Origin of the sequence: Maribellus sediminis (assembly GCF_011799805.1) — a bacterium.
Lineage (GTDB): Bacteria > Bacteroidota > Bacteroidia > Bacteroidales > Prolixibacteraceae > Draconibacterium > Draconibacterium sediminis_A.
On record NZ_WXUB01000002.1, the window covers coordinates 1,038,089 to 1,095,759 of the forward strand.

The following is a 57,671-nucleotide window of genomic DNA, read 5'->3' on the forward strand; positions in this document are numbered from 1 at the left end:
GCTGCTTACCACTCTATTCTTATTCGTATTTGTACTTACTGCATTTTCGCAAAACTTTTTTGATACCGATTTCGATCATTCAAAACGTTACATCATTTTATGCGACCCGACCGTCGCACGCGTAAAAACCATTCAGTACCTCACCGGCAACGACATTTTTGAGGTAAAAAAGAACAAGGTAAAATTTGTGGGTGTTTATTTTGAAGATCAGAATTACGATTTCAGCGAGACAAAAGCATACATTGAAGAAAACAAGCTAAAGAACTTCTTCCTGCAGGAAATAAAGGGCGATTTAAGCGAAGATGAATTGTTCCGCAACAACGAAATTTCGGCTCAGCTTAAAAAAGTATTCGATATTTCTATCGGTGTTATTTTCTTCGGAGGCCCCGATATTCCGCCTTCGGTGTACGGCGAAGAAAATACCCGCTCTGTAGTTACCGATCCTGAAAGGCATTATTTTGAAGCCAGCTTTTTATTTCACTTATTGGGCGGTTCACAGAATGAAAATTTCATTCCCTATTTATCTGAGCGCCCCGATTATGTGGTTACCGGTTTTTGCCTGGGCATGCAAACCATGAACGTTGCTACCGGCGGCACCTTGGTTCAGGATATTCCTGAAGAAATTTATGGTGCCGAAACTGCTGAAAAAACAGTAAATATTGGTCGTGAAAACCTGCACCGGAATTACTGGCAGGAAATTGCTGATGACGAGCAGCTGATGGGAATAAACCTGCATACGATTCAGTTTACCAATCACCCGTTTTTTGGCGAAGCCGTAAAAGTGAAGAAGAAAGACACGCCGCGTGTTTACAGTTCGCACCACCAGGCAGCTGAAAAAATCGGTAAAGATCTGGCAGTTACTGCCCTGTCTCCCGATGGCAAAGTAGTGGAAGCACTGGCCCACAATAAATTCAAAAACGTATTCGCGGTTCAGTTTCATCCCGAAGTACCGGCTTTATACGAAGAAATGCAGCCGAGGAAATTTCATCCGGATGATGTTCCGAAAAGTTATTACGACATCATCGGAAAATCGAGTGTCCGTTTTCATAAAGAATACTGGGCATACATTTCGAAAGTGATGAGCGAGGTGAAGAAAAAATAATGAATGAAGAAAATCGATCAACGATTTAAGATTAACGATCGGCAGGAACGAACCAGGATTGCATCCAAATTCCTCGTGCATTCAATAATTATTAAATGAAAAGTATCTTATTAATCCCGAAATGTGGGTAGCAGGTACTAAATATTAGCACAACAATAAAAGACTTTCAAGTGCGGATTTCTTAACATTCACTGCTTATTTTTCTACACCTCAACCTGACTGTGAGCCTTTTACTAATTTTGCGGCCAAATAAAAACCACATATGTCAGGAATCACACTTGAAAGTTTAATCGAAGAAGGTGTACAATCGGGAAAACGCAGAACACGACTTGCCGTTGCTTTGGTCTACTTTAGCATGGGATTGGCTTTTGCCTCGTGGGCAAGCCGCATCCCGGATATTAAAACTGCTCTCAGCTTAAGTGACGGAGCTTTTGGTAGTATCCTTTTTGCACTGCCTGTCGGTCAATTTCTGATGATGCCTTTTTCAGGGAAACTGGTAACACGATTTGGAAGCAACAATGTGCTAAAAGTTGGATTGCCGTTGTACACGCTTGCACTGACCAGTATCGGCCTCGTACAAACCGGCTGGCAGTTGGCCATTGTGCTTTTCCTGTTTGGAGTTACCGGAAACCTTTGTAACATTTCGGTAAACACACAAGGTGTTGCCGCCGAACGACTATATGGACGTCCGATCATGGCTTCGTTCCATGGAGGCTGGAGCCTGGCTGGTTTTACCGGCGCATTGATTGGTTTGGTCATGATCAATTTTAAAGTCCCTCCCGTTTGGCATTTTGTAAGTGTTATTGTAATCGTATGGGCGATCGTTCGAATCAACTATCCACACCTGATGCGCACCGATGCTTCTCCCCAAAAACAAGAACCGCGACGAAAATTTATCATGAAACCCGACAGCATCCTACTTCAACTGGGAATCATCGGATTTTTCAGCATGGCCAGCGAAGGTGCCATGTTCGACTGGAGCGGAGTCTATTTTAAAGACGTTGTAAAAGCACCCGAATCGCTAGTAGCACTGGGATATACCTCTTTTATGATTATGATGGCCAGCGGTCGCTTTTTAGCTGATTACCTGATTGGTAAAATCGGAAGAAAACGTTTGATGCAGATCTGCGGGGTAATGATCTCCGCAGGATTATTCACCGCCGTTATTTTTCCCTATCTGATCTCAAGCACCATTGCTTTTATGCTGGTTGGACTAGGTGTATCGAGCATTGTACCCACCGTTTACAGTGCTGCAGGCAAGCACGAAAAAATACCACCTGGAATTGCATTGGCCACCGTTTCAAGCGTTAGTTTCCTCGGTTTTTTGATGGGTCCGCCACTTATTGGTTTTATTGCCGAAGCTTTTGGATTGAGGTACTCTTATGCCGTAATCGGAATTTTTGGGATTGGTATCACACTCATGGTTGGTAAGGTAAAAGCATTGCGGGAAGGTTAAAGACTGAGGGACGGAAGGATTGAAGGACGGAAGGACGGAGGGACGGAAGGACTGAGGGATTGAAGGATTGAAGATCTTCGATTTGAAAAATCAACATACTATACTTAAAATATGCCGGTGAGCTGCTAATTGACCACGGCCACAAAAATCCTGTCACTGAGAACTGCGACTGCAAACTGTTGTCTGGATTGCCAACTGCCGACAAAACTTTGAACTCTGAACTTTGAACACTAAACTCTGAACTCTATTATATTAAACTTTATTACTACTTTTGCGCCCGCATTAAAACAAGCTGTAAATGACATTTCTGGAAGAGATAAAACGCCGACGTACATTTGGAATTGTGAGTCACCCGGATGCCGGGAAAACAACTTTAACTGAGAAGTTACTGCTTTTTGGTGGAGCGATTCGTGTAGCCGGCGCCGTAAAAAACAACAAAATTAAAAAGGGAGCCACCTCCGATTTTATGGAAATCGAACGCCAGCGTGGTATTTCGGTGGCTACTTCGGTAATGGGTTTCGAATACAACGGTTACAAGGTGAACATTCTTGATACTCCCGGTCACCAGGATTTTCAGGAAGATACTTTCAGGACATTAACAGCAGTTGACAGTGTAATTATTGTAATTGATGCAGCGAAAGGTGTGGAGCCGCAAACCGAAAAATTGATGAATGTTTGCCGGATGCGCAAAACTCCGGTTATCGTGTTTGTCAACAAAATGGACCGACCGGCGCAAGACCCGTTCAGCTTAATGGACGAGGTGGAAGAACAGCTGAAAATTAAGGTTCGCCCTCTGAGTTGGCCAATAAACAATGGCCCCGATTTTAAAGGGGTTTACAACATTTTCAACCGCAGCCTGAAACTTTTCAATCCAGATATCCAGGAAATTCAGGAAAGAATAAAATTTGAAGACCTTTCCGATCCGCAACTGGAAGATTATATCGGCAACGATGCCAGTGTATTGCGCGAAGAGCTGGAACTGGTTGAAGGAATTTATCCTGAATTCAACAGTGAAGAATACCTCGCCGGTGATTTGGCACCGGTATTTTTCGGTAGTGCGCTTTATAACTTTGGAGTGCAGGAATTGCTCGATTCATTCGTGCAGATCGCTCCTACCCCGCAACCCAGCACTGCTGAAGAACGCGTTGTTAAACCAGACGAAAACGGTTTTAGTGGCTTTGTTTTTAAAATTCATGCCAACATCGATCCGAATCACCGCAGCCGGATTGCCTTTGTGAAGATCTGCTCAGGCAGGTTCGAACGAAATAAAATGTACAACAATGTCCGTTTGGGTAAATCGTTCCGTATTTCGAGTCCAACGGCTTTTATGGCTTCACAGAAAGAGATTGTGGAAGAAGCTTTCCCGGGAGATATCATCGGTGTGCCTGACACCGGCAACCTGATTATTGGCGACACGCTGACCGACGGTGAAGAAATCCACTACAAAGGATTGCCAAGTTTCTCACCTGAACTTTTCCGTTATGTGGAGAATGCCGATCCGATGAAAGCCAAACAGCTGGCAAAAGGAATCGACCAATTGATGGACGAAGGTGTGGCACAGTTGTTTACCAGCGCATTCAACGGCCGAAAAATAATAGGTACGGTTGGACAGCTGCAATTCGAAGTGATTCAATACCGACTGGAGCATGAATACAACGCGAAATGCCGTTTCGAGCCGCTGCAAATGCACAAAGCCTGCTGGATAGAAAGTAACGACACAAAAGTACTTACTGAATTTAAGAAGCGTAAACATCAGAAAATGGCCAAAGACAAACTCGGCCGCGATGTTTTTATGGCCGATTCATCGTTTATTCTGCAAATGGCGCAGGACGAATTTAAAGACATTCGTTTCCACTTTACCTCTGAATTTTAAATGAAATTTGTGCTATAAATTTGTACTTTCGAAAGAAAATTAACCGTTCATTACTGATTCCGCTTTAATCATGGAAACTGCATTTTACGACAGTTCATTTTTTACCTATGTTCTGCTTCCTGCGTTAATATTCTTTTCGCGGGTGATGGATGTAACAATCGGCACCATTCGTATTGTTATGGTCTCGAAAGGCCATAAAATATGGGCACCGATTCTAGGCTTCTTTGAAGTGTTGATCTGGTTGGTTGCTATTACCAAGATCATTCAGAACCTCGACAACTGGATTTGCTACATAGCCTATGGACTTGGGTTTGCAGCAGGAAATTATGTTGGGCTTATTATTGAAGAGAAAATGGCCCTGGGTATAGTAAAACTTCAGATCATCACCCGAAAAGAGGCCAGCAAACTAATTGAAAACCTGAAAGCCGCGGGATACGGCATCACGCACCATAATGCGAAAGGCAGCAGCGAGAATGTAAGTATCATTTACAGCATCATTAAACGCTCGGAAATTAAAAAGGTGGAAGACATCGTTAAAACAACCAATCCGAAAGCATTCTATTCCATCGAAGACATCAAGTTTGTGAGCGAAGGAGTTTTCCCGCTGGGCAAGACACGTGTGGTACCCTGGCGGAAAGGGAAGTGAAGTTAGTTCAGAGTTCAGGGTTTAAAGTTTAGAGTTGAGTACCTGTACAAGCTTAGCGAGCAAGAGAACCGCGTTGAATAACTTAGGAAAAATAGCTAATAAAAAACGGAATCCACTTTCATGAATTCCGTTTTTCTATTCTTGCTATACTTACTATAATTCCTTATTTAACACCGGATATTTCTTAATTAAACTATCCAGTTCCTCCAGAATTTCGGTTTTCTTATCCGCGAAAAGATTTCGATAATAATCGATACCGTCAAACAGGTTCTTTTTAAATTTCTCGAGGTTACGTTTTTCTTTCACGTCATCCATGTTGTTCAGAAATTTCTCCACCCGTTCTTTAAAAATGTCCAGGTACATATTCATTTCCTTGATAAACATATTCGGACGTGGCATTTTATCCAAAATATTTGTTCGTCCGTAAATGTGGTCTACCATTTCTTTCAGGGAGGTAATTTTTGAAAAATAAGCCAGGTTTGGTCCCGGACAAACCGTTACCTTTTCGCTTTCGGCTACTTTCATTCCCTTCGAAATTTTGGTAGAAGCCCCCAGACCAACACACAAACATTCGGGTTCAATAATTTTATCGTAGGCTTTTTTGTATTCGGCTTCCGGCAAATTCAGGGCCTGCAAGTCTACAAGTTTCTTTTGCTGGTATTCGCGCGACGAAGTACAAATAGGTTTTTCGGTGTATTCGGTATTGTACCTTAAAAATCCCTTTGTACAAGGAGTTCCGGCTTTTCCATTGGCAGCCAGTTCCAGTCGGCGCACACTCATCGATGCTCCTTTAATGCTGTTAAAAGGCACACCCAGCGGCGACAGTCCACTAAAATAATAGTCGTTTTCTTTTCCTTTGGCCAACAGGTTCATGGTATCCGTATCAATACTAATCACCTCAGGAACCAGCATAAACGGCGATCCCCACCCCACGCTGTCCATATTGTAATAATCGAGTAAAAAATTGTGTTCTTCATTGTTGCCGACTCCACCTTGCGCTGAAACGATCAATTCGGGTTCAGTTGCAGGTTGCGGCAGCGATTTTTTCTCGAGTGCCGCCTTATAAGCTTCCAAACAGGTATCCAGTAATTGTTGCCTGTTTTGTTTGAATTCTTCGAGTATTGGACCGAACAAAACACCATTTGTCGGGAAAGCATGTCCTCCACAGTTCACGCCCGACTCAATACGGTATTCGCTGATCCATAATCCTTTTGCTGCCAGCATTTTTCCCTGTACCAGGGCTGACCTGAAGTCGCTTACTTTTAATATGATCTTCTTTTTAATCAGTCCTTTTTCGTCAGGAAAGAAATCTTCAAAGTTTTCAATATAGCTGTATAAGCGAGGGCTCATTCCAGCTGACAAAACCAGCGAAGAACTTAACTTACTGTTGGCAAATCCACGCAAAGCAGCGTGTGCGTCGTTATACTCGATAGGCAAATCTACTCCGTCTTTCTGGTTCACCTGGTCGAGTTTGGTCATGATGTTCACATCGATAGAGCCGGGAAACAGGAATTCTTTTACCCGTTTCGAAAAATCCTCAGCTGTCTTTCTCCCCTTTTCGCCTAAATTCAGTTTATTTTTTAACGACGATGTGTCGGGTAGTAAATCGAGGTATTTATCCAGTTCACTACCGGTATTTAACACTGATTTTTTTAGTTCATCGAACTTTCGTTCAACGATTTCTTCCACCACATTCAGGTACGAAGTAATTCGTTTAGCTCTAAAGTCATCCACCTTTTTTGAGATGGCCTTAAAAGGCATATCAAATTTGTGGCAGTAAAACTCGCGCATCTTCTCCATCAACGAATCATCGACTAATGAAATTACCGATGAAATACCAAATGGTGCAACATTTATTGGAGTATCAATTGAATATCCCACACCCAAAACCGGGATATGGAATGAATGTCCTTTAATTATTCTCATTGCAATTTAACTGTACTGTTTTTTACGGTTTAAAGTTTCGCGTCCGATCTTAATTTCTTTAATGTTGCCAAAGGAAATAAGATTATCGATAACAAATTGCAACTATTGGTGCATTGACTTTTGAAATCACCAGAAGTCCTTTATTTTGAATGGTTCTATAAAATTTAAAACCCATTTAGTCGAAAGTTACAATAACCACGTCAGAATTTACAATTGACCGATTGGTCATTTTTATACAAAATTATTTGGAATTTAGAAACTTGCTTTTTAACTTTGACCGACCGTTCAGTCATAAAAACAAAAAAATGCCAAAGAGTCAGGAACAAATCGACGATATCAGAAAACAAAAGAAGCAGTTGATCATGGATACGGCGCTGGAATTATTTGCAGAAAATGGGTTCCACGCCACATCCATAAGTCAGATTGCGAAAAAAGCCAAAATATCAAAAGGACTCACCTACAATTATTTCGACAGCAAAAACAAAATCCTGGATGAGCTAATGAACCAGGGTTTTAATGAAATTTACGATAATCTCGATCTGAATAAGGACGGCATTCTTACTGAAGATGAATTCAAATTTTTTATAAGCGAGAATTTCAGGCTGGTACGCGAAAACCTGCACTACTGGAAATTATTTTTCTCACTACTCTTACAACCACAGGTTTCGGTGGTTTTTGCCGAACAGTATAAAGAAAAAGCCGAGCCTCTGTTTCTTATGTTCTACCAGTTCATTGTTTCAAGTGGCAGCAAAGATCCTGAAAAGGATTTGATGGCTGTTGCATCAATGATTGAGGGTGCATTTTTGTACATAGTAGCCGCACCTGATGTATTCCCAATCGATAAAATGGAAGAAGCAGTTATCGACAGCTGTCTGAAAATCATAAAAACAAATTAAAATCAAAGTCATGAACTTACCTACAAACTACTGGCATAAACTAACTTTTACAATCCTGCTGCTTGTCGGTGCCTTCGCAGGAAAATCTCAGGAAATTAATATCTCAGAAATTGTTCGGCAGGCCGATGAGAAATTCCGCGGCACGTCGAGCATTGGTGAACTTACGATGATCATCGAACGGCCAAGCTGGTCGCGTACGGTTTCCATGAAGAACTGGACACTGGGAAATGATTATTCACTCATCTATATCACCGCCCCGGCTAAAGAAAAAGGCCAGGTTTTTCTGAAACGCGATAAGGAAATGTGGAACTGGGTGCCAAACATCGAACGCATGATAAAAATTCCGCCATCGATGATGATGCAGTCGTGGATGGGATCGGATTTTACAAACGACGACCTGGTTAGAGAATCGTCGATGGCCGACGATTATGATCAAAAATTACTGGGAGAAGAGGAGTTGGAAAGTTACACCTGCTACAAAATAGAGCTAATTCCCCACGACGATGCAGCAGTGGTTTGGGGAAAAGTAATCATGTGGATCTCGAAAAAAGAATTACACTGGCTGAAAGCCGAATTTTACGACGAAGACGGATACCTGGTTAACACCGAAATACTAAGCGACATTAAGCAAATGGATGACCGCGTAATGCCGACACGCCTGGAAATGATCCCTGCAGATGAAGAAGGCAACAAAACGATCATGATCTTCAATAAAATTGATTTTAATGTGGATATCAAGGAGAGTTTTTTCTCTCAGCAAAACATGAAACGGATAAGATAGCTTCGTCACTCTGTTCATCGCTAAATCCTGCCATAGAACATTTGCACACACGATTTTGCGAGCGACGAAGGAGCGTGGCCAACTTAATTTTGAACTCAAAACAACGATATGAATACCAATATAAAACTCGCCTGGCGCAACCTGTGGAGAAACAGGCGGCGAACGATCATCGCGATTTCCTCCATCGTATTCAGCGTTCTGCTGGCATCGTGGATGCGATCGATGCAGGAAGGCTCGTATGATAAAATGATCGAGAATTCTGTGAAATTTTATTCGGGCTACCTGCAGGTGCAAGACACAGCTTATTGGGATGAACGCACACTCGACAACAGTTTTAAGGCGTCAGACGACCTTAAAAACCAAATTGCCGGGATAAAAGATGTAACCCTGGTTGTCGACCGGATGGAATCGTTCGCACTGGCGGCCAACAACCTGAAAAGTAAACCGGCCATGGTTATGGGAATTGAGCCTGAAGCTGAAGACCAGATCACAAAGATTTCGCAAAAAGTAAAAAAAGGCCGTTTCCTTAAACAGGGCGACAAAGGTACCATACTGGGAGAAGGCCTGGCCAAATACCTTGGACTTGAAGTTGGAGACACGCTCGTTATGATCAGTCAGGGTTACCATGGAATTAGTGCCAGCGGATTATTCGAAATAGTGGGTATTCTCTCCCACCCAAACCAGGAGTTCAATAACCGGATGGTTTACCTCGATCTTCAGACTGCCCGTGATTTTTATTCGGCGTATGGATTATCGACTTCACTGGTGGTGATGACACACAACCATTACGAAGTAAAACACATACAAAAAGAAATTGCGAAAATTTTGCCTGCCAGTAACCGGGTTATGACCTGGACAGAAATGCAACCTGACCTCGAACAACTTATTGAAAGTGACCGTGGCAGTGGAATCATCATGCTGGGAATTTTGTACATGGTGATTGCCTTTGGCATGTTCAGCGTGGTTTTAATGATGGTGAAAGAACGTTCGCGTGAATTTGGAGTGGTACACGCCGTTGGTATGCAAAAAACAAAACTGGCGGTCGTTGTATTCTTCGAAACCATTTTTATTGGATTTATTGGCTGTTTGGTAGGACTGATCATCAGTTACGCCTTCTGCCTTTATTTCTATTTCAACCCAATTCCTATGTCGGGCGATATGGCCACAGCTTACGAGCAGTATGGCATGGAGCCCTACCTATTCTTCTCGCTGAAAGCTTCGCTCTTTTATAGCCAGATGATACTAGTATTTCTGTTGAGTATGTTTATTTCCATTTTTCCAATGTGGAATATACATCGACTTAGAATCACAAAAGCAATGCGTTCCTGACTTAGTTTACAGTTGGCAGTCGCAGTATGCAGTTAAGAGAGTTTAAAATGAAAAACAAAAACCAAATGAAGAAAGCGTTGACAGTAAAAGTCGGAATATATACTTCCAACTTCGGTCTTCCTGCTTCATTCAAAATTTATTGATATGATTTGGTCAATAGCCTGGAGAAACGTTTGGAGAAATAAGGTGCGAAGCATCATTATGATTGTTGCCATTGCGCTTGGGCTGATTGCGGGTGTTTTTGCCACCGCATTTATGCAGGGAGCCGTTGATGCCCGCATCGAATCGGCAACGCATTCTGAACTGGCTCACCTACAAGTGCACGCTCCCCACTTTCAGGACAATAACGAAACCGGACTTTACATGTCGGGCGTAAATGAACTCACCCAAAAAATTGAAAACATCGATAAAGTTGAGGCTGCCAGTTACCGCCTGATCGCTGAGCCATTTATTATGGCTGCACACGGTACCGGCGGAGGCAAAATGCTGGGAATTGTTCCTGAAAAAGAAAAACTGGTAACGGATATTGCCGAAAAACTGGTGGATGGCACTTACCTTGAAAAAACAAGCAGAATGCCCCCGATCCTGATCGGCGAAAAACTTTCGAAAAAGTTGAAACTGAAAGTCGGATCGAAACTGAACGTTCAAATGGTGGATATCAACGGCGATCTTTCTTCGAAAGGATATCGTGTAGGCGGGATTTACAAAACGGTAAACACCGGATTCGATGAAATGACACTGTTTGTAAACTATGATGATCTGAGAAATCAGCTGGGCTTACAATATGACGTGGCGCACGAAATCGCCATGATCTGTGAAAGCGGAGAGGAAGTTGATGTCGTAAAACCTGAAGTTCAACAAATAGCCGGGAACAACATCGTTAAAACCTGGAAAGAACTGAGCCCTGAAATGTCGCTGCTAACCGAATCGATGGATGAATACATGTACATTTTTATCATGATCATTTTGCTTGGGCTGTGTTTTGGCATTATCAATACCATGTTGATGGCGGTACTGGAACGGGTAAAAGAAATCGGGATGCTGATGGCGGTTGGAATGAACAAACGCAAAATATTCTGGATGATTATGCTCGAATCAGTTATGCTGACATTTTCGGGAGGAATTGTTGGCGTGGTGTTTGGCTCCCTGATCACGAAGTTTTTTGAAACCCGACCGATTGATGTTTCAACTTTCTCTGAGGGCCTCGAGAAATACGGATATGCGACACAAATTTACACCTCGCTGCAAAACGAAATGCTGGTAACCATCACGGTTCTGGTAATTATCACCGGAATGATTTCAGCTGTTTACCCGGCACGGAAAGCTTTGAAACTGAATCCGGCGGAAGCAACGAGAACGGAGTGATGGAGGACTGAAGGAATGATCAGTTGAAGGACTGAAGGATTGCTCCAAGCTAATGGCTCGCAGCTTGTAGCTCGAAGTAAAACTAAATTAGAAGTGAAAATAAAAACAAAAAATTACATAAAATGAAAATAATCAACATAACAAACCTGCACAAGATCTACAACAGCAACTCAGTATCAGTGCACGCTGTAAACGGGATTGATGTTTCGTTTGAAGAAGGCGAATTTACGGCCATTGTTGGTCCGTCGGGTTCAGGGAAAACCACCTTGCTCAATGTTATCGGCGGATTGGATGATGCCACCGAAGGAAGCGTAGAAATTGAAGGTGTAAAAATCAACGAATTATCAGCCCGAAAACTTACTGATTTCCGAATGAAGAATATAGGTTTTGTTTTCCAGGCTTATAACCTGATTCCGGTACTTACCGCAAAGGAGAACGTGGAATTCATTATGCACCTGCAAGGCGAGAAAAAAGCAGCCCGCGATGCCCGAACCTCTGAACTTTTAAAAGCTGTTGGGCTTGGCGAAATGATGGACCGACGGCCATCGAAACTTTCGGGTGGGCAACAACAACGTGTTGCGGTGGCTCGTGCGTTGGCTTCGAAACCCAAATTTGTACTGGCCGATGAACCCACTGCCAACCTCGATTCACATTCTACCGAGAACCTGCTCGATATTATGGAACGACTTAATAAAGAGGAAAAAATTACGTTTATATTTTCAACACACGATCAGCGGGTGGTAAACAAAGCCCGGCGTGTGATCACCATCGAAGACGGGAAAATAATAAACGACATTACAAAATGATCAGAACAGCAGGAATATTGATTTTAGTAGGTTTGATTTCGATTTGCGCATCGGGAAAAGAAACAAAACGTGCCGACCTGAATACGGCCGCCAATGCAAGTTACCTGAGCTCCCTGGAAAAGGAAGTTATATACGAGATCAATCTCTTCCGATCAAATCCTGCCAAATATTCTGAACTATATATCGCACCTCTGGCAAATTATTACGACAGTAAAATTCTGCGTTATCCAGGTGATAAATCTATTCGTACCGTTGAAGGTGTCCGCGCTTTGAATGAATGTGTTCGCGAACTAAAAAAAATGTCGTATAAACCCATTCTCAATCCCGATAAAAGTCTCTCGTTGTCGGCCCGGGATCATCAACTTGACCAGCAAAAAAGCGGTTTGACCGGGCATACCGGAACGGATCATTCCAATTTACGCCAACGCATCGAACGTTACGGTACATGGCAAACACGCATTGGAGAGAACATTGCCTACGGCAATAGCAATGCCCGCCAGATTGTCGTTTTCCTGTTAATTGATGACGGAGTAAGAGATCGAGGTCACCGGGCTACACTTCTAAATCCCGATTTTAAAGTGGTTGGCTTGGCCTGTGGAAAACATCCGGTGTACGAAACCATGTGCGTGCTCGACTTTGCCGGCGGCATGATTGAAAAGTAATGAGTAGTAAAATGAGAAGGGAAAAACATATCTGCAACTTAGATTGTGAAACTTTTAAATCGAAGCAAATTTGTTTTAAAAAGCTTCCGACATGGATCAGCAATATGTACCCCCCGGCTTACTCCGGAGTTTCCTTGAAACTACCGGCTCCAGCCGTCCCCCTACGAGTAGGGGGACAATTGAGGCCGCAAGCTCCGATTTACGGAGCGAGGCAGAAACAGAGGGTACTTATCTTTTTGGCAATTCTCCTAATTATTTTTCTTCCGTTCAACTCAAATGCACAATCCGATATTGATTTTAACGGCTATATAAAAGATCTGGGGATGTACTATCATCCGGTGGAACCTGTGCCGGTTTCCGACGACAAAGCATTGGATTATCTGATTTTGAATCAAATACACAACCGCCTGAATTTTCGCTGGTTCGCCAGTTCCGAATTAACTTTTGCACTGGAAACCCGGAACAGGATCTTTTTCGGGCAAATGATCCGCGAATTTCCGGATTATGAGTCTTTCATAAACCAGGATAATGGCTATCTCGATCTTGGATTTATACTCATTTCTCAGGACAGTTGGTTTATGCACACGATGCTCGATCGCGCCTGGATGGATTACACGAGTGGAAAATGGCAGATTCGCCTGGGGCGGCAGCGAATAAATTGGGGAACCAACCTCGTTTGGAATCCCAACGATGTTTTCAACACCTTTTCCTATTTCGATTTCGATTATGAAGAACGCCCGGGAACTGATGGGATTCGAATTCAATATTACACCGGCGTAACCTCATCGGCCGAACTGGTTTATAAGGTCGGGCATAATAACGATGAGACTGCCATTGCCGGAATGTATCGTTTCCTGAAAGCCAGCTACGACATTCAGTTTATGGGTGGCTGGGTTGGCAAAGATTACGTGCTTGGAGGCGGCTGGTCGGGCGATATCAAAGGCGGAGCCTTTCGTGGTGAGGCCACCTGGTTCAGGCCGCGCGATAAAAATGATGCAAGCAACTTCGAAAGTTTTGTGGCCTCAATATCGGGAGATTATACCTTCAAAAACAGCTTGTATGTGCATGTTGCAACGCTTTACAACAGTCATGGCACCACGGGCGATGCAGGAGGTCGTTCTTTCTTTGCCCCCGATATATCGGCCAAAATGCTTTCGCTTGGGCGATACCAGCTATTTGCACAAACCTCCTACCCCATTACACCACTCTTTACCGGTAATATTTCAGCCATGTTAAATCCCAGTGACGGATCTTCTTTTATTGGACCTTCGCTTACCTATTCAATTGGTAATAACTGGGAGCTGATGCTCAATGGTCAGTTGTTTTTTGGAAGAAGCGGCACCGAATACGGCGACTATGGCCAGGCGGTTTATGGCCGGATTAAATGGTCGTTTTAAACTTCTCCAGCAACGCCTCACCTTTTCCAAATTCAGAATCCGTAGTTAAGAATTATTAACACTCCGCTCTCGATATAGTAACTCAAAACCTTGCTTTACAGACATTTTAGTCTTAAATTGAATGGTTATTTAAATTATTCATTATTAAATATTTAAGCCATGGGATTAGTAATCGTTCCTTTAAAAAAGGATAAACTCGATGCCTGGAAAACGTGGGCCGAATCGCTTAACAATGAGCAGAGTGAGGAGTTTAACAGTTTTAACAAAAAGTATGGACTAACACGACATGATGCGTGGTTAGCAGAAACACCCGAAGGACCAGTTGTAGTCGCCTTACATGAAGGTCCCGGAGCCGAGAGTTTTATGCAGGAGGTTGGAAAATCAAATGATAGCTTTGAAGCCAGCTTCAAAGAAAAACTAATGGAGTTTCACGGTATGGATCTTTCTGGGCCACCTCCAGGACCAATGCCGGTTAAAATGATTTAATGTATTAGGAAATGATTCAGGGATAAATATCTGGTCAATTCTGAATAACTCCCTTTTCACACACCTGAACGGACAAGCTCCAAAACCGCAATTCAAGAAATTAATAAAACAAACGGTCATGAAAAACTGGGAGTATTTGTTTTTAACTGCCGAGAAACTGGATAAAGTTTGGCGTCCGAGATTTGTAAACGGACTGGAACTGGAACAATGGGATACCGGACCAAATCTTTACGACTACGCGAACATTTTAGGCAAAAAAGGTTGGGAACTGGTGACTGTAAACTGGCAGGCAAAAGAAGACATGACCCATCACAGGTTCGTTTTCAAAAAAAGACTGTAAACAGAAATGGATATATTCCCCGATACAATTTAGATTTTAGAATCCGAACTCAATTTCCTAATGGCTCATAATTACCTAATTACCAAAGCGTAACCGCAATTACTTCTTCCATATCATCTTCTCGTTCCCTTTATACAAAAGGAAAATATCGATCGAATGTGAATAACGAATATGATTATTGCATACATTTGAGCACGAAAGATAAGCGGGAGTAGCTCAGTGGTAGTCCCGAGTACTCGGGATCCCAAGCTGTGGGTCGCATAAAACAATAGGCGGGAGTAGCTCAGTGGTAGAGCATCAGCTTCCCAAGCTGAGGGTCGCGGGTTCGATCCCCGTTTCCCGCTCTGTAATAGCTGTACCAAGCACAATTTATATCTGTGGATTTTTACGTTTACATATTATATTCTGATTCCGCTGACGCCTATTACAAAGGGCAAACAACTGATTTACATGATCGTAAACACAGACATAACAACGAATACGAGAAAGCTACAAAAAAAGGTGCTCCCTGGACGCTTATATGGTGCACACAGAAACAAACACGCAGCGAGGCTCTGTTACTGGAGAAAAAATTAAAAAACCTGTCAAGAGAAAAAACAATCCGATTCATTGAGAAATACGCAGAAGAGTCGCGGGCCCTGACGCTCAAACTGGGTTTGAGATCAGGATGCTGACCAAAGCGTCAGTATTCGATCCCCGTTTCCCGCTCTTTAAAACAAGCGAATAACCTTAAGCATCTTTCTTTAAAAATTACAGGATCTGCGGACGTGTTCAAATGAATTAGTTAGGGATTTTACAATTGAAAGTTGGAAATAAAACCACCTGTCCATCCATCCATTTCAATGAGTAATGAATGAATGGACATTTAGTTTTGAACTAAGAATTTGAAGTTTACGCGTGAACCGCTTTAACGTGCTCAACTACCATGTCGGTTTCTCTTGTGAACTCATCATAATCGAGTTGAAGTCCATTTACATAAGCACTCCATCCTGATGTTGACTTGGCAAAATGCAGAGCTTCTTCAATTTCTTCTTCAGTCGCACCATGTAATTTAGCTATTTCCGTATGAAAATAAGCGCAATAACGGCACTTAGTTACAGCTGAAATAGCTATTCCAATCAATTCACGGTACTTGTTTGGCACAGCACCTTCTGCCAAATGAATACTTTTAAATAGCTCCCACTCTAACTCAATTGTTGCTTCCGGTACTGCTTTGAACATTGATGGAACAAGTCCAAACATTTGTTCGATTTCATTAAATACTGTTTCCTTACTCATTTTAGTTCCTCCTCTTAAATAATTAATAATACATGGCTGAAATATAAGTTACAACTTATTTTAAAGACAATAAGATGTTTTATTCTAATAAATGTTAATTCACGCGTAAATAGGAGGTAACCCATCAAAGTTTTTTTTCATCGAATATTTATATCCTCAGTCAGATGAGCTATTAAAAATTATCGTTGGAAAACTATTTTGAATAGAGAAGAAAAATGGGGAAAGCGATTGGACGCTTTTTGAAGATGATTGATAATTTACAAACCCCTAAACACAAAACCAATCATAGATACAGAAGTCGCTTTCCCCTTGCACTTATTTAAACCAACAACCAGGCCACAAAAGCTTAACTTCTGAACCTAAACAGTTTAACAAAATTGTAATTTTCGAGGACGTCTCTCTCTGGGAAATTTTTGCTAAAATGGGGCTGTATGAGTCGAAAATAGGCACCCAAACTAGCTTTACAATTATTAACATACTTATTAGTATTTTATTTTGAATTTTGTTGTTCAGCTGCGATTAAAACCTTAACTTGATTCATACTAAAGATATTAAGACATGTTTAACCTATTTAAAAAACTAAGTGGTGTTTTGATTATTGTAGCAGTAATTGGAATGCAATCCTGCGATAAGGATGATAGTATTTTAGAAACTGCGGAAACGCAGACTGAACTAAAAAATGCTGTGATGAATACGTTTTACAGCCAAAGCGTTTCTGTTGGAAATGGAGTGGCACGAGCCTGGATTAAAACGACAAAAACAGGCGATCCTCTTGAAGTTGGAATAGATTTAAGCGGTAAGGCTTTAATGAATTTACCTGAAGAACCTGTTCAATATGTTCTTCCTCTTCCCAAAAACAAGGGGAACCACTTTTATAACCATGTTCTTTTCGATTGGAATCCTGTAGGGCATGAACCTCCGGGAGTATACGATTTGCCTCATTTCGACTTTCACTTTTATATTACCTCGATTGAAAAACGAGAAGCAATTCCACCAATGAATCCTCCGTATTTTGATCCTGCTCCTGACAGTATGTACATACCTGCAAATTACATGGAACTTCCTGGTTTAGTTCCGGCAATGGGTGCACATTGGGTTGACTCAACTTCATCAGAATTGCCTCCGATCCTCGAAAAATTCACAAAGACATTCATTTGGGGATCACATAGCGGTGAATTTATTTTCTGGGAACCAATGATTACCAGAGAATATCTTATGACTATGCCAAATGATACTATTCCAATACCTCAACCTGAAGCCTATCAAAAAGATGGTTGGTATGCAATGGATTACGTAATTACCTATTCCACCAGACCCGAAAAATACACAATTGCCCTGGTCAATTTGGAATATAAACAGGCACAATAGTTTTATTAGATACAGATATTGTATGTAAAACCATGGTTCTACAACAATTTACGTGTATTCCTACATTAAAGGTCACTCAGTTGCTGTGACCTTTATTTTTTTTTAGAAATACAAGGATAATTCAATAACGTAATGAAAGTAAGTAACTAAATTACAACGCATATCGAAGTAAAATTTGCATATTCCTTCAATCCCATAATTGAACAACAAGAGGACTGGAATTCCAAATCGGGGAAAGCCTACAGCCCAACTACGAACATAAACACCTATATTTCTGCATGTTACAATTAAGGCATCATATTTGCAATTATTAATCCACTGCTTGGACGCAGATTAAACACAATTCTAAACTTAAAAAAACACATCATGAAAACTCTATTGTTAGTTGCCCTTTTTTTAGCCTTTGTTGGTTTGTTAACTGCTGTTGTCTATTTCTTCAAGTTAGTTAATAACCATAAGTAGCTAAACTGTTTGGCTAAATCTTTATTGTTAGTTAAGCAAAAGGCATGTGTTGACATCCTTTTACCAGAAGTAATACCACCTGATTTGGTACAACAAAACAGAACTGTATCAAAGTTGGCAAATTCTGAATACAGTTCTGCATATTGATTATTATTCAGTAAATCCCTTTGTGTTTCAGGTAGTTATTTCGTAACTTAATGTTTCCGTTTTCGACCGGGTTAATTGTGATTTTCAGATGATTACGAACCAAAAATCAACCGTTATGAAAATCTTATATCCGCTACTTCTTCTGTTTCTGTTGGTTTGTTGTTCAACCACAAACAATCTGTACGATGAAACATTTGACAATGCCTTAATAGGCCAAAGTGAAATGAAAATTTATTCCAGAATGGGGCAACCAAGCAGAACAGAACCTGTTAAAGGCGGGGGAAAGATTCTGGTTTACGAATTCGACAGTAAAGGTATGTTTTTAACGCCTTACAGATCTGCAATCAAGTATGATCCTTCTATGAATGCTGTAGGAGAACCGCAAGGATGGACTTTTACGTTTGGCGAACATTTAGCCGCAAACGATCCTCAATATACAATATACGATACAAAAGTATCCTACTTCAAGGTATATCTGAATAAAGAAGGAATATGCACCAGGTACGAACAAAATATGCCACGCGAACAGCTAGACATTTACCATGAACGTTTCAAATACTTTCAATCAAACCAATAAGTTTCACAGATGAAAAAACCAAAGTAAATGAAACAGGAAACGAATAACTATTCAGAATACAGCGCCTTATTGAAATACAATTATATCGCCTGCATCGTTGGGATTATTTATACAGGACTGGTAACAGCATTTTTGTATGGTTTTCGAAATTTTGGCGCAGCACCAGAACTGACAATGTTTGAAAGGACAGTAGAATTCTTTGCTTTTTTTGGTCCGTTACTTTTGCTAACAATAAACTTTGTAATTTCGTTGGAATGGAAATTAACAGGGGGAATAATTTACATTGTCTTAAGCCTGGCTATAATTGCCTATATTCTGATACTTGAACATGGTCCGGGAACGAATTACATTTTTTTAATTTCCGCACCAGTTGATGTGCTTTTTTTAGTATCCGGAATCTTCTTCATCAAAATTCATAGAAATAAATCAAACAGAATAAACAAGGATCATGATGAATGAAGAGCAAAATCACCCCATAAAAAGAGAGTCCACACTCATGCAGGAAATTCTGCAAGTGTTGTCATTCCTGGTTATCATTGCATATCTGATTTTATATGTAAATGAATTTCATGACTTTGGATTCAAAGCTTTTCACTCTTCCTTTTATATTCACATTCTAATGTTTCTTTGGCTTATTTTTGGCTTGCTCATATCGTCTAAAAATCTTGTTATCTCAGGCATCATTTTTATTTCCTGGTACATCCTTCTTATCACAATAGGAAGAGTACAGAATATTACACAACCAATTTTAACGATGATGCTCTTTGGATTTATTTTGGGAATACCAATCTTAATCCTTGGCGTTCTGTTCCTTATTAATGGGACTATAATAAAAAAAAGCAAATGGGATTAATTTGTAATCCCGATTGCAAAACAAAATGAACAGGAACTTCGTCAAGCGAAGCCCCTGTTCGGAGAAAGCTAATTTGCAAAAGACTTAATTAGCGACTTTGTCCAATAATAACATTGAGTTCACCACAATTTCGGTCATGTATTGTTTTTCGCCGTTTTTGTCTTCCCACGAACGGTTGGTAAGCTTTCCTTCAATACTTACTTCAGATCCTTTTTTGAGGTATTTTTCTGCAATTTCGGCTTGTTTGCCCCAGGCTACCAAACGGTGCCAGGTAGTTTCACTTTGTTTTTCGCCACGGCTGTCGCGATAAATTTCGTTGGTTGCTATTGTGAAATGAGCAACTGTTTTTCCACTGTCCAACTTTCTTACTTTTGGGTCGTCTCCCAAATGGCCGAGAAGCCTGACGCTGTTTCTTAGTGCATTCATGATGTGTAATTTTTAGTTATTAAATGTAGGGCTGTGTCTTTTGTCCAAGCCCCTGAACGAAATGTTGATTCAAAGGTATATGCACTTCCTAGGATTATCCGGTGGTTAAATGTTTGTAATCGATTATAAACGTTTGTAAGCGTTTACAAACGGATATATTTTTGTATATTAGAGCGTTAATAATTTTCACTCCGAATATTCTGAAAAAATAAATTACTTACATATTCTGGTTATAAGCAATATTGAAAACAGACCAAATGAAAAAATACTTATTTCTTATTAGTTTGATTGTTACTTCTAATATTATACTTGGACAAACAAAGGAATGCAATTGCTTTGCAGGGATAGGTTCGTCGGAAAATGATAAGCCAAGCTTAATTGTTGAACTCAGTAATGGAGTTAATCTTGCCGTTTGCGGTTATAAACACAAAGAAATATCCGATAAAGAAATAATAATTTCCGAGTTCAATATTTTTGATTGTAACACAGGAAACTCTTTGGCAGAATATGGTGCAGTTCGTACCTGTAATGTCAAATTCGATTCAGGAAAATTATTCATCACAGAACTAATAGGTTTACATGTGGGAGAAAATTGGGAATGGCAATTAGTGCCTTTAAGTCAGGAACAAATAACAGGAAAGGATGAAGGAGTTGTTATTTCCCCTCCTAAATGCGTTTACGATAAGATTGATGTTCCTAACGCTAAGGTTGACAAGTTCATGGAAGAAGTTCAGGAATTAAAAGGAAAAGGTTACAATAAAAACCATGACCTTATAATGAATAAGTTAACATACTTAGCGCTTAATGGAAACTCAAAAGCAAGAAACATATTAACTAATTTCGATACCTACTTTAATTGTACCCCTGACGGTGCTTTAGCTGAACAATGGAGTGATGCAATCTGGGCTGTGAGTTGGGTAAAAAAATAAAAAACATGGTTATAATGCAGTGTTAATTCAATAGCGGGCAGTGAATGTTCCAACGTTAAATTCTCGTCCAATTAAGGGTTCTTTTCGGATGGATAACCGCACATAAATCCGCTATGAAACTTACACCAACCATTAATAAATCGATAAAAAACAGAACAAATGCAAACAATTTTAGGAGCAGGAGGAGTAATAGGCGTTGAGCTGGCAAAAGCTCTGCCGGAATATACTGATAAGATCAGGCTGGTGAGCCGCAATCCGAAAAAAGTAAACGAAACAGATGAGTTGGTAAAAGCAGATCTGCTTAACACAAACGAGGTGGATAAAGCAGTGGAAGCATCATCAGTGGTTTACGTAACGATTGGCTTTCCGTACAGTTACAAATTCTGGAAAGCTAACTGGCCGCCATTTATGCGCTCCGTCATCGACGCCTGTAAAAAACACAAAGCGAAACTGGTATTCTTCGACAACATTTATATGTACGATCAAAATTACCTGAACGGGATGACAGAAGAAACGCCTATCAATCCGCCAAGTAAAAAAGGTAAGGTAAGGGCTGAACTGGTAAAAATGATCATGCATGAAGTGAAACAAGGCAAACTTACCGCATTGATTGCTCGCGCAGCCGATTTTTACGGACCGGGAATTGCAAATACCAGCATGTTTACCGAAACCGTTTTGAAACCTCTGAGCGAAGGCAAAACGGCCAATTGGATGGGAAAAGCCAATTACAAACATTCGTTTACTTACACGCCTGATGCTGGAAAGGCCACAGCCATTCTGGGGAATACCGAGTCGGCTTTTAACCAGGTTTGGCATTTGCCAACCGCCGGAAATCCGCCCACAGGAAAAGAATGGATTGAAAAAAGTGCAAAGGCCTTGGGCGTGAAACCAAAATTCAGGGAAGCCTCGAAATTCATGCTTAGGCTCATCGGCATTTTTATTCCGATTATGCGCGAAATGCCTGAAATGCTGTATCAGTACGACCGCGACTATGTATTTAACTCTGATAAGTTCGAACAGGCATTTCAATTTACACCTATCTCTTACGAGCAAGGAATGAAAGAGATTATTGAAATCGATTATTCAGAATAACATGGAACAACGAACCTGCCTCGAATGTGGCGAACCGTTAAAAGGACGGGCCGATCAGAAATTCTGCAACGACCTGTGCCGCAACGCCTACAACAATAAAAAGCTGGGCCGGGCATCGAATTACGTGCGAAAGATCAACCGGTTGCTTAAAAAGAATCATGCCATTCTTAAAGAACTAAATCCGGATGATAAAACAACTACCTACCGAAGTGCAATGGAAAAACAGGGATTTAGTTTCGACTATTTCACCAACACGTACATCACCAAAAGTGGCAGGGTGTACTACTTTGTTTACGATCAGGGCTATTCCGAACTCGAGAACAACAAATTTGTTTTGGTCCGGAAGGAAGATATTTAAAACGAACGCCGGAATTCAGAGAAAACACACAAAAATACTCACAGAAATTGGCGATAAACATTGCATGAACAGCTAAATTGTTTAACATTGCAGGGCCAGTATTCCAGCTATGAACTTAACATTTCTGAACAAATCATTTCCGCTACTCGATAGTAAAAAAGATCGTTACTTTCTTATTCTTTTTTGTTTTGCCTTTAGTGTTTTGTTTATCAACCTTTTTGTTCCCTTCAATATAAACCGATGGTTTTCCGATTCGGCCCTCATCCAATTCCTGCGATTGTCGAGCTATGGTTTTGTGGTTGCAATCGTTTTGCTGTTTAGCCAGTTCCCTTTACGCAAGTTTATTGGTGTTCAGGCATTCAGTATAAAAACTTTTGCACTTTGGTTCGTGCTCGAAATTTCAACTACCAGCCTTGTTTATATTTTCCTGTATGGCAACCCGGTCGGAAATTTCGTAAACGACTTCTTTTTCTCGCTTCGATATACGTTTTTGGGAATCGCACTCCCCTATTCCGTGGCATTGCTTATTATCTATTACAAAACCCAGCGTTCGGAATTAAAAGAACTAAAGGACACCAAAAACGAAGCAAGCGGGCTGATTTCGTTTAAAGACGAATACGAAAAAATCAGGTTCTCGGCACCTGCTGATCATGTTATTCTGCTTGAGTCGACCGATAACTACGTAAGTGTGTATTACCTGGCCGATGGCAAGGAACAACGTACCCTCATCCGGAATTCCTTAAAGAACTTTGAAAGCGAACTCGATAAAAGGGGTTTCATTCGCTGCCACCGCTCGTTTATCGTGAACAGCCGGAATATTGAATTCGTGGAGAAAAAAGGAAAGAAAATTCTGATTCGTATGCAGCACGCCGATAAAATTATACCTGTTTCCGAAAAATACTCATCCCGGTTTTTAAGCTTTTTATCCTGACAGGGTTTCATTTATCCCCAAATACGCCGTATTGTCCCATTTTTTTTGAGAAGAAAAATTCTTACAACACATTTGTTAGCAATTAAACTTTTAAAATTTAAAGCGATGAAGAAACTTTTGATTTTTGTTTTTATGATGGCTTTGCTGGCAGGATCGGCAAATACCTTAATGGCTGCAAATAATAATAAAACAGTTGTAGGCGAATGGAAATACCAAGTACCTACTGCTCCTTACGGCTATGAAAAAGGCGTGGTTGTAATCTCTGAAAAAGACGGAGAACTGACCGGTGAAGTCAAACTGGATGGTGGCTACAAAATGGAGTTAAAAAAGGTAACTTTTACCGACAACACATTAAAATTCGGTTTGTATGTCGATTACGAATACGTGAGTGTTACTTCAACCATCGATGGTAAAAAAATGGCAGGTACGGTTAACAGTTCCGAAGGCACTATGAAATTAACCGCCGAGAAAATAAAATAAGTGAATCAATTCAGGATAAAAAGCAGGGTGGAATACAGACATCCTGCTTTTTTGTTGCACCTAACTAGCGCAACTTACAGCGCATAATTACCGGGTTTCCGCTGGCCGCAATTTTCGATTGAAGTTCTGCAAAATGCTTTTCCTTTTTATTCGATATTTTATGACCTCCAACTTTGCCGGCTGTAATCGGAATATACAATTCATCTTTATTTGATATACAAAGCACTTTATCCCAAACACCTCCGTCGATATCGTTAATTCCGTGTCCGAAATAGCGTACTGATCCATCTTTCTTGTTGAAAATAGCCGTTGTAGAGTTCGATCCTACCCAGTATGTAAGAAAAACGTGCTGGTCACTTTCCAGGTAATTCCGCACGATTACATGCTCATTTTCACGCAAATAACGCAGTGTTTCCGTATCGTTTTTATCACCGATACTATCGCATAATTGTGCAAAAGTTGGTAAATCGTCGCTGTTTAAAATATATCGCGGAGTGTTTTTACCGTTTTCGAAGGCAAACACGGTATCGTTCAGTACCGAATAAAAGTGGATCGCGTCCTTCCCAACAGTTTCAACTTCGGCATAAGTCATTCGCTGTACCTTTTCAGACAAATTTATTGCAGTCGATTTATTGTCTTTCTCAGGAAAAACAAGCACAGGCTGCCCCAGGCTGCTTTCGTTAACCACATGAAAAATGCCGTTGGCAAAAAAGAACGTTGTTCCCGGAGCCTTAGCCCGAACCAGGTGCTGTTCATATTTTCCGTTTAATGAAATGGTGTGTATTCCATTGTCGGCGAGCACTGCAAAACCATTCTTATAACTGATAATGTCATATGGGTTTTTGATTTTCGGTGTTTTGTCGCCTACCAGTTCAATTACAAATTCACCGTTTTTAGTAAAGCGCCAGAAACTGCTTTTTCCCGACATGCGATTTAAGACAACCAGGTGATCGTCAATTATTTTCACCGCTTCCACCTCGCCAATACTCAGTTTAGCTTCCGAAACCTTCAATTCGAGGTAATCTACTTTGCTGGCAAAACTCGAAATCGGCAGGATATCGTCAGATTCCTTTAAATTAATTACCTGGAGTTGATTATCCGGCACCTGTTTCGAACAGGCAAACATCAAAGGCAGAATAAGCAGTAAAACACTGTTTTTCAATTTCATATAATAAGTTCAAAAAAATGATCGACAAAGAAAACTACATTTGTTCAAAAACCATGCCTCTGTACAAATGATTTAACAAACGTTAATGTGTTGAACACATTTCGGAAAATATTATGCTAAAAATTTTTGGCTTAAATTTGGAAATGTTGCAAAAGCAATCCAATTTTGAGCAAGACGAATATGTCTTATCAAATTAAAACTCAATTAAAACAACTGGAATGAAAAAACTGATCATCTTATCTTTTCTGATCGCCTTACTGATCGGACCTGCTGTTGCCCTGAATCCAAATAATTCGGATGATGTTTTGGGTGAATGGAAATACGAAGTTGAGGCTGCACCATACGGTTACGAAGCCGGCACCCTGGTATTTTACAGAACCGAAGGCAAACTACTCGGAAAAGTGCTGCTAAACCAGAACGACAAAATCGAACTTCAGAATGTAAGTTTTGTAGAAGGAGAATTAAAATTCGGCTTATATGTAGAAAACGACTATGTTTCGATAAAAGCCAAAATCAACGGCAACAAACTCGATGGAACTGTCAGTACTCCTGAAGGCCCTAAAAAGATTAAAGCTGAAAAAATAGTAAAAGAATAGCAATTTGAGGCACCCTTACAGGTGCCTCTTTTTATAGAAATAAACTTCATTTTCAATTTTGTATGGAAGCGCTAAGCACAAAAGCTAAAATCAAAAACTGGCTGATCATTCTTTCGGCCATTCCAGTTTTTCTGATAATTCTGGTTCTGTTGCAATTAGCATTCGGGGCAATTCTTGCGCTTGTCACCAATCATGAATTGCTGGACATAGCAGCACTCGACCGCGACTATCCAATGACCTGGCAATTGTCTGAAGTTACCTCTCAGGTGCTGGCTGTTCTTGCCGTTGTTTTTATCTATTGGGTAAAAATCTATAAAAACCCGTTTAATACCATCGGATTTCAGCAAACAGCTGCAACCGGTAAAGAACTGCTGCAAGGCTTCTTAACCGGTATCTTTCTGATTGGGATAATATTTCTTGCTTTACTGTACACAAACCAGATTGAAGTCACAGGTATTCAATTTTCAAGGCAATTCTTTTTCTTTCATATATTGCTTTACCTGCTTGTCGGCGTAAACGAAGAACTGTTGTTTCGGGGCTATTTACTGGGAACAACAATGAAGCTGGCCAACAAATATGTAGTGCTCTGTATTTTCGCCCTCTTGTTTTCGTTTGTGCATTTCTCAACCAACGATTTTTCGTTGTTTCCCATTACCAACATATTTTTGGCAGGCATAATTCTGGGACAGTATTACATTCATACCAAAAGATTATGGTATAGTATTTCGTTGCATTTTACCTGGAACTTTTTCCAGGGTCCGGTTTTTGGGTCGAATGTTAGCGGCAACAATAATTTGCAATCGATCATTCAGCAAAACCCAATTGGAAAAGAATGGATCACCGGCGGAAGTTTTGGTTTTGAAGGCTCAGCAATCATGACCGGACTTTTAATCCTGCTGATTATTTACTTTGAATTTTACTTGCGAAAGAATAACAAAAATGTGGGGCAATAAACATTTATGACTTTACCCTCTCTCCTGTCCACATCCGATATATTAATCCGGGCGGATCTCCATTCTCAGAAGGGAAACACGATTAGCCTCCACAAATATTACCAACAGTAAAATAATTGATTTGTATCTGCTCTGAACCACCTGTCAATCGTCCTTCCTTGCTTGCAGCTACGCTTTATAAACATATTTTTGAGGTTCTGCTCCATATTCGTCCGGAACAGTCGTTATGCTTCGATCAGCCTTCGTCGCCGGACGAGTTACATCATGCTCCTTTAACCCAGGCCGCCGTAATTCGTTGAATTACTTTGGCCCGGGCTAAAATACAACGCACTTTCAGTGCTTATTTTTTGTTTATAACGAATTTCCGAAGGCAAGTTTTGCCCATTTACAGGACTGAAAGTCCTTAATCATTCAGCCCCGGGCAGAATGATCCCGAGACATTGGGAGAAAGTCGCCCGGGGTTAACGATCCTACAAAATCGGCGCAACTGCAACAAAACATTGAAACGGTACAACATAATGTGCCGAATTTCTGGTGCTGATCAAAATCACTCATTCCTTGTATTTGAGTATAAAGGGTAGTTGCTTGCTGGGAAGGATAAGAGGATGGGTATTGATGCGAACAGAACAGTTTATTCCAATAAAAAGGCTCTGTATCAGAGCCTTTTCACCATTATATTTTTTAAAGTATTAATCCTGAAGTTTGATTACTTCGCTGCCTGCCAGCAGAAAAGCACCTGTTCCGTATACTTCCCAGCTTTCGGGGCCAAAATTCTTTTTAGGATCCTGTCCGATTGGCTGACACCAACCAACATGACCATCCGACTGAATAAGACCATTCAAACCGATCCAGGCTTTTTTAACGGCCGGCAAATATGTGTCCTTATCCAGAATCCCGTTGTTGATTCCCCATGCCAAAGCGTAAGTATAAAATCCCGATCCGCTGGCTTCGCCGCCAGGGTACAATTCCGGATCGAGCAAACTTGAACGCCACAAGCCATCTTCCTGCTGTAGTGAAACAATTGCAGCAGCCATTTCTTTGAAATTCCGGATATAGAAATCACGATTAGCGTAATCGGTTGGCAGTTCCTGCAATACACGAACCAAACCTCCCATTACCCAGCCGTTTCCACGCGACCAGAATATTTTTTTACCATTCGCTTCTTTTCGCTCTTTAATTCCCGGTGTATTCCACAAATAACTCATGTCGCGGGCATACAAATGATGTTCTTTGTCCCAAAGCAGATCATAAGTTTCTTTCCAGAGTTTATCGCTTAATTTTAGGTAATTATCGTCGTTTAAAGTAATGCCCAGTTTAACAAAGGCAGGCGGAGCCATAAACAGCGCGTCGCACCACCACCATGTTTTCTCGTGAATTCCTTCGGCTTCATAAGGTGTAGCCACAAATTTCTTCATGGTTTCCTCAAACGGTTCAATCATTTTCTTGTCGCCCGAAACCCGGTACATATCAATATATGTCTGGCAAATGGCATGATCGTCGGCATGATGTAAACGCGGACCGGGTTTCCAGTTGTTGGCCTCACCCATTTCGTACATGGCATCCCACACTTTTTTAGAGTCCAATGTTTCATACGCCGCAAAAACACCGGCATAGAAAGCCCCGTTGGTCCAGTCGTATAATTGATGTTTCGGATGCTCCAACTGCCAGTCGAGCGCCCGTTTCATCGTTTTTTTAATGTATTTATCCTTGAAAAGTTTATCGGTATTTTTATCTCCGGCCGACACCGTTGCAGTGATCAGTAATAAGATCAAAAAAGTCAGATTAATTTTTCTCATCAGTTTTCATTTTGATGCAAAAATAGACATCCCCGCGAAGTGTGCAAGAATATTACAAGAATCTGAAATCGAAATCTGACGTTCCAATGTAAAATTAAAATTGTTAAATAATAAATTAATGCCTGAATCGATGGTTCAATTCAAATTTATAATTATAATTGTGGCAAAGAATACAAAATGATAACAAGAACAGGACATCACGGCCATCATGGGATAAACCAACCAACTGGTAGGCTGTAATTATTTTGTCCGTTCATAACGATATTTAAACAGAGGCTTGCCAGTAGGTAAGCCTTTTTTTGTTTTTGTACGTTCTTTAAGAATATTTACCCCCCATTTCGGAAATGGCCCGGTCGAGCCGTGCCACTTTCCTCAATTGTCCCCCTAAATTAGGGGGACAGTTTGAGCCGGAAGCTCCGCTCGACGGAGCTGAAGGCGAGAACAGGGGGTACAAATAAGATTTTAACTAAGGTAACAACAATAAAAGATGGAAAACAAAATTAAAATTGCTATTCAAACAAAAGGAAGGTTAAACGAAGACTCAATGAACCTCATCAACGAAGCAGGCATTGGACTTAGCCTGGGGAAACGCACCCTGGTTTCGGAAGCTAAAAACTTCCCGATGGATGCCTTGTTCCTGCGCGATGACGACATTCCGCAAACCGTTGCCGATGGTGTTGCCGACATCGGTGTTGTTGGCGAAAACGAAATGCTCGAAAAAGATGAAAATGTGGTAGTGGTAAAACGGCTCGGCTTTAGTAAATGCCGCTTATCGCTGGCAATTCCTAAGTCGATCGACTATCCCGGCCTCGAGTTTTTTAACGGCAAAAAAATCGCTACCTCCTACCCTGTTATTCTAAAGAAGTTCTTAAAAGAAAATAACATCAATGCTGAAATACACGTAATTACAGGTTCGGTTGAAATTGCTCCTGGAATCGGGCTGGCCGACGCCATTTTCGATATTGTGAGTTCGGGATCAACATTGGTAAGTAACCGTTTAAAAGAAGTGGAAGTGGTAATGAAATCGGAAGCTGTTCTGATCTCAAATCCGAAACTTTCGCCAGAAAAAAAGGAAATCCTTGATGAGTTGATTTTCCGCATTGAATCGGTTCAGCGAGCCGAAGGTAAAAAGTACATTCTTCTGAATGTTCCGAATGAAAAAATTGATGAAATAACTGCCTTGCTACCTGGTATGAAAGCTCCTACGCTGGTTCCGTTGGCTAAGGAAGGATGGAGTTCGATGCACTCGGTAATTTCGGAAGACGATTTCTGGGAAGTGATCGGACGCCTAAAAAAGGCTGGCGCTGAAGGTATTTTGGTAGTGCCAATTGAAAAGATGATTTTCTAAATTCAAGCTAATAAATAAGAAGTGACAACAAGACAATACATCCTGTTTGCGATACCGGCACTCATCTGGGGATCAACATGGTATGCCATAAAATTTCAACTTGGCGTGGTCGATCCTTTACTTTCGGTGGCTTATCGTTTTATACTGGCAGGCCTGCTTTTAATTACCTTTTGTCTGGCTACCGGAAAACGAATGCGCTTTAATGTTCGCGAGCACCTGCTCATGGCTTTGCTTGGCCTGAGCTTATTCGGCATCAACTACTGGTTTGTATACCAGGCAGAAACAAAGTTGACCAGCGGTGTTGTAGCTGTAATCTTTTCGTTGATTATATTCTTCAACATTTTCTTTAACGCCATACTGCTGAAAGGGAAAATAAAAACGGATGTTGTAATTGCAGCCATTTTGGGAATATCGGGGACGGCCCTGCTCTTCTATAACGAGCTGGATTCTTTCCACATCGAAAAAGAAAATGTCATTGTTTTGTTGTTTTGTCTCGGAGGTTTGATATCAGCATCGCTGGGCAATATTTTATCGGCGTATAAACAACGAAAAAGCATTCCTGTGCTTCAGGCAAACGGCTTTGGTATGCTGTACGGCGGATTGGCAATGTTCATGCTTGTTCTCCTTCTCCAAAAACCCATTTCGTTCGAAGGTTCTGTTAGTTATACTTCATCCTTGGTTTATTTGTCGGTATTTGGTTCTATCATTGCATTTTCAACCTATTTAAAATTGTTGGGAGAAATCGGTCCCGACAGAGTTGTGTACATTGCGCTGATAACACCTGCAATCGCTTTGATAATTTCTACTGTTTTTGAAGGTTACAGCTGGAATATATCCGCCTTTCTGGGGATAGTTTTGCTATTTTCAGGGAATGTTCTCGCGTTACGATTCAAAAGTAAAAAGCAAGCAGTTGTGCGAAACACTGCAGCTACTCCATCTATTTCTAAATTGAATAAAATATGAAAACGTATATAAATCCACCGGAAAGCAGCTGGCCGGAAATCCTGAAACGTCCGATGTTCGATGTTTCTGAACTGTATGGAAAAGTACAGGAGATTCTGAACGAAATCCGCCGCGAAGGAGATCAGGCGCTACGTCGTTTTACGGCAAAATTCGATGGTACTGAGTTAGAAGTTTTTCAGGTTTCAGAAGCTGAATTAGCAGAAGCGGAAAATGTAGTTGATGACAGCCTGAAAAGTGCCATCAAACTGGCAGCTAAAAACATCGAAGCTTTTCACGCAGCACAAAAACCGGAGATAAAAAAACTGGAAACCACTCCAGGTGTTACCTGCTGGCAAAAAGCGGTAGCCATCGAAAAAGTAGGTCTGTACATTCCGGGAGGAACTGCTCCACTGTTTTCTACGGTTTTGATGCTGGCTTTACCTGCTAAAATTGCGGGATGTAACGAAATTGTATTGTGCTCGCCTCCCAACAAGGAAGGGAAAATACACCCGGCAATTTTATATGCCGCTAAACTGGCCGGAGTAACACAGGTGTATAAACTTGGAGGTGTTCAGGCCATCGGGGCAATGGCTTACGGAACAGAAAGTGTTCCGAAAACCTACAAAATATTTGGCCCCGGAAATCAGTTTGTAACCGCTGCCAAACAGTTGGTGAGCATGAACGATGTGTCGATCGACATGCCCGCCGGTCCTTCGGAGGTACTTGTTGTTGCTGATGCAAGTTCTAATCCGGCTTTTGTGGCTTCCGATTTGCTTTCTCAGGCTGAGCACGGTGCCGATAGTCAGGTTGTGTTGGTAGCCGACTCGCAGGAAACGGTTGAAAAAGTGCTGACTCAGATTGAGGCTCAGCTACCCGATCTTCCCCGAATGGAGCTGGCTTCAAGAGCCCTTTCCAACAGCGTATTTATTGTTTTGGAAGATCTGGACTCGCAGGTAAAACTGATCAACGAATACGCACCGGAACATTTGATCATCAACACAAAAAACTATACCGAGATAGCAGAAAAAGTGGTAAATGCAGGCTCAGTTTTCCTGGGTGAATACACACCTGAAAGTGCCGGCGATTACGCCTCGGGAACCAACCACACTTTACCAACAAACGGTTGGGCACGTTCCTACAGCGGTGTTAATCTCGATAGTTTTATCAGAAAGATCACGTACCAGGAAATCACAAAAGAAGGGATCAAAAATATTGGACCGGCCATTGAAACTATGGCAGCTGCCGAACAACTTGATGCCCACAAAAATGCAGTAACTTTACGTTTGAAGGAGATCTAAAAAGATGGATATTAATCAACTACTCAGAAAAAACATACAGGATTTAAAGCCCTACTCTTCGGCTCGCGATGAGTACACCGGAGAGGCCATGGTATTTCTCGATGCCAATGAGAATCCGTTTAACCAGCCTTATAACCGTTACCCTGATCCGCTGCAGAGAGCATTAAAGGAAAAAATCGCTGACTTGAAAAAAGTCGATTCAAACACGATATTTCTGGGCAATGGCAGCGACGAACCTATCGATTTGCTGATCCGTGCGTTTTGCGAACCGGGAAAAGACAATATCGTCACCATGAATCCAACTTACGGGATGTACCAGGTGGCCGCTGATATTTCGGGCGTGGAAATCAGGAAAGTTTCACTCACTTCGGAATTTCAACTGGATACAACTGCGTTATTGGCAGCAACTGACGAAAATACCAAACTCATATTTTTATGCTCTCCCAACAATCCAACAGGAAACAGCCTGAACAAAGAGGACATGTTGAAAATAGTCGAAACTTTCAAAGGTTTGCTAATCGTTGATGAAGCTTATATCGATTTTGCCCCGGGTAAATCCTTACTTCCGGAACTTGGTAGTTTCGACAACCTGGTAGTGCTGCAAACATTTTCAAAAGCCTGGGGAATGGCCGGAATACGTTTGGGAATGGCTTTTGCATCAGTCCAAATCATTGGCATTCTGAATAAAATTAAATACCCGTATAACCTGAATATACTAACGCAGCAAAAAGCGCTCGAATTGCTCGACCAACACGAGCAGGTGATTGATTGGGTGAAACTGCTGATTGCAGAGCGGGATGAAATGACCACAGAATTGCAAAAACTGCCGTTTGTAGTTGAAGTTTACCCTTCGGATGCTAACTTCCTGTTGGTAAGAATGTACGATGCACGGGGAATTTATGAATACCTTGTGGAAGAGGGAATTATTGTACGCGACCGCTCCAAAGTACATTTGTGCGACGACAGCCTGCGTATTACGGTTGGTTCGAAAGAAGAAAATATAACCTTACTCACGACTTTGAAAAATTTGATATAACATGAAGAAAGTACTATTCATCGACCGCGACGGAACACTGAATCACGAAACGGAAGACGAACAAATCGATGCCTTTGAAAAGCTGGAGTTTTTGCCCGGTGTATTCCGGAATATGTACAACATCCGGAAAAACCTGGATTATGAACTGGTGATGGTAACCAACCAGGATGGATTGGGAACCGATTCGTTTCCGGAAGATACTTTCTGGCCGGTGCATAATTTCATTCTGAAAGCTTTTGAGAACGAAGGTGTTACTTTCGATGATATTTGTATCGATCGTCATTTTCCGCACGACAATTCAAGTACCCGCAAGCCTGCTACGGGAATGCTGACAAAATACCTGGAAGGCGACTACGACCTGGCCAACAGCTACGTCATCGGTGACCGTCTTACTGATATTCAACTGGCGAAAAACCTGGGCGCCAAAGGTATTCTCATCAATAACGGAGATTTGGCGGATGAACTTAAAACTCTTGATCTGGAAGCTACGTGCGCGCTAATCTCAGATGACTGGGATGATATTTATGCACGCATTGCTGCGCCCGACAGAACTGCCAAAGTTCAGCGCGATACAAAAGAGACTAAAATCAGCGTGGAGCTAAATTTGGATGGATCGGGAGTTTGCGACATTTCCACAGGACTCGGCTTTTTCGATCACATGCTACACCAGATTGGTCGTCACTCGGGTGTTGATGTCACGATAAAAGTAGAAGGCGACCTGGAAGTGGATGAACACCACACGATTGAAGATACAGGTCTGGCACTTGGCGAAGCGTTCAAAATCGCTGTTGGGAATAAACTGGGTATGGAACGCTACGGATTTTGCCTTCCGATGGACGATTGTCTGGCATTGGCTGCCATCGATTTTGGTGGCCGTCCGTGGCTGGTTTGGGAAGCTGATTTTAAGCGTGAAAAAGTTGGAGACATGCCTACCGAAATGTTTATGCACTTCTTTAAATCATTTTCCGACGCAGCGCTGTGCAACCTGAATATTAAAGCTGAAGGCACCAACGAACACCATAAAATAGAAGCCATTTTCAAAGCAGTGGCCAAGGCAATAAAATTTGCCATTCGGCGCGATGTTTTTAATTTCGAACTGCCTTCAACAAAAGGAAAACTTTAATAACCGATCATTTATCGAATGAAAACAATAAAACCACTTCGCGAGAAGAAAAATACAGCCATGCTGCTGATCCACTGTCCCGACCGGCAGGGGATTCTGGCCACGGTAACTGAATTTTTGAATAAAAATCGTGGCAATATTCTTTACCTCGACCAGCATGTCGACCGTCAGGAAAAGATTTTTTACATGCGGGTTGAATGGGAATTGGAGAACTTTGCAATTCCTTCAGATAAAATCGGCGAGTATTTCGATACGCTCATCGGCACACCGCTGCAAATGAACTGGAAGATCTATTTTTCGGATTCTGTGCCGCGAATGGCGCTGTTTGTTTCGAAAATGCCGCATTGTTTGTTCGACATTCTGGCACGTTACACCGCCGGCGAGTGGGATGTGGAAATTCCGTTGATAATTAGTAACCACGAAAAACTGCAACCCGTGGCAGAACGCTTTGGAATCGACTTTTACCATTTCCCGATTAACAAAGAAAACAAGGAAGAACAGGAGGCAGCCGAAATACGGCTATTGAAAGAGAAAAATATCGATTTCATGGTGCTGGCCCGTTACATGCAGATTCTTTCTGCCGACTTCGTAAAGCAGTTTCCGAATAAGATCATCAACATTCATCATTCGTTTCTTCCGGCGTTTGCAGGAGCCAAACCTTATCATGCAGCACACGAACGCGGTGTGAAAATTATCGGAGCTACCAGCCATTACGTTACCAGCGATCTGGATGCCGGCCCGATAATAGAACAGGATGTGACGCGTTGCAGCCATGTAGATACTATCGAAAAATTGATTAGAAAGGGTCGCGACCTTGAAAAAATTGTACTTTCGCAGGCAGTGTACAAACACCTTCAACGAAAAGTATTGGTGTACAACAACCGAACGGTTGTATTTAACTGATTATAAAGAATTATATAGACAATGACACCAGCATACAGGAGTCGTCAATAAAAAAACATAACATGAACAAACTTCTCGTAGTAATCCTTTTAACCCTCATCGCCATGTCAAGTTTTGCTCAAATTTCAAAAATTCCACAAAAAGAAATACCCGAAGATTACGGATATATTGTAAAAATTGGTCAACAGTTGCCTGACATTTCAATGGAACTAACCGACGGCACCAAAATTACTACTGCCGACCTGAAAGGTAAAGTAGTAATGTTGCAGTTTACGGCCAGCTGGTGTTCGGTTTGTCGCAAGGAAATGCCGCACATTGAATCACAAATCTGGCAAAAACACAAAGACAATAAAGATTTTGCGCTGATTGGTGTAGACATGGACGAGCCGCTCGATAAAGTGAAAAAATTTAAAGAGGATATAAAAGTAACTTACCCGCTGGCTCTTGATCCGGGTGCTAATATATTTTACACCTTTGCAGCCAAGGGTGCCGGAGTAACTCGAAATGTTATAGTTGATAAAACAGGCAAGATCGTTTACATGACCCGTCTTTATAAAGAGGATGAGTTCAAGGAAATGGTGGATGTAATTGATTATTTACTTGCGAACTAATTACTGGATATTCGATATTGAATACAGGATCCTGTATTTGCAAACTCTGAACCTGCCCGAATGAAATCGTTCAGGCGGGCTCTGAACACTAAACTCTAAACGTTAAACTACAGCGATGAATATCGTCATTATAAAATATAACGCAGGAAATATTGAATCGGTGAACAATGCGTTGAACCGTCTGGGTGTAAATGCAGAAATAACTGCCGATCACGACAAAATCAGAGCCGCAGACAAGGTAATTTTCCCCGGCGTAGGCGAAGCCAGCACAACCATGGCCTATTTACGCAAAAACAAGCTCGACGAGCTTATTGTTTCTTTAAAACAGCCGGTGCTTGGTATTTGTCTGGGTCTGCAACTAATGTGCTCGCATTCCGAAGAAAACGACACGGAGTGCCTTGGGATTTTCGATGAAAAGGTTAAACGCTTTATCCCAAATCCGGGAGAAGAGTTTATCACAAAAGTTCCGCACATGGGTTGGAACGCTATTACTGATTTAAAAAGTGATATTTTCGAAGGTATTTCTGAAAGTGAGTACGTTTATTTTGTGCATTCGTATTATGCCGAAAAAAGCGAGCACACCATCGCAACCTGTAATTACATCAATCCTTTTAGTGCTGCATTGCACAAGGATAACTTTTACGCCACACAATTTCACCCCGAAAAAAGCGGAACCATTGGGGCAAGAATTCTGGACAATTTTTTGAAAATTTAGTCGTAAATTGAAGTATGGATAGACTCACGGTAATAAAAGTAGGCGGCAAAGTCGTTGAAGAAGACGGATCGCTGAACGCCTTACTCGATCAATTCAAAAAAATCTCAGGAAACAAGTTACTGGTTCACGGAGGTGGACGAACAGCTACATTGATTGCTGAAAACCTGGGTATCGAAACTCAAATGGTTGAAGGACGGAGAATTACCAGCGCCGAAATGCTGGAAGTGGTTACAATGGTTTATGGCGGATTGGTGAATAAAAAAATTGTAGCCGGGTTGCAGGCCCGCGGAATGAATGCAATTGGATTAACCGGTGCCGATTTCAACTTGATTGAAGCCCACAAACGCCCTGTAAAAGATATTGACTATGGTTTTGTTGGCGATGTGGACGACGTGAATGTTTCTGAATTACGTCTGCTCATCAACGAAAATGTAGTTCCGGTGGTTGCACCACTTACCCACGATGGCAAAGGCCAGCTTTTAAATACCAATGCCGATACCATTGCTTCAGAACTGGCCACTGAACTGGCTAATTACTTTAATGTATACCTCTTTTATTGTTTCGAGAAAAAAGGAGTTCTAAAAAATCCTGCCGACGAACAAAGCATTATTTATGAATTGTCTGCCCAGCAGTTCAGAGAATATGCAAATGAAGGTGTGATTAGTGAAGGTATGATCCCAAAATTGGACAATGGATTCAGAGCCAAACAAAAGGGAGTTAAAGAAGTTTTGATCACTAATGCAGAAAACATCAGCACAGGCAGAGGTACACGACTGATTTAATGCACATTACCAATCCCCCCTGTTTTTTAAAAGCACCGTTAAGAAACCAATATTTCTTTTCGTTTAATCTTGTTACACACAGTGTAAAATTTTTCAAGAGCTTACTATTTCGGTCATTCGTTCGTTTCCAAAATAATGTTGATCATGTTTTTTGGTCTTAAAATAATTTATTAAGTTGAGCAACGAATTGATTAAGAACAGAACAGTTTAAAAGCGTTACATTACAGACATTAACTAATTAGACAACAACAGTTTACTATGGCTAAAGTCATTACCAGGGCATGTGATAATTGTAATAAGATTGACGAAGGATGTTGTAAATCGTGTATAGATACACATAAAGACAACATTTTTGCCCCGCTGACTATGGAAGAAATTGAGTTCCTGGTAGACGAAAAAAAGCAAATTCACTATAATGTTGGGGAAACTATTATTAAGCAAAACACCGCCTCAACAACCGTAATTTGTATCCGCCAAGGATTGGCAAAGTTGTATGTAGAAAGTACAAATGGCAAAAACGTTATTGTAAGAATTGGTAAAAACGGTGATTTTATTACGGGTGGCGGGCTTTTTAACGGAAGCGTACAACATTTCAGTATTGCCGCATTAACCGACGTTCAATGTTGCCTGATCGATTCCTCGAAGCTAACAAAACTCTTTGAACAGAACAGCGATTTTGCCGTTCGATTGCTTCGTAACCACACCAAACAAAATAACTACCTGTTAAAAAAACTGGTCGACCATACACAGAAATATATGCCCGGCCGGGTAGCCGATACTTTGCTGTATTTAAAGAAAGAAATTTTCAACGCTTCAAGCTTCGAAGTGCCACTTACGCGCCAGGAATTAGCCGAAATGTCGAACATGACAAAAGAAAGCTTTGTACGAATACTTCACCAGTTCAAAGAATCAAAAGCTATTGATGTTGAGGGAAATACGATTAATATTCTAGACGAAAGTTCATTAATTTCCATCAGCAAAAACGGATAATTGACATATATCAACGCTGAGAATAATTAATATCAACCCCCACATTCTTTTATATCACTCTCTCCTCCCTATTTCATAAGCCTTACACAGCTATTTTTACCTTTAAATTTAAAGTGTAGAAAAACTTAAAATTAAAGAATAACAAAGTTCAATTACCTAATCTATTATGTTATGAAATACAAATCATTCACAAAACTTTTATTACTGGGGTTTAGTTTCGTATTTATGCTTGCTTCATGTACCAAAGAAGGCCCTATGGGACCTGCTGGTGCTGATGGTGCTGACGGAACCGACGGAACCGACGGTGTAGATGGAAATGTAACCTGTTTGGTATGTCACTCAGGAACCAACATGGAAGCTAAAAAAGCTCAGTTCTGGATGTCGGAACACAGCGTAGGTGCTATTGCTGTTGATTATGCAGGTGGACGTGCTTCTTGTGCTCCTTGCCACTCACATGAATTATTCGTTCAATACATGACTTTGGGTGAAGCCAATAATGTAACAAATCCAAGTGCATGGAAATGTAGTACCTGTCACGGAATCCATAAATCTTTTGAAGGACAGGATTATGCACTTCGCTCAAGTGATCCAATCAATCCAATATTCGACGGATCTTTAACAATGGATTTGAACGGAAACAGCAACTTATGTGCTGTATGTCACCAGTCAAGAAGAGCTGAACCTGGCTATGGTTTGGAAGAATTACCAGATTCATTTAAAATTACCAGCACTCACTATGGACCACACCACGGAGCTCAGGCTAACGTTGTTGCAGGTATGGGTTTTGCTGAAATTCCAGGATCTGTTGCTTATCCAGAACAAGGTAGCTCAAAACACTTAAACCAGGCTTCTTGTACAGGTTGCCACATGGCTGATTTTACTGATGGCGAAGGTGGCCACTCTTTCATTCCTAGCGTTGCCGCTTGTAACGACTGTCATGGTACCGATTTGGATGACTACAATTATGGTGGTGTTCAAACAGAAGTAGAAGAAATGCTGATCGAACTTCGCGATGAGCTTATTGCTCTGGGAGTTGTTGAAGGAAACGATACCGATGGTTACCATCCACATGTAGGAACTTTCCCTACCGTTCAGGTTCAGGCTTTCTTTAACTGGGTAGGTTTGGAAGAAGATCGTAGTAAGGGTGTTCACAACCCAAAATACGTTAAGGCTCTTCTTCATAACTCTATCGAGGCTCTCCAGGGAGAAACTGCAAGTCATTAATCATTAGAAATACTGTGAAAAGACTTCTCTTGGGAAGTCTTTTTTTTCACAAACATGAAATAATATGAAAGCACTAAAAATTATATTTTCAATAGCTTTAATAGGCTTAATTTTTGGTGGATGTGCGTACAACTTTATTGTTGAAGAAGATATTATCGATCCGGGAGATCCTGATGCTCCAGAAGTATCGTTCTCATCACAGATCGTCCCCATTTTTTCTTCGAAATGTACATCGTGCCACTACACTGGGAACCAAATGCCTGATCTTACTCCTGACAATGCTTATAATTCGCTGAATTCGAGCCGTTATGTAAATACATCATCGCCAGAATCTAGTCTGATTTATACAAAGCCTAGCCCAACCGGAAGCCATGTGCAATATTCAGAAGCTGAGGCTGCGTTGGTGCTGACCTGGATAACGCAAGGAGCTCAAAACAATTAAAAACCTAAATTGATGATGATGAAAAAATATATATTGATTCTGCTTATTTTAGGAATTACGTTATCCAATTCGTTCGCGCAGGAAGAAGCACAACCGGTATACGCTTTTAACAGCGGTATTCTGATTGATGCCCAGACTTCTTACATTCCTGATGCAAAAACCCTGGAGTTTGTAATTCAGCACAAATTCGGTTCAATCGAAAACGGTCGTTCCGATTTGTGGGGAATTTATGCTGCCGGATCGAACGTAAGGTTAGCTTTAAATTACGTTCCTGTTAAAAACCTGCAATTGGGAGCCGGTATCACTAAAAAGTTCATGTACAGCGACTTTAACGCCAAGTATAAAATACTACAGCAAAAAACCAGTGGTATGCCTGTATCGCTTACCGTATTTGGTAATGTAGCTATCGATGGCAGAAACGAAAGCGCTTTTGGAACAGGAAAAGTTGTACAGTCGAAAGGTGAAACTGCCCAATATGCGGTACAATTCAGCGACCGGCTTTCATACTTCTCTCAAGCCATTGTAACCCGTAAATTTTGTGAAGCCTTTACCTTACAGGCAGGAGCAAGCTATACCCACTACAACATGGTAGGCTGGGACTACAACCACGATGTTGTTGGTTTGCATTTTGCCGGTAAAATTAAGTTCTCACCTCAGGGATCAATTATTTTCAACTACGATAAACCGTTGAAAATCGATGGAATTTCTGAATTGGATAACTGGGATACACATGCTAAAGAAAACCTTTCGTTTGGTGTTGAATTCTTTACATTCACCCACGCTTTCCAGATTTATATGGGAACGGCACAGGGTATTCTTCCTCAAGACATGATGATGAACAACCAGAAAGACTGGACAAATAAAGGTTTAGCTTTTGGTTTTACCATCACACGTATTTGGATGTTCTAAAAAAACCAATAACAATGATATAGAAAGATGGTAATATCACGAATAGCGATATTACCATTTTTTCATACAAATACAACTACAGAAGATTTTAGAGACTTTATTACATAGCATTAACCCATGAAATATTTCACTTTCTTACTATTATTGATACTTCTGAATTTATCTTTTGGTGCTTCGGGGCAGTATTACGATGATCCCAAAAATCACGACTGTTTAAAGTGTCACTCACAACAAACTTATTCGTTTCATAACGATATGTTGGACTCCGAGCAAAAACGCCTTATGAACCCGTATTTAATTATCGATACGATTCAACTGCGCAACGGTGTTCACCACAATTTTGATTGTACCGATTGCCATTCTTACGATTACACGACTTATCCGCACATTGCAACCTTAAAACTCGAGCCAATGGCAACTTGTCTCGATTGTCACGCAGGCGATGAATCGTTTGCAAAATACGAATTCGAAAAAATTGACGAGGAATTTCAAAAAAGCGTTCACTATAAAGATTATGGCGACAACTTCACTTGTGCAAAATGCCATAACCAACATTATTACTCACCTTCCGCTCGTAACAGCAGCAGTGTGGTAGAGATTGTTGAATACAGCAACAAGATGTGTTTGTCGTGCCACAACGACATGAAAAAATTCAGCCTGGTTTCGGGAGAAGCAAAACCAACTGTTGTTACCATTCACGACTGGTTACCAAACCAGGAACTGCACTTTCAGCACGTTCGTTGTATCGAATGTCACACTGCGGTTGAAGACGATTTAATGGTTTCACATAACGTTTTATCAAAAGAAAATGCAGTGCGTCGTTGTGCCGAATGTCACTCGGCCAACTCCATGTTAAAAGCATCGTTATACAAATACCAGAACCTGCAGGAAAGAGCCGAAGACGGTACTGTACTGGGAATGCTTTCCAATGAAAATTATGTCATTGGTTCACATCAGATTCCGATTTTAAAAATTATCAGCCTTATTATCTTTTTTGGAACACTCGCAGGAATTGCGATTCACCTGACCTTCAGAATTATCATTAAAAAGAAATAACAATGAGCTCAGAAAATAAAATATATTTCTATCCACTTTGGTTACGCATTTGGCACGGAATAAATGCGCTGGGAATTATACTTCTTATCATTACCGGAATTAGTATGAATTCGGGTTTTGAACAGTCGGTTATCAGCTTTAAACTTATCATCACCGTACACAACTATGCGGGTGTAATTGTAATGTTGAATTACTTCCTGTATTTATTTGGTAACCTGTTTACCAGCAATAAGAAGTTTTACATCGTTAAGCCAAAGAATTTCCTGAAACGCCCGATGAAACAAGCCTATTACTATGCCTGGGGAATGTTTCACGGAATGAAATCCCCCTACCCGCTTTCTGAAAAACGAAAATTTAATCCACTACAAAAATATACCTACATCGCGGTAATGTATTTTGTTGTTCCGCTGGTAATAATTACCGGCATCGGATTAATGTTTCCCGAGTTGATATTTAATAAAATATACAATATAAGCGGTGTATTGATCACCGCTGTAACGCATTCGGCAATGGGTTTCTTTATTTCAATATTTCTGATCATCCACCTGTATATTGCATCGATTGGCAAATCGCCACTCGATAATTTCAGAAGCATATTTAACGGTTGGCATCACGTGTAAAGAACCGCATCGACTAGAAAGAAAACAAGAAACAGCAATACAGAAAACAGAACAGAAGACATTGACGGACTAGGAATACATTGTTAGCTCACTCTGGCGTAGAGACGATATTTTGTATTAACTAAATTAAGGAGCACGATATGAATTATTCGGGCATCACCTTTATCGTAAATGTACTGTTCTGTCTTAAATCCGGAAGGATGTTAAGACGGCTCAAATCTGTATTGCTGTTTTTATTTTTAATGGTATCCACTCTGGGGATTCAGGCGCAATCCAACGACGATTGTGCCATGTGTCACGACGACCCGGACCTGACAACCATCGTTAACGGGCGTGAAGTATCAAGGTATATTCCGGGAAACATTCTGGAAAAATCAGTACACAGCTACCTCGAATGCGTGTCCTGCCACACCGACGCGGCCGTTGAAGAATTTCCGCATCCTGAAAAACTGCAACCTGTAAATTGTGGTGAATGCCACGATGAAGCCATGTCGAAATTCATGGACGGTGTTCATGGAATAGCTTTCGAAGAAGGCGACCGCAATGCTCCAAATTGCGCCGAATGCCACGGCACACACCAAATTTTAAGTTCTACCGATACAAAATCGCGGACCTATAAAATGAACATCCCGGTTTTGTGCGGAACCTGCCACCGCGAAGGTGCGCCGGTTGCCCGATCGTACAATATCGGCGAGCACAACATTATTGAAAATTACAGTCAGGGTATCCATGGCCGCGGTTTGTTTAGCAGCGGACTGATCGTTACGGCAACCTGTAACAACTGCCATGGCAATCACCTTATTCTGCCGCATACCAATTTAAACTCGAGTACTTCGGAGAAGAACATTGCCGCAACTTGTATGCAATGTCACGCTCGAATTGAAGACGTGCATACAAAAGTGATCAACAAAGAAACCTGGGAGAAAAGCCCGGGAGCCATTCCTGCTTGTACCGATTGCCACCCTCCTCACAAAGTAGAGCTTAAAAATATTCTGGATAACATTTCAGATAAAACCTGTTTAAAATGCCACGAACAAACCAATATTCATAAGGTGGTTGACGGCGAACAGGTATCACTTTATGTTGATGTAAATGAATTTGTAAACTCTTCGCACAATAACATTACTTGCGTAAAATGCCACTCCGATGTAACTGCAAACATTGCACGTCCGTGCGAAACAGCCGATAAAGTAGACTGTTCGAGTTGCCATGCTGAAGAATCAGATATTTATTTCCAAAGCGGACACGGGAAAGCTTATTTTGCCAAACATGAAAATGCACCTTATTGTACAGATTGTCACGGCTCTCATCAGGTAATTCCTTCCAAGAACGAAGACTCACCAACATTCCGTTCTGCCATACCGCAACTTTGCGGTGAATGCCACAAAAAAGACGGACAGGCGATTGAAGGTACCAACCTGAAAGAAACCGATGCATATTTCGACTATTCTACAAGTGTTCACGGGAAAAGTCTCAGGGAAAAAGGCTTATTGGCAGCGGCTATTTGTACCGATTGCCACACCGCGCATTTCATGCTGAAAGAAGAAGATCCGCGTTCGTCGGTGAATCCCACGAACCTGGCAAGAACCTGCGGAAACTGTCACAGAGGAATCTATGATCAGTACATTCAAAGCGAACACGGAATTCATGATAATACAGCTGAGCTGAAATTCCCGACCTGTGAAACCTGTCACACCGCACACAATATTTCCGAGGTACACGAAAGTAAATTCATGTCGGAGATTACTACGCAGTGCGGACAATGTCATAAAGAGCTTGCTGAAACTTACCTGGAAACTTACCACGGAAAAGTTTATCAGCTTGGATATTTGGAAGCGGCACGTTGTTCAGACTGCCACGGTGCACACAACATCTACCGGATGGACAATCCGAAATCCACGATCAGCCCAAGGAATATTGTAGGAACCTGTGCAAAATGCCACACCGATGCCAATATGAAATTTACAGGCTACCTGACGCACGCAACACATTACGATAAAAGTAACTTCCCATGGCTGTATTATACATTCTGGGCTATGACCGGATTACTTTTGAGTGTATTTGCCTTTTTCGGGTTGCATACCTTGCTATGGTTCCCGCGTTCACTCGGTGCCATGATCAAGAAGAAAAAGAAACACCACAAAGTAGTTGGCAAGCAGGTGTACATCAGAAGATTTACAAAGAAAAACAGGGTAACACACATTTTTGTAATTACCAGCTTCATTTTGCTGGCTCTTACGGGAATGATGTTGAAATTCGCCTATATGGATTGGGCCAAATTCTTGTCTGATGCCATTGGAGGTGCACGGGTTGCCGGGGTACTTCACAGAATCGGGGCAGTGGTTACCTTTGGTTATTTCACCTTCCATGTGGTTTCACTCCTGAAAGTAAAATTCCAAAAAGGCATTAAAGTAAGTAAGTTTATTTTCAGCAGTAATTCGCTGATGTTCAACAGAAAAGACATCAAGGATTTCTGGGCATCCATTCGCTGGTTTATCGGGGCCGGCCCGCGCCCGAAATACGGAAGATGGACTTACTGGGAAAAATTCGACTACTTCGCCGTGTTCTGGGGAGTATTGGTGATCGGTTCAACAGGATTGATGCTGTGGTTCCCCGAGTTTTTTACCAAATTCCTGCCGGGTTGGCTGATCAATGTTGCACAGATAATTCATAGCGACGAAGCACTATTGGCTGTTGGATTCATCTTTACCATCCACTTCTTCAATACCCACCTTCGTCCGGAATCGTTCCCGATGGATACCGTTATCTTTACGGGTTATGTTCCCGAAGAAGAATACAAAAAAGATCGTCCGCACGAATACGAACAACTCGTAAAATCAGGTAAAATAAACGATGTTCGGGTTGAAAAAGAATTTACCAAAGAGCGGATGAGAACGATCAGAATTTTTGGGTTCACGGCACTTTTCGCCGGTGTGATCATGATATTACTGATAATTTACTCTTTAATTTTCCATTAATTGCGTAAAAATGAGAAAAATGTAAATACAAATTCATGGATTAGAATCACGAATACTGCTACTGTCAACTATCAGTATTCGTGCAAAATAGAAACAATTGCTTAAGTTTGAAGATCAACTATTTCAGAACATAGTTTCAATACAAAAAGGCATAATTAGACAACTTATAAATTAGAAAGCGACCTTGAAAATATAAGCGAAAATTATAATCTTAGATTCTTAGATTTTACTACAAATCGATAAACTAATTATTATGAAATTACCATCATCCATAAGGAACTGGATCTCGATAACCGGAGCTGTACTGGCGGTATTCAACCTGGCCAGTATATTATCTTTATTTCTATTAAATGCCGCTTTTGGATTTGGTGGACAGTACATCGGTCTGTTTATATACATGGTATTGCCGGCATTTATGATCGTTGGATTGATCATGATTCCGATAGGGATGCGTATCTATCGAAAAAAAGCGCGTCAGGCTGAAAAAGAAGGCCGACAGTTAAATTGGCCGATACTCGATTTCAACAACCTGGCTACCCGCAATGCTGCCACTATATTTATTGTTGGAACCGTATTTCTTCTGATCATTTCGTCCGTAGGTAGCTACGAAGCATTTCATATTACTGAATCGGTTGAATTCTGCGGGAAACTGTGTCACCAGGTAATGGAACCTGAATATACCACCTACCATGGTTCGTCGCACGAACGTGTTGCCTGTGTGGAATGCCACGTAGGTTCTGGCGCCAGCTGGTACGTTAAAAGTAAACTTTCGGGAATGTACCAGGTATATTCGGTGATGGCTAAAAAATACCCACGACCTATCCCTACTCCTATCGCCAACTTGCGTCCGGCACGCGAAACCTGCGAAGAATGCCACTGGCCCGAAAAATTTTACGACAATAAAATGAGGGTGAAACATTCGTTTTTAACCGATGAAGAAAATACGGAACGTATTATCCAACTGCAGGTTAAAACCAGTACAAAAGTAACTCCTCAGGGAATTGTAAAAGGTATTCACCAACACATCAGCCCCGAAGTTAAAATCGAATACAAAGCACTCGACGAAAAACGACAAATCATTCCGTGGGTAAAATATACCAATTCAAAAACAGGAGAAGAATATATTTTCACCGACGATGAAAATATGGTTTCAGAAGCTAAGCTCGATTCATTGGAAACACGGGTAATGGATTGCCTCGACTGTCACAACCGCCCGTCGCACAATTACAATGCACCTCAGAATTTCATCGATCAGGCCATGGCTGAAGGAAAAATACCGACTGATTTGCCGGCAATAAAACTGGCCGCCATGACCGCGCTTTACCAGGATTACCCGGATAAAGACAGTGCCATGTTCGCCATTAAAACGCAGGTTAACGAATGGTTCGAAGGTGGTTACCCCGACGTTTTCGAAAGGAAAAAAACAGAAATCGAACAGGCCATAGCAGCCATTCAGGAAGGTTATTCCAACAATATTTTCCCGTATATGAAAGTCAGCTGGAAAGAATATCCAAACAACATTGGGCATATGGAATCGGATGGTTGTTACCGCTGTCATAACGATCGGCATGCTACAACCGAAAGCAAAGTAATTTCGAAAGATTGCAGCCTGTGCCACAACATCATCGCTCAGGGAACGGCTGACAGCCTTCAGTATTCAACCGCATTCGAAGCATTGGAATTCCAGCATCCGGTTGATATCGACGAGGCTTGGAAAACTGAACAGTGTTCTTTGTGCCATTCGGCATTATATTAGTATATTAGAGACAGAATATGACTTATTAATTGTATAAATGTAAAATACAGAGATTATGAACTACAAAAAATTATTATTTCTTCTTGGCCTTGCGATCATATTTAGTACGGCCGCAAACGCACAAACTTATAAGTACATTGGTGCTGTAAAATGTAAGATGTGTCACAATAAGCCTGAAAAAGGTGAGCAGTACAACAAATGGGCAGCGGGTCCTCACGCCAAATCAATGGAAGCATTAAAAGGCGATGAAAAAACAAATCCAACCTGTTTGAAATGTCACTCAACTGCAGGTTCGGTTGATAGCGGTCTTTTGGCCGGTCTGAAAGCCGATGAAGGTGTTTCTTGTGAATCATGTCACGGACCAGGTAGCGCTTACAAGGCTACTGCCATTATGAAAAACAAACAAATGGCACTTTCAAAAGGTATGATCGAACCTACCGAAGAAACCTGTAAAGCTTGCCATTTAGGTGATAAACCTGATGGACACGTAGCCGCTAAGAAAGCATGGAATTACGCCGAATTTGTGAAAGTAATTTCGCACGACGATCCAACAACAAATTAATAGCATTCAATTTATGTTTTGTGAAAAATTCCTTTGTTTTGCAAACAAAGGAATTTTTTTAATGTATTATCCAGAAAACAATTTACTATGAAGAAGTTAGGTTCATTTCTTTTCTCCATGTTTTTTACAGGGATACTCCTTGTTATCTTTGCCATTGCCATAGGTTACGCCACTTTTGTTGAGAACGACTATGGTACCATCACCGCAAAAATTTTAATTTACAATTCCAGGTGGTTCGAACTTTTATTAGTTATTCTTAGTATTAACCTCATTGGCAGTGTTTTTCACTACAAACTTATTAGCAAAAAGAAATGGACCGTACTTTTGTTTCATGTCGCGTTTGTAGTCATTTTAATAGGTGCGCTTATTACCCGCTACTACGGTTACGAAGGCAGTATGCACATTCGCGAAAACGAATCTGCTGATTTTATTGTTTCCGACGAAACCTTTATTACAGTTAAAGTAAGCGATGGTAACCAAAGTGTTGAGGAAACTACGGCAGTAAAATTTTCACCTTACACATCCAACCGCTTTTCAAAAAAATTACACCTAAACGGCAAAACAGTTCACATCGAAAATCAACTGTTTATGCCATCGGCCGCTGAAAACGTTGTAGTTGATCCAAACGGAGAACCCATTGTTTCGTTGATTGCTGTACAGGACGGATCGCGTCGAATGGATTTCAACCTCAGAACCGGTGATACGAAAGATATTGGTGGTCTTACACTGGGTTTTGGCCCGACTACTGCCGATATAAAGTTGCATGTAAGTGATGGCGAATTGTTTATCTCTGCCAACGATTCCATCCTGGTATCAGGAATGATGGAGGGAGCACCCGAAGTACTGGCAGCCAATACCGAAGCTGTGGTAAACACACAAAAAGCGTACACGTACAAAAACCTCACTTTTGCGGTGAAACAGTTCCTACAAAAAGCCTCAACGCAACTGGTTTATCAGCAACCGCAACAACGCGGTATGCCTACGGTTGATGCCTTCAAAGCACGGATTTCGGCCGGTGGAAGCGCAAAAGAATTAGTGGTGTACGGACAAAAAGGTGAAGTTGGCGAGTTCTATAACACCAACGTTGATGGCCTGCAAGTAGCCGTTTCGTACGGTTCGAGAATAATCCAGCTGCCATTCTCAATTTATTTAAACGATTTTCAACTCGAACGCTACCCGGGTTCAATGAGCCCGTCGTCGTATGCCAGCGAAGTGGTTTTAAAAGACGGCAGCACCGAAATGCCTTTCCGCATCTTCATGAATAATATATTGAAATACAATGGATATCGCTTCTTCCAATCGTCGTACGATACCGATGAAAAAGGTACCATTCTTTCAGTTAACCACGACTCGCTGGGTACTTCGGTTACTTACTTTGGTTACCTGATTATGGCCATTGGCATGCTGCTTACGCTGTTCAACAAAAACAGCCGTTTTAAAAGCCTGCTAAAGGTGTCGGCCAAACTACGTGAAAAACGTAAAAAAATATTTATGGTGCTGGTTACCGGCCTGCTTTTAAGTGTTTCGGCGCAAGCACAAAGTCCGGCGCTTCAAAACCTCGATAAGGATCATGTTAAGGCGTTCGACAAACTCCTTGTTCAGGACCGTAAAGGACGTGTTGAACCGGTTTCAACTTTGGCTTCGGAAATACTACGAAAAGTGGCCAAAAAAACCAGTTGGGAAGACATGTCGGCTACCGAAGTTTTCCTCGATATGCAGGCCAACCCTGACAAATGGAAAAATGTTCCGTTTATTAAGATATCAAATCCGGAGTTGCGCCGTGTGATTGGAACTTACGGGAAATATGCAACGTTCAATTCGATAGTAACTCCCCGCGAAATGGGAGGTTACCGCCTGAGTTCGATGGTTCAGGAAGCTTACGCCAAAAAGAGCAACCTCAGGAACAAGCTCGACAAAGAAGTAATGAATGTGGATGAGCGGGTGAATATTCTGATGGCCATTTTTAACGGCGATTTCCTAACGATTTTTCCAATTCCGGGCGACAGCAACCACAAGTGGGTTTCGATAAACGAAGCCAACGAATTAACACCACAGGATGCTGAATTCGCTATGAAGACGGTGTCTGCCTATTTGGGTTCGGTTCAGAATCACGATTGGGCAACTGCCAATGTATTGCTGGCCAATCTGAAACAAAATCAGGAGACGAACGGTGCCAAAATCATTCCATCGGCAACAAAAGTCAGGCTCGAAGTAATTTACAACGACCTTAATATCTTTGGGAAATTGTCGAAGATTTTCATGTTCACAGGTTTGATTTTGCTGATGCTGCAGTTAATCACACTCTTCAATCCGAATTTCAAATTAAGCTTCTTAAAAACATTTGCTTTTTATTTTATCCTGTTACTGTTTTTGGCAGAAACTGCCGGATTGGGAATCCGCTGGTACATTTCGGAACATGCACCGTGGAGTAACGGTTACGAATCGATGGTATTTATCAGCTGGGCCACTGCCCTTGGCGGATTGATCTTTGCCAAACGCTCAGAAATTACGCTTTCGCTGACTTCGGTACTGTCCGGATTAACACTGATGGTGGCCGGGATGAGCTGGATGAGCCCGGAGATCACCAACCTGGTACCCGTATTAAAATCATACTGGCTGATCGTTCACGTGGCTATCATTACAGCAAGTTATGGATTCTTGGGAATCAGTGCTTTGCTCGGCTTTCTGAACCTGATTCTGATGATCTTCAGAAACAAACGAAATACAGATCGCATCAACCACACAGTAAAAGAACTGGTAAATGTTATTCAGATTGCACTAATCATCGGGTTGCTGATGGTGACGCTCGGTTCGTTTCTTGGTGGTGTTTGGGCCAACGAAAGCTGGGGACGCTACTGGGGCTGGGATCCGAAAGAAACCTGGGCATTGGTAACGGTTTTGGTGTATACCTTTATTACGCACATGCACCGGATTCCGGGAATGCGCGGTAATTTTGCCATGAGTATGGCAGCGGTACTCGGAATCAGTTCTGTACTGATGACTTATTTCGGAGTGAACTACTACCTGTCGGGATTGCACTCATACGCACAGGGCGAACCTGCACCGATTCCTTCGGGAGTGTATGTTGCAGTGGTAGTTGTTGCCATCGTAATTGTGGCCGCCTATTTGTCCGAACGGGCCAAACCAATTCCTGAAGAAGAAATTGAAGAAGAATAAATGGTACAGGGGCAGGTTTATAGTTTTATGAACTTGCCCTTGTATACTTGTTTCCCATCCTGACGAAGTTCAATCAGGTAATAACCTCCTAATAACTCAGACAAATCAATTTGTAAGCCGGATTCAAAATTTGTGCAGATCAACATTCTGCCCGAAAGATCATAAACCACACACTCTGTTGATATCAAATTATCGGTTTCAAGCTGCAAAAAATCGCTTGCCGGATTCGGATACACCTTAACCGTAGAAGTGTTTTCCTGATCTATCCCAACAGGCCAGTTTCTGGTAAAATAATAATGTGTGCCCCCGCCTTCCTGCCAGTATCCGTTCGTGAAATTGCTGTTTTCAACATTGTCCGCAACAAATCCGGCAATGACATGCATCGGTAAAAACGAAAAAATAAAATGCCGATCCTGCACTTCTCCGGGGAGTATTTCATTTTCAGTAAGAAAGACCGATTTGTTCAAATTTATCCATTGTTCGTCCCAACTCTGCGTGACAATCTCCTGAAGCTGATTACCTGATATTTCGTTTGAATACAGCTTTCTACTGTCCTCCAACCAGTTGTCAAAGTCATAATCCCAGCTATACAAGGTTTCGCCTGCTAAATCTGACGATTCATCGTATGCGTATTCAATTCTACGTTCGGGAACAAAAACACCCGTTTGCCAGCCTTCAACATATTCCACAACCTCTGCCAGCATTTGCTGCTCATTATAAGTATAAACCAATTGATAAGTTTGTGATGAAGTCATCTCATAACTGTCGTAATCGAAACCGGTTTCAGCACTCAAATTTCCGATCGAATCATAAGTATACTCCACATATTCATAAGTTGACCACCGGTCGGAAAACTCGTCCCATTCCTTTGTATACGCCCTATACAGCCGTTTCTGCTCATCATACTCATAATCCATGCGGTCGAGTCGGCCCCAATCGTCATATTCGTCAAACTTTTCCTTGCTCCATTCCGAAGCTAAAAGTCCATCCTGATAACTGTAGTAAGTTTTTGTGAACATGCGGTAATTCACCGTTACGTATTCCTGAAATTCAACAGAATCTAAACGATCACTTTCATTGAAAAAATAATAATTCGCATCGCCGATCAGCCAGTGATTTTTATCATCGTTCCAGTTGTAATTTTTTACCAGCATTTCCAGGCCGTTGCTTTGTGAGATCAACACCTGACGCAACGATTTCTCAATACTTTGTGAGTCTTCGTTCCAATCGCGCACCACAATACTATCCAGCGTCCATTTGAACGTGTTATCGCCTTCCCCACTCTTTGTGTTTATCTGAAAATCGTTTAGAAAATCAACTTTTGCAAAATGTTTCCTGCTTTTTAGCAATTCTGTTTTATCGGTTTCAGGTGAAGGTGCTGAATCGAGTTTCAGGTGATATTCATAATCCGAAAAAACCGAATCACGCACGATTTCCTGAGCAGATGCGAACAAGGCAAAAACAAAAAATTCCAGTAAAATCAATACTTTTTGCAACATAAAATTCCACAAATGATATGAGGCTAAATATAACTAAAACATTGGACGCCGCCGTAATGCTTCAAGTAATATCGGATCAAATAAATGTATGGTTTTGAAAGTTTTATCGCATTTCGGAAAAATCTACTGTTCGTATCTCTGTTCTCACAGATACTCTTTTAACCACAGTTGTCCCGGTACCATATTGAACATCAACATGCTGAATATAAGGCGGAACTCCATCACCCGACAATAATTCGCTACCTAACAGTCCCACATTTATTCTAACAAAAAAACTGGATGCAGTAGTATGTCCGTTAACAACAGCAGGTAAGAATTTACCGGGCAACATTGCTATTTTCTGGTTGACACTATTCTCAATTTCCCGACAAAATCCTGATACCAGTTTAGGGCCTGTCAGGTTGCCTTGTTCATCCACAAAATACTGTAATACGGATAATCCAAGTTTGCCTTCTTTCATAAATTCCACAGGAATATCAATATCCTGAGCGATGGTTCGTTTTATTTCATTCTCCGCTCCAACGTAAATAAGTGGCCGATCTACTTTCTGAACTTCATATCCCAATGCCGTTTTCACCAGAAAAGAATCGGCTACAAGTAATTGATTCAAAAAGATCAGACTGTCATTGGTATAATCATAAACCATATATTCCACTCCGGTTTTATCCTGATTGAATTTCCAAACACCGGTTCGTGAAGCATTAAAATAATTCCCGATAGCAAGCGTATCTTTTGTTTTAACATTGAGTAAATAACTTTCGCCACAACGAAATTTGCTTGTTTTATCAACATGCCAAACCTCTTTGTAGTTCCCAAATTGTTCCGTATGCTTTTTTAATTTTTGAGCCTGAACAATTGAAATATGTGTAGCAGAAAGGATGAATACGAGAATTAATTTTAGCATGATCAAAGGTTTTGTACTAACCATAAAACTAAGGAAATAAATGCAGCATCCCGAATCATATCCGGATAGAATCAATATAAATTATCCTCCTGTTCTATAGCACCACAACGATCATATCCACACATCTAGATTCTTTATTATATTTGCAGGCGAAACGATCTCCGAGCCTTTGCACCTAAGTTTAATATGGTGCACGGGCCGATGGGACTGCCCGGAAACAGGTAGTCCTCCCGCATCCCAATGTGTTGGGATAAATTGGAAAGGAGAAGAAGCCTGCTTCGGTTAATGCCGGAGATGAACTCGCTGCTTTCCTGCCAGGGCAAGATCGAACAAGAATGCGAGTAAATGAACATTTCAAAGCTAAATACAAGAGTTACGCTGCCCAACATGTTGCTGATTTCCGGCAATGGCCGAAATGTGGGTAAAACAACACTGGCCTGCAAAATCATAGCTCAACTTTCAAAGTCGGTTCCGGTTACCGGGATAAAAATTTCAGCACATTTTCATCCTTATTCTGATGCCGGTCTTGTTGCTAAGAACAAACATTTTGTTATTCTGAAAGAACAGAATATCAGCCCGAAAGACAGCTCCATGATGTTGCAGGCCGGTGCCTCTGACGTGTACTTTGTGATGGCCCAAAAAGAACACTTTAATAAAGCCCTGAATGAATTACTAAAACTGCTTCCCGAACAAGCTTTGGTTTGCGAATCGGGTGGATTGCACGAATGGATTGATCCGGGAATTTTTCTTTTTGTAAATTTGAAGAACAAGCCGGTTGAAAAGACGCACTTATTGGAATACGAACCGATAATCGTGGAAAACGACGGCAAAAATTTTAACATCGATTTTGAAGCTTTTCAGTTTTCCAACGGCCGAATACAATTACTAAAATGAGTAAATACGAGCAAATACAGGATAGTATAAAAAACCTTCCTTTTTCATTTGAAACAGAGGAAGTGCCCCTTGAAAATGCATTTAAGCGGGTACTTCGTGAAAATGTGATTGCCGATATGGATATGCCGCCATTTCACAAATCGGCGATGGATGGCTATGCCTGTCGTTTCGAAGATATCGGCAATGAACTGGAAGTGCTCGAAGTTATTCAGGCCGGTATGTTCTCACACCTGACTCCCGGCAAAAATCAGTGCGTTAAAATTATGACGGGTGCAGCAGTCCCAGCCGGTTGCGATTGCGTTTTCAAAGTTGAAGATTCGGTTGAGACTGATGAGAAGCATGTAAAATGCACCAATCCTAAAACCGCAAGAAACATTTGTTATCAAGGTGAAGATTACCGGTTAAATGAAGTCCTGATACAACAAGGAACTATAATCAGTACGCCGCAAATGGCAGTTTTGGCCGGAGCCGGATACGCGAAAGTTAAAGTTACGCGTCAACCCAAAATAAGCGTGATCGCTACGGGCAGCGAGCTGGTTTCCCCATCGGAAAAACCAAAACCCGGGCAAATCAGAAACAGCAACACCAGTCAGTTGTTGTCTCAACTACACCAGATGAACCTGGATGTGATTGCCAATCTGATGCTGGTTGATGACTTCAAGCTTCTGACCGAAACGTTTACGAAAGAACTTCAGAAAAGCGACCTTATTATTTTTACGGGTGGAGCGTCTGTCGGTGATTTCGATTTTATTCCTGAAATTCTAAAGGAACAAGGATTTAAAATCTACTGGGATAACACCGGCATAAAACCGGGAAACCCAATGAACTTCTCAGAGAAAAACGGGAAGTTTGTGATCGGTTTATCCGGAAATCCGGTTTCGTCGCTGGCCCAGTTCGAGCTGATTGCCAAGCCACTTATTTACAAACTTCTTGAAGCGAATTATCAGCCACTGCGAATTTTGGGAACCATGGATTTTGACTACCAACGCAAAAAAGCCGACCGGGTAGCCATCGTTCCGGTAATTATCGACGAACGAGGATTGATCACTGAGATTCCTTTTCATGGCTCGGCACACATAAACGCCCTGGTAAACGCAAATGCTTTACTTGAAGTTCCGTTAAATATAACTGCAATAAATAAAGGCGAACCGGCACATGTTAGACCGCTTTAACCGAAATATTACCTATTTGCGTATCTCCGTCACCGATCGTTGCAACTTCCGGTGCGAGTACTGTATGCCTGCCAAAGGTGTGTCGTGGAAAAATCACGATGAACTTTTGACGTTTGAGGAAATACGCGACATTGTTAAAGCCGGCACCGAACTTGGCATCAAAAAAATACGCCTGACCGGTGGTGAACCGCTGGTACGGAAAGACCTGCCAAAGCTGGTAAAAATGTTAGCAGATATTCCTGAAATTGAAGAGATAGGACTGACAACCAACGGCGTACTACTTCCTAAATACGCCAATGAATTAAAAGAAGCCGGATTAACGCGGGTAAACATCAGTCTTGATACTATGGATCCTGAGAAGTTTGAAAAGATTACGAGGATCGGAAAACTGAACGATGTTTTAAAAGGAATTGATGCAGCGCTCGAAGCAGAATTGTTACCGATAAAAATCAACTTTGTACGCATCAAGGGAGAGAACGAAGAAGACGAAAAAGCCGTCAGGGAATTTTGTGAATCGAAAAACCTGAAACTGCGTTTTATCCGTCAAATGGATTTGCGCTCCGGTGAATTTTATACGGTTGAGGGAGGCGAAGGTGGTATCTGCACCATTTGCAACCGCCTGCGGTTAACATCCGATGGTTTTATTGTGCCTTGTCTACATTCGAATTTGCGGTATAACGTTCGCGAATTGGGGATCAGGGAAGCCTTTGCACATGCCATCGACAACAAACCCAAAACCGGACACGGAACTACTACACACGAATTTTCAAATATTGGAGGTTAAATAATGAGCCAGTTATCACATATCAACGACGACGGAAAAGCCAACATGGTTGACGTCGGCCACAAACCGCAGCAGATCAGAACTGCCAAAGCATCCGGTTTTATAAAGCTTCAGCCCGAAACCATAAAACTGATTCAGGAAAGCCTGATAAAAAAAGGCGATGTAATTACCATTGCCGAAATTGCCGGTATCCAGGCCGCCAAGGAAACGTCGCGGCTCATTCCGCTGTGTCATCCTTTGCAGCTTACCAAAGTGGAAGTAAAAGCCAACGTTGAAAATAACGGTATTCGCGTCAACAGTCTTACAAAATGCATCGGGCAAACCGGTGTGGAAATGGAAGCATTGACAGCGGTAAACGTAGCACTGCTAACCATTTACGACATGTGTAAAGCCGTCGACAAACAGATGGTGATCTCCAACATTCAACTCGATTTTAAAGAAAAGAAAGACCAGTAAGATGCAGGAAAAAGTTTGCAGCATTGAATCGCTTAATATTTCTGAGCAAAAAGGAACAATAAAAACGCCCCGAAAAGAAATCATTTTGAATGAATTGGGGATTGAAGGAGATGCACACGCCGGGAAATGGCACCGACAGGTCAGTCTGCTTGCTGCCGAAAGCATCACCGGTTTCGAGGGAAAGCTGGGTCGAAAAATCAATCACGGCGAATTTGCCGAAAACGTTACAACGCTTGGATTTCCGGTGCACAAAACCCGGCCTTTCGATCGTTTTGTTTCAGGCGATGTTGAACTGGAAGTCACCCAGATAGGCAAAAAATGCCACGGCGATAATTGTGAGATTTTTCAACTCACCGGAAGTTGTATTATGCCCACGGAAGGTATTTTTTGCAGGGTTATAAAAGGCGGTAAACTAAAGGAAAACGACGAACTGAGCTACATCCCAAAAACCTTCAGAATAAAAGTGATCACCTTGAGTGATCGTGCTTTCGAAGGCATTTACAAAGACAAAAGCGGTCCGCTTATCGAAAAGCTAAGTAAAGACTGGTTCCTTAGTCAGAACTACCTCTGCGAAACCAACCGCACGGTAATACCCGATGAAACGGAATTGCTGGAAAGTGAACTGCAAAAAGCTGCCAAAGAAAATTACGACATTATTTACACCACAGGAAGTACCGGAATCGGTCCGCGCGACGTGGCGCCTTTAACGATCAGCAAGTTTATTGATATCGAAATTCCGGGAATTATGGACATGATCCGATTGAAATACGGAGCCGAAAAACCTAGTGCTCTCTTAAGCCGTTCGATTGCCGGCGTAAAAAACAAAACCCTTGTTTTCTCACTTCCCGGAAGTACCAAGGCCGTTCACGAATACCTCAGCGAAATACATAAAATTCTGATGCATTCGTTTTTAATGCTCCATTCGATCGACAGCCACTAATTATTTATTTCGAAAGAAATCGGCAAGAATCTGGCCGTGATCAAAGGCCAGTTCAGGAAGTTCATCGATAG

General features: G+C 41.4%; 57 protein-coding genes, 1 tRNA gene and 1 riboswitch (2 of these 59 running past the window's edge). Of the genes, 50 read left to right on the plus strand and 8 right to left on the minus strand.

All coding sequences use genetic code 11. The features are described from left to right. The 4 genes from HFD85_RS10535 to HFD85_RS10550 all read left to right on the plus strand — a co-directional run. Positions 1–1,102, plus strand: the 3' portion of a protein-coding gene (locus HFD85_RS10535) for a gamma-glutamyl-gamma-aminobutyrate hydrolase family protein (RefSeq protein WP_167608797.1). It extends 8 nt beyond the left edge of the window; 1,102 of the gene's 1,110 nt are visible here — the last part of the coding sequence; the start codon falls outside the window, past its left edge; it ends in the stop codon at positions 1,100–1,102. A 262-nt stretch (positions 1,103–1,364) separates the two neighbouring features. After that, positions 1,365–2,558 carry an MFS transporter gene (locus HFD85_RS10540; RefSeq protein WP_167608800.1) on the plus strand — a complete coding sequence of 398 codons (1,194 nt, stop codon included), beginning with the start codon at positions 1,365–1,367 and terminating at the stop codon, positions 2,556–2,558. 298 nt (positions 2,559–2,856) lie between these two features. Continuing rightward, positions 2,857–4,431 (plus strand): peptide chain release factor 3, encoded by a 1,575-nt coding sequence (locus HFD85_RS10545; RefSeq protein ID WP_167608803.1) that lies wholly within the window; start codon positions 2,857–2,859, stop codon positions 4,429–4,431. Between the two features lie 70 nt (positions 4,432–4,501). Then, positions 4,502–5,077: a DUF2179 domain-containing protein gene (locus tag HFD85_RS10550; protein WP_167608806.1), complete on the plus strand. Its 576-nt coding sequence runs from the start codon at positions 4,502–4,504 to the stop codon at positions 5,075–5,077. Positions 5,078–5,230: 153 nt separating this feature from the next. Here the strand turns inward: HFD85_RS10550 and HFD85_RS10555 are convergent, their stop codons facing one another. Next, complete coding sequence (locus HFD85_RS10555) at positions 5,231–7,003, minus strand: hypothetical protein (protein WP_167608809.1); 1,773 nt, start codon at positions 7,001–7,003, stop codon at positions 5,231–5,233. A 305-nt stretch (positions 7,004–7,308) separates the two neighbouring features. Between HFD85_RS10555 and HFD85_RS10560 the strand changes: the two genes are divergently transcribed. From HFD85_RS10560 to HFD85_RS21905, 11 genes are all read left to right on the plus strand, one after another. Beyond that, positions 7,309–7,899, plus strand: coding sequence for a TetR/AcrR family transcriptional regulator (locus HFD85_RS10560; RefSeq protein ID WP_167608813.1), 591 nt, complete (start codon positions 7,309–7,311; stop codon positions 7,897–7,899). Positions 7,900–7,909: 10 nt separating this feature from the next. Beyond that, positions 7,910–8,680, plus strand: a complete 771-nt coding sequence (locus HFD85_RS10565) for an outer membrane lipoprotein-sorting protein (protein ID WP_167608816.1) — start codon at positions 7,910–7,912, stop codon at positions 8,678–8,680. Positions 8,681–8,788: 108 nt separating this feature from the next. Further along, positions 8,789–10,009, plus strand: coding sequence for an ABC transporter permease (locus HFD85_RS10570; RefSeq protein ID WP_167608819.1), 1,221 nt, complete (start codon positions 8,789–8,791; stop codon positions 10,007–10,009). A 144-nt stretch (positions 10,010–10,153) separates the two neighbouring features. Further along, on the plus strand, positions 10,154–11,374 hold the full coding sequence (locus HFD85_RS10575; RefSeq protein WP_167608822.1) for an ABC transporter permease: 1,221 nt from the start codon (positions 10,154–10,156) through the stop codon (positions 11,372–11,374). A gap of 122 nt (positions 11,375–11,496) precedes the next feature. After that, positions 11,497–12,180, plus strand: a complete 684-nt coding sequence (locus HFD85_RS10580; RefSeq protein ID WP_167608825.1) for an ABC transporter ATP-binding protein — start codon at positions 11,497–11,499, stop codon at positions 12,178–12,180. Continuing rightward, positions 12,177–12,842 carry a CAP domain-containing protein gene (locus HFD85_RS10585; RefSeq protein WP_167608827.1) on the plus strand — a complete coding sequence of 222 codons (666 nt, stop codon included), beginning with the start codon at positions 12,177–12,179 and terminating at the stop codon, positions 12,840–12,842. Before HFD85_RS10580 ends, HFD85_RS10585 begins: the two co-directional genes overlap by 4 nt. Before the next feature lie 236 nt (positions 12,843–13,078). After that, the gene (locus tag HFD85_RS10590) at positions 13,079–14,239 is read left to right on the plus strand and encodes a hypothetical protein (RefSeq protein ID WP_167608830.1); all 1,161 of its coding nucleotides are present in this window, start codon (positions 13,079–13,081) and stop codon (positions 14,237–14,239) included. Between the two features lie 159 nt (positions 14,240–14,398). Next, the gene (locus HFD85_RS10595) at positions 14,399–14,725 is read left to right on the plus strand and encodes a hypothetical protein (RefSeq protein WP_167608833.1); all 327 of its coding nucleotides are present in this window, start codon (positions 14,399–14,401) and stop codon (positions 14,723–14,725) included. Between the two features lie 118 nt (positions 14,726–14,843). Further along, positions 14,844–15,065, plus strand: a complete 222-nt coding sequence (locus HFD85_RS10600) for a hypothetical protein (RefSeq protein ID WP_167608836.1) — start codon at positions 14,844–14,846, stop codon at positions 15,063–15,065. A gap of 272 nt (positions 15,066–15,337) precedes the next feature. Beyond that, positions 15,338–15,409: transfer RNA gene (locus tag HFD85_RS10605), tRNA-Gly, on the plus strand. 33 nt (positions 15,410–15,442) lie between these two features. Continuing rightward, entirely contained in the window at positions 15,443–15,739 is a 297-nt protein-coding gene (locus tag HFD85_RS21905) for a GIY-YIG nuclease family protein (protein ID WP_167608839.1), read from the plus strand. Between the two features lie 217 nt (positions 15,740–15,956). Here the strand turns inward: HFD85_RS21905 and HFD85_RS10615 are convergent, their stop codons facing one another. Then, on the minus strand, positions 15,957–16,343 hold the full coding sequence (locus HFD85_RS10615) for a carboxymuconolactone decarboxylase family protein (protein WP_167608842.1): 387 nt from the start codon (positions 16,341–16,343) through the stop codon (positions 15,957–15,959). Positions 16,344–16,901: 558 nt separating this feature from the next. Between HFD85_RS10615 and HFD85_RS10620 the strand changes: the two genes are divergently transcribed. The 4 genes from HFD85_RS10620 to HFD85_RS10635 all read left to right on the plus strand — a co-directional run bounded on the left by HFD85_RS10620 (position 16,902) and on the right by HFD85_RS10635 (position 19,750). Then, positions 16,902–17,711, plus strand: coding sequence for a DUF5602 domain-containing protein (locus tag HFD85_RS10620; RefSeq protein ID WP_167608845.1), 810 nt, complete (start codon positions 16,902–16,904; stop codon positions 17,709–17,711). A gap of 724 nt (positions 17,712–18,435) precedes the next feature. Then, the gene (locus HFD85_RS10625) at positions 18,436–18,897 is read left to right on the plus strand and encodes a hypothetical protein (RefSeq protein WP_167608848.1); all 462 of its coding nucleotides are present in this window, start codon (positions 18,436–18,438) and stop codon (positions 18,895–18,897) included. Positions 18,898–18,924: 27 nt separating this feature from the next. Further along, the gene (locus HFD85_RS10630) at positions 18,925–19,356 is read left to right on the plus strand and encodes a DUF7670 domain-containing protein (RefSeq protein WP_167608851.1); all 432 of its coding nucleotides are present in this window, start codon (positions 18,925–18,927) and stop codon (positions 19,354–19,356) included. After that, positions 19,346–19,750 carry a hypothetical protein gene (locus HFD85_RS10635; protein WP_167608854.1) on the plus strand — a complete coding sequence of 135 codons (405 nt, stop codon included), beginning with the start codon at positions 19,346–19,348 and terminating at the stop codon, positions 19,748–19,750. Before HFD85_RS10630 ends, HFD85_RS10635 begins: the two co-directional genes overlap by 11 nt. Positions 19,751–19,834: 84 nt before the next feature. Here the strand turns inward: HFD85_RS10635 and HFD85_RS10640 are convergent, their stop codons facing one another. Next, positions 19,835–20,176, minus strand: coding sequence for a single-stranded DNA-binding protein (locus HFD85_RS10640; RefSeq protein WP_167608857.1), 342 nt, complete (start codon positions 20,174–20,176; stop codon positions 19,835–19,837). Between the two features lie 257 nt (positions 20,177–20,433). Here HFD85_RS10640 and HFD85_RS10645 point away from each other — a divergent pair, with 257 nt between their 5' ends. The 5 genes from HFD85_RS10645 to HFD85_RS10665 all read left to right on the plus strand — a co-directional run bounded on the left by HFD85_RS10645 (position 20,434) and on the right by HFD85_RS10665 (position 23,966). Then, on the plus strand, positions 20,434–21,105 hold the full coding sequence (locus HFD85_RS10645; protein ID WP_167608860.1) for a hypothetical protein: 672 nt from the start codon (positions 20,434–20,436) through the stop codon (positions 21,103–21,105). Between the two features lie 159 nt (positions 21,106–21,264). Continuing rightward, positions 21,265–22,197 carry an NAD-dependent epimerase/dehydratase family protein gene (locus HFD85_RS10650; protein ID WP_167608863.1) on the plus strand — a complete coding sequence of 311 codons (933 nt, stop codon included), beginning with the start codon at positions 21,265–21,267 and terminating at the stop codon, positions 22,195–22,197. Between the two features lies 1 nt (position 22,198). Beyond that, on the plus strand, positions 22,199–22,555 hold the full coding sequence (locus tag HFD85_RS10655; protein ID WP_167608866.1) for a hypothetical protein: 357 nt from the start codon (positions 22,199–22,201) through the stop codon (positions 22,553–22,555). A 109-nt stretch (positions 22,556–22,664) separates the two neighbouring features. Continuing rightward, positions 22,665–23,486, plus strand: coding sequence for a LytR/AlgR family response regulator transcription factor (locus tag HFD85_RS10660; protein WP_167608869.1), 822 nt, complete (start codon positions 22,665–22,667; stop codon positions 23,484–23,486). A 105-nt stretch (positions 23,487–23,591) separates the two neighbouring features. After that, the gene (locus HFD85_RS10665) at positions 23,592–23,966 is read left to right on the plus strand and encodes a DUF2147 domain-containing protein (protein ID WP_167608872.1); all 375 of its coding nucleotides are present in this window, start codon (positions 23,592–23,594) and stop codon (positions 23,964–23,966) included. Positions 23,967–24,030: 64 nt separating this feature from the next. On the opposite strand, the gene HFD85_RS10670 is transcribed toward HFD85_RS10665, so the two are convergent. Beyond that, complete coding sequence (locus HFD85_RS10670) at positions 24,031–25,134, minus strand: 6-bladed beta-propeller (protein ID WP_167608875.1); 1,104 nt, start codon at positions 25,132–25,134, stop codon at positions 24,031–24,033. A gap of 218 nt (positions 25,135–25,352) precedes the next feature. Here HFD85_RS10670 and HFD85_RS10675 point away from each other — a divergent pair, with 218 nt between their 5' ends. Together HFD85_RS10675 and HFD85_RS10680 are read left to right on the plus strand one after the other, a co-directional pair. Further along, positions 25,353–25,730 carry a hypothetical protein gene (locus HFD85_RS10675; protein WP_167608878.1) on the plus strand — a complete coding sequence of 126 codons (378 nt, stop codon included), beginning with the start codon at positions 25,353–25,355 and terminating at the stop codon, positions 25,728–25,730. 62 nt (positions 25,731–25,792) lie between these two features. Next, a complete protein-coding gene (locus HFD85_RS10680; protein ID WP_167608881.1) occupies positions 25,793–26,683 on the plus strand; it encodes a CPBP family intramembrane glutamic endopeptidase in 891 nt (296 codons plus the stop codon). Positions 26,684–27,372: 689 nt separating this feature from the next. On the opposite strand, the gene HFD85_RS10685 is transcribed toward HFD85_RS10680, so the two are convergent. Continuing rightward, positions 27,373–28,479, minus strand: coding sequence for a glycoside hydrolase family 88/105 protein (locus HFD85_RS10685; RefSeq protein WP_167608883.1), 1,107 nt, complete (start codon positions 28,477–28,479; stop codon positions 27,373–27,375). A 487-nt stretch (positions 28,480–28,966) separates the two neighbouring features. Between HFD85_RS10685 and hisG the strand changes: the two genes are divergently transcribed. The 19 genes from hisG (at position 28,967) to HFD85_RS10780 (ending at position 50,951) form a co-directional block, all read left to right on the plus strand. Further along, entirely contained in the window at positions 28,967–29,827 is an 861-nt protein-coding gene (gene hisG, locus HFD85_RS10690; protein ID WP_167608886.1) for an ATP phosphoribosyltransferase, read from the plus strand. Positions 29,828–29,848: 21 nt separating this feature from the next. Continuing rightward, positions 29,849–30,790 (plus strand): DMT family transporter, encoded by a 942-nt coding sequence (locus tag HFD85_RS10695; RefSeq protein WP_167608889.1) that lies wholly within the window; start codon positions 29,849–29,851, stop codon positions 30,788–30,790. Next, positions 30,787–32,067, plus strand: coding sequence for a histidinol dehydrogenase (gene hisD, locus HFD85_RS10700; RefSeq protein WP_167608892.1), 1,281 nt, complete (start codon positions 30,787–30,789; stop codon positions 32,065–32,067). The genes HFD85_RS10695 and hisD overlap by 4 nt, the downstream gene beginning before the upstream one ends. Positions 32,068–32,071: 4 nt before the next feature. Then, entirely contained in the window at positions 32,072–33,103 is a 1,032-nt protein-coding gene (gene hisC, locus HFD85_RS10705) for a histidinol-phosphate transaminase (protein WP_167608895.1), read from the plus strand. Position 33,104: 1 nt separating this feature from the next. Further along, on the plus strand, positions 33,105–34,226 hold the full coding sequence (hisB, locus tag HFD85_RS10710; protein WP_167608898.1) for a bifunctional histidinol-phosphatase/imidazoleglycerol-phosphate dehydratase HisB: 1,122 nt from the start codon (positions 33,105–33,107) through the stop codon (positions 34,224–34,226). Positions 34,227–34,244: 18 nt separating this feature from the next. Further along, the gene (gene purU, locus HFD85_RS10715) at positions 34,245–35,129 is read left to right on the plus strand and encodes a formyltetrahydrofolate deformylase (RefSeq protein ID WP_167608901.1); all 885 of its coding nucleotides are present in this window, start codon (positions 34,245–34,247) and stop codon (positions 35,127–35,129) included. Positions 35,130–35,191: 62 nt separating this feature from the next. Further along, positions 35,192–35,740 (plus strand): TlpA family protein disulfide reductase, encoded by a 549-nt coding sequence (locus tag HFD85_RS10720; protein ID WP_167608904.1) that lies wholly within the window; start codon positions 35,192–35,194, stop codon positions 35,738–35,740. Between the two features lie 115 nt (positions 35,741–35,855). Continuing rightward, on the plus strand, positions 35,856–36,455 hold the full coding sequence (gene hisH / locus HFD85_RS10725) for an imidazole glycerol phosphate synthase subunit HisH (protein WP_167608907.1): 600 nt from the start codon (positions 35,856–35,858) through the stop codon (positions 36,453–36,455). Positions 36,456–36,469: 14 nt separating this feature from the next. After that, entirely contained in the window at positions 36,470–37,237 is a 768-nt protein-coding gene (gene argB, locus HFD85_RS10730) for an acetylglutamate kinase (protein WP_167608910.1), read from the plus strand. A 258-nt stretch (positions 37,238–37,495) separates the two neighbouring features. Continuing rightward, complete coding sequence (locus tag HFD85_RS10735; RefSeq protein ID WP_167608913.1) at positions 37,496–38,227, plus strand: Crp/Fnr family transcriptional regulator; 732 nt, start codon at positions 37,496–37,498, stop codon at positions 38,225–38,227. 171 nt (positions 38,228–38,398) lie between these two features. Beyond that, positions 38,399–39,451, plus strand: coding sequence for a hypothetical protein (locus HFD85_RS10740; protein ID WP_167608916.1), 1,053 nt, complete (start codon positions 38,399–38,401; stop codon positions 39,449–39,451). 64 nt (positions 39,452–39,515) lie between these two features. Continuing rightward, positions 39,516–39,893: a hypothetical protein gene (locus HFD85_RS10745; RefSeq protein WP_167608919.1), complete on the plus strand. Its 378-nt coding sequence runs from the start codon at positions 39,516–39,518 to the stop codon at positions 39,891–39,893. 18 nt (positions 39,894–39,911) lie between these two features. Further along, positions 39,912–40,802 carry a DUF5777 family beta-barrel protein gene (locus HFD85_RS10750; RefSeq protein ID WP_167608922.1) on the plus strand — a complete coding sequence of 297 codons (891 nt, stop codon included), beginning with the start codon at positions 39,912–39,914 and terminating at the stop codon, positions 40,800–40,802. 282 nt (positions 40,803–41,084) lie between these two features. Beyond that, entirely contained in the window at positions 41,085–41,858 is a 774-nt protein-coding gene (locus HFD85_RS10755) for a cytochrome c3 family protein (RefSeq protein WP_167608925.1), read from the plus strand. Positions 41,859–41,860: 2 nt separating this feature from the next. Then, entirely contained in the window at positions 41,861–42,478 is a 618-nt protein-coding gene (locus tag HFD85_RS10760; RefSeq protein WP_167608928.1) for a cytochrome b/b6 domain-containing protein, read from the plus strand. Positions 42,479–42,678: 200 nt separating this feature from the next. Further along, complete coding sequence (locus tag HFD85_RS10765) at positions 42,679–45,456, plus strand: cytochrome c3 family protein (RefSeq protein ID WP_167608931.1); 2,778 nt, start codon at positions 42,679–42,681, stop codon at positions 45,454–45,456. 253 nt (positions 45,457–45,709) lie between these two features. Then, a complete protein-coding gene (locus HFD85_RS10770; protein ID WP_206081941.1) occupies positions 45,710–47,212 on the plus strand; it encodes a cytochrome c3 family protein in 1,503 nt (500 codons plus the stop codon). A gap of 55 nt (positions 47,213–47,267) precedes the next feature. Next, a complete protein-coding gene (locus HFD85_RS10775; protein ID WP_167608934.1) occupies positions 47,268–47,774 on the plus strand; it encodes a multiheme c-type cytochrome in 507 nt (168 codons plus the stop codon). A gap of 87 nt (positions 47,775–47,861) precedes the next feature. After that, positions 47,862–50,951 (plus strand): cytochrome c biogenesis protein CcsA, encoded by a 3,090-nt coding sequence (locus HFD85_RS10780; protein WP_167608938.1) that lies wholly within the window; start codon positions 47,862–47,864, stop codon positions 50,949–50,951. 17 nt (positions 50,952–50,968) lie between these two features. Here HFD85_RS10780 and HFD85_RS10785 read toward each other — a convergent pair whose 3' ends face one another. Together HFD85_RS10785 and HFD85_RS10790 are read right to left on the minus strand one after the other, a co-directional pair. After that, positions 50,969–52,450, minus strand: a complete 1,482-nt coding sequence (locus HFD85_RS10785; RefSeq protein ID WP_167608941.1) for a T9SS type A sorting domain-containing protein — start codon at positions 52,448–52,450, stop codon at positions 50,969–50,971. A 103-nt stretch (positions 52,451–52,553) separates the two neighbouring features. Next, a complete protein-coding gene (locus HFD85_RS10790; protein WP_167608944.1) occupies positions 52,554–53,354 on the minus strand; it encodes a hypothetical protein in 801 nt (266 codons plus the stop codon). Positions 53,355–53,501: 147 nt separating this feature from the next. Beyond that, positions 53,502–53,636: riboswitch (molybdenum cofactor riboswitch) on the plus strand. 63 nt (positions 53,637–53,699) lie between these two features. Here HFD85_RS10790 and HFD85_RS10795 point away from each other — a divergent pair. The 5 genes from HFD85_RS10795 to HFD85_RS10815 are packed head-to-tail and all read left to right on the plus strand — an operon-like array spanning position 53,700 to position 57,600. Beyond that, the gene (locus HFD85_RS10795) at positions 53,700–54,248 is read left to right on the plus strand and encodes a molybdopterin-guanine dinucleotide biosynthesis protein B (protein WP_167608947.1); all 549 of its coding nucleotides are present in this window, start codon (positions 53,700–53,702) and stop codon (positions 54,246–54,248) included. Next, positions 54,245–55,420 carry a molybdopterin molybdotransferase MoeA gene (locus HFD85_RS10800; protein WP_167608950.1) on the plus strand — a complete coding sequence of 392 codons (1,176 nt, stop codon included), beginning with the start codon at positions 54,245–54,247 and terminating at the stop codon, positions 55,418–55,420. Before HFD85_RS10795 ends, HFD85_RS10800 begins: the two co-directional genes overlap by 4 nt. Then, positions 55,404–56,204 carry a GTP 3',8-cyclase MoaA gene (locus HFD85_RS10805; RefSeq protein ID WP_167608953.1) on the plus strand — a complete coding sequence of 267 codons (801 nt, stop codon included), beginning with the start codon at positions 55,404–55,406 and terminating at the stop codon, positions 56,202–56,204. Before HFD85_RS10800 ends, HFD85_RS10805 begins: the two co-directional genes overlap by 17 nt. Before the next feature lie 3 nt (positions 56,205–56,207). After that, positions 56,208–56,660, plus strand: a complete 453-nt coding sequence (gene moaC, locus HFD85_RS10810; RefSeq protein ID WP_167608956.1) for a cyclic pyranopterin monophosphate synthase MoaC — start codon at positions 56,208–56,210, stop codon at positions 56,658–56,660. A gap of 1 nt (position 56,661) precedes the next feature. Then, positions 56,662–57,600 (plus strand): MOSC domain-containing protein, encoded by a 939-nt coding sequence (locus tag HFD85_RS10815; RefSeq protein ID WP_167608959.1) that lies wholly within the window; start codon positions 56,662–56,664, stop codon positions 57,598–57,600. On the opposite strand, the gene HFD85_RS10820 is transcribed toward HFD85_RS10815, so the two are convergent. After that, on the minus strand, positions 57,601–57,671 hold the final stretch of the coding sequence (locus tag HFD85_RS10820; protein ID WP_167608962.1) for an NUDIX domain-containing protein. The gene runs 352 nt beyond the window's last position; 71 of the gene's 423 nt are visible here — the last part of the coding sequence; the start codon falls outside the window, past its right edge; its stop codon occupies positions 57,601–57,603.

Excerpts from the sequence above, each read along its gene's own strand:
- HFD85_RS10540 (WP_167608800.1), top strand. The coding sequence starts at position 1,365 with ATGTCAGGAATCACACTTGAAAGTTTAATCGAAGAAGGTGTACAATCG.
- HFD85_RS10545 (WP_167608803.1), top strand. The coding sequence starts at position 2,857 with ATGACATTTCTGGAAGAGATAAAACGCCGACGTACATTTGGAATTGTG.
- HFD85_RS10550 (WP_167608806.1), top strand. The coding sequence starts at position 4,502 with ATGGAAACTGCATTTTACGACAGTTCATTTTTTACCTATGTTCTGCTT.
- HFD85_RS10555 (WP_167608809.1), bottom strand. The coding sequence starts at position 7,003 with ATGAGAATAATTAAAGGACATTCATTCCATATCCCGGTTTTGGGTGTG.
- HFD85_RS10560 (WP_167608813.1), top strand. The coding sequence starts at position 7,309 with ATGCCAAAGAGTCAGGAACAAATCGACGATATCAGAAAACAAAAGAAG.
- HFD85_RS10565 (WP_167608816.1), top strand. The coding sequence starts at position 7,910 with ATGAACTTACCTACAAACTACTGGCATAAACTAACTTTTACAATCCTG.
- HFD85_RS10570 (WP_167608819.1), top strand. The coding sequence starts at position 8,789 with ATGAATACCAATATAAAACTCGCCTGGCGCAACCTGTGGAGAAACAGG.
- HFD85_RS10575 (WP_167608822.1), top strand. The coding sequence starts at position 10,154 with ATGATTTGGTCAATAGCCTGGAGAAACGTTTGGAGAAATAAGGTGCGA.
- HFD85_RS10580 (WP_167608825.1), top strand. The coding sequence starts at position 11,497 with ATGAAAATAATCAACATAACAAACCTGCACAAGATCTACAACAGCAAC.
- HFD85_RS10585 (WP_167608827.1), top strand. The coding sequence starts at position 12,177 with ATGATCAGAACAGCAGGAATATTGATTTTAGTAGGTTTGATTTCGATT.
- HFD85_RS10595 (WP_167608833.1), top strand. The coding sequence starts at position 14,399 with ATGGGATTAGTAATCGTTCCTTTAAAAAAGGATAAACTCGATGCCTGG.
- HFD85_RS10600 (WP_167608836.1), top strand. The coding sequence starts at position 14,844 with ATGAAAAACTGGGAGTATTTGTTTTTAACTGCCGAGAAACTGGATAAA.
- HFD85_RS10615 (WP_167608842.1), bottom strand. The coding sequence starts at position 16,343 with ATGAGTAAGGAAACAGTATTTAATGAAATCGAACAAATGTTTGGACTT.
- HFD85_RS10620 (WP_167608845.1), top strand. The coding sequence starts at position 16,902 with ATGTTTAACCTATTTAAAAAACTAAGTGGTGTTTTGATTATTGTAGCA.
- HFD85_RS10625 (WP_167608848.1), top strand. The coding sequence starts at position 18,436 with ATGAAAATCTTATATCCGCTACTTCTTCTGTTTCTGTTGGTTTGTTGT.
- HFD85_RS10630 (WP_167608851.1), top strand. The coding sequence starts at position 18,925 with ATGAAACAGGAAACGAATAACTATTCAGAATACAGCGCCTTATTGAAA.
- HFD85_RS10635 (WP_167608854.1), top strand. The coding sequence starts at position 19,346 with ATGATGAATGAAGAGCAAAATCACCCCATAAAAAGAGAGTCCACACTC.
- HFD85_RS10640 (WP_167608857.1), bottom strand. The coding sequence starts at position 20,176 with ATGAATGCACTAAGAAACAGCGTCAGGCTTCTCGGCCATTTGGGAGAC.
- HFD85_RS10645 (WP_167608860.1), top strand. The coding sequence starts at position 20,434 with ATGAAAAAATACTTATTTCTTATTAGTTTGATTGTTACTTCTAATATT.
- HFD85_RS10650 (WP_167608863.1), top strand. The coding sequence starts at position 21,265 with ATGCAAACAATTTTAGGAGCAGGAGGAGTAATAGGCGTTGAGCTGGCA.
- HFD85_RS10655 (WP_167608866.1), top strand. The coding sequence starts at position 22,199 with ATGGAACAACGAACCTGCCTCGAATGTGGCGAACCGTTAAAAGGACGG.
- HFD85_RS10660 (WP_167608869.1), top strand. The coding sequence starts at position 22,665 with ATGAACTTAACATTTCTGAACAAATCATTTCCGCTACTCGATAGTAAA.
- HFD85_RS10665 (WP_167608872.1), top strand. The coding sequence starts at position 23,592 with ATGAAGAAACTTTTGATTTTTGTTTTTATGATGGCTTTGCTGGCAGGA.
- HFD85_RS10670 (WP_167608875.1), bottom strand. The coding sequence starts at position 25,134 with ATGAAATTGAAAAACAGTGTTTTACTGCTTATTCTGCCTTTGATGTTT.
- HFD85_RS10675 (WP_167608878.1), top strand. The coding sequence starts at position 25,353 with ATGAAAAAACTGATCATCTTATCTTTTCTGATCGCCTTACTGATCGGA.
- HFD85_RS10680 (WP_167608881.1), top strand. The coding sequence starts at position 25,793 with ATGGAAGCGCTAAGCACAAAAGCTAAAATCAAAAACTGGCTGATCATT.
- HFD85_RS10685 (WP_167608883.1), bottom strand. The coding sequence starts at position 28,479 with ATGAGAAAAATTAATCTGACTTTTTTGATCTTATTACTGATCACTGCA.
- hisG (WP_167608886.1), top strand. The coding sequence starts at position 28,967 with ATGGAAAACAAAATTAAAATTGCTATTCAAACAAAAGGAAGGTTAAAC.
- hisD (WP_167608892.1), top strand. The coding sequence starts at position 30,787 with ATGAAAACGTATATAAATCCACCGGAAAGCAGCTGGCCGGAAATCCTG.
- hisC (WP_167608895.1), top strand. The coding sequence starts at position 32,072 with ATGGATATTAATCAACTACTCAGAAAAAACATACAGGATTTAAAGCCC.
- hisB (WP_167608898.1), top strand. The coding sequence starts at position 33,105 with ATGAAGAAAGTACTATTCATCGACCGCGACGGAACACTGAATCACGAA.
- purU (WP_167608901.1), top strand. The coding sequence starts at position 34,245 with ATGAAAACAATAAAACCACTTCGCGAGAAGAAAAATACAGCCATGCTG.
- HFD85_RS10720 (WP_167608904.1), top strand. The coding sequence starts at position 35,192 with ATGAACAAACTTCTCGTAGTAATCCTTTTAACCCTCATCGCCATGTCA.
- hisH (WP_167608907.1), top strand. The coding sequence starts at position 35,856 with ATGAATATCGTCATTATAAAATATAACGCAGGAAATATTGAATCGGTG.
- argB (WP_167608910.1), top strand. The coding sequence starts at position 36,470 with ATGGATAGACTCACGGTAATAAAAGTAGGCGGCAAAGTCGTTGAAGAA.
- HFD85_RS10735 (WP_167608913.1), top strand. The coding sequence starts at position 37,496 with ATGGCTAAAGTCATTACCAGGGCATGTGATAATTGTAATAAGATTGAC.
- HFD85_RS10740 (WP_167608916.1), top strand. The coding sequence starts at position 38,399 with ATGAAATACAAATCATTCACAAAACTTTTATTACTGGGGTTTAGTTTC.
- HFD85_RS10745 (WP_167608919.1), top strand. The coding sequence starts at position 39,516 with ATGAAAGCACTAAAAATTATATTTTCAATAGCTTTAATAGGCTTAATT.
- HFD85_RS10750 (WP_167608922.1), top strand. The coding sequence starts at position 39,912 with ATGAAAAAATATATATTGATTCTGCTTATTTTAGGAATTACGTTATCC.
- HFD85_RS10755 (WP_167608925.1), top strand. The coding sequence starts at position 41,085 with ATGAACCCGTATTTAATTATCGATACGATTCAACTGCGCAACGGTGTT.
- HFD85_RS10760 (WP_167608928.1), top strand. The coding sequence starts at position 41,861 with ATGAGCTCAGAAAATAAAATATATTTCTATCCACTTTGGTTACGCATT.
- HFD85_RS10765 (WP_167608931.1), top strand. The coding sequence starts at position 42,679 with ATGTTAAGACGGCTCAAATCTGTATTGCTGTTTTTATTTTTAATGGTA.
- HFD85_RS10770 (WP_206081941.1), top strand. The coding sequence starts at position 45,710 with ATGAAATTACCATCATCCATAAGGAACTGGATCTCGATAACCGGAGCT.
- HFD85_RS10775 (WP_167608934.1), top strand. The coding sequence starts at position 47,268 with ATGAACTACAAAAAATTATTATTTCTTCTTGGCCTTGCGATCATATTT.
- HFD85_RS10780 (WP_167608938.1), top strand. The coding sequence starts at position 47,862 with ATGAAGAAGTTAGGTTCATTTCTTTTCTCCATGTTTTTTACAGGGATA.
- HFD85_RS10785 (WP_167608941.1), bottom strand. The coding sequence starts at position 52,450 with ATGTTGCAAAAAGTATTGATTTTACTGGAATTTTTTGTTTTTGCCTTG.
- HFD85_RS10790 (WP_167608944.1), bottom strand. The coding sequence starts at position 53,354 with ATGCTAAAATTAATTCTCGTATTCATCCTTTCTGCTACACATATTTCA.
- HFD85_RS10795 (WP_167608947.1), top strand. The coding sequence starts at position 53,700 with ATGAACATTTCAAAGCTAAATACAAGAGTTACGCTGCCCAACATGTTG.
- HFD85_RS10800 (WP_167608950.1), top strand. The coding sequence starts at position 54,245 with ATGAGTAAATACGAGCAAATACAGGATAGTATAAAAAACCTTCCTTTT.
- HFD85_RS10805 (WP_167608953.1), top strand. The coding sequence starts at position 55,404 with ATGTTAGACCGCTTTAACCGAAATATTACCTATTTGCGTATCTCCGTC.
- moaC (WP_167608956.1), top strand. The coding sequence starts at position 56,208 with ATGAGCCAGTTATCACATATCAACGACGACGGAAAAGCCAACATGGTT.
- HFD85_RS10815 (WP_167608959.1), top strand. The coding sequence starts at position 56,662 with ATGCAGGAAAAAGTTTGCAGCATTGAATCGCTTAATATTTCTGAGCAA.